Source organism: Streptomyces sp. NPDC002825, from assembly GCF_040295385.1.
Lineage (GTDB): Bacteria > Actinomycetota > Actinomycetes > Streptomycetales > Streptomycetaceae > Streptomyces.
On the sequence record NZ_JBEOVH010000013.1, the window covers coordinates 1 to 57,348 of the forward strand.

At 71.9% G+C, this 57,348-nt stretch carries 49 protein-coding genes, 3 tRNA genes, 1 pseudogene and 1 riboswitch (1 of these 54 only partly in view); of the genes and pseudogenes, 23 read left to right on the forward strand and 30 right to left on the reverse strand.

The features are described from left to right. Positions 1-448: 448 nt before the first annotated feature. Positions 449-994 (reverse strand): MarR family winged helix-turn-helix transcriptional regulator, encoded by a 546-nt coding sequence (locus ABT041_RS18245; protein WP_030694509.1) that lies wholly within the window; start codon positions 992-994, stop codon positions 449-451. A gap of 154 nt (positions 995-1,148) precedes the next feature. On the opposite strand from ABT041_RS18245, the gene ABT041_RS18250 reads away from it, so the two are divergent. Next, positions 1,149-2,423 (forward strand): MFS transporter, encoded by a 1,275-nt coding sequence (locus tag ABT041_RS18250; protein WP_351185373.1) that lies wholly within the window; start codon positions 1,149-1,151, stop codon positions 2,421-2,423. On the opposite strand, the gene ABT041_RS18255 is transcribed toward ABT041_RS18250, so the two are convergent. Beyond that, positions 2,420-4,066 carry an ATP-binding SpoIIE family protein phosphatase gene (locus ABT041_RS18255; protein WP_351185376.1) on the reverse strand — a complete coding sequence of 549 codons (1,647 nt, stop codon included), beginning with the start codon at positions 4,064-4,066 and terminating at the stop codon, positions 2,420-2,422. The genes ABT041_RS18250 and ABT041_RS18255 overlap by 4 nt on opposite strands. Before the next feature lie 106 nt (positions 4,067-4,172). Further along, complete coding sequence (locus tag ABT041_RS18260; RefSeq protein WP_351185379.1) at positions 4,173-5,537, reverse strand: NAD(P)/FAD-dependent oxidoreductase; 1,365 nt, start codon at positions 5,535-5,537, stop codon at positions 4,173-4,175. Positions 5,538-5,893: 356 nt separating this feature from the next. Here ABT041_RS18260 and ABT041_RS18265 point away from each other — a divergent pair, with 356 nt between their 5' ends. Further along, the gene (locus tag ABT041_RS18265) at positions 5,894-6,676 is read left to right on the forward strand and encodes a TetR/AcrR family transcriptional regulator (RefSeq protein ID WP_351185382.1); all 783 of its coding nucleotides are present in this window, start codon (positions 5,894-5,896) and stop codon (positions 6,674-6,676) included. A 177-nt stretch (positions 6,677-6,853) separates the two neighbouring features. Further along, entirely contained in the window at positions 6,854-8,929 is a 2,076-nt protein-coding gene (locus tag ABT041_RS18270) for a sigma-70 family RNA polymerase sigma factor (protein WP_351185385.1), read from the forward strand. On the opposite strand, the gene ABT041_RS18275 is transcribed toward ABT041_RS18270, so the two are convergent. The 3 genes from ABT041_RS18275 to ABT041_RS18285 all read right to left on the reverse strand — a co-directional run bounded on the left by ABT041_RS18275 (position 8,916) and on the right by ABT041_RS18285 (position 15,299). After that, the gene (locus ABT041_RS18275) at positions 8,916-12,272 is read right to left on the reverse strand and encodes an AfsR/SARP family transcriptional regulator (RefSeq protein WP_351185388.1); all 3,357 of its coding nucleotides are present in this window, start codon (positions 12,270-12,272) and stop codon (positions 8,916-8,918) included. The genes ABT041_RS18270 and ABT041_RS18275 overlap by 14 nt on opposite strands. A gap of 72 nt (positions 12,273-12,344) precedes the next feature. Then, a complete protein-coding gene (locus ABT041_RS18280; RefSeq protein ID WP_502976527.1) occupies positions 12,345-12,941 on the reverse strand; it encodes a Uma2 family endonuclease in 597 nt (198 codons plus the stop codon). Between the two features lie 123 nt (positions 12,942-13,064). Beyond that, positions 13,065-15,299, reverse strand: coding sequence for an asparagine synthase-related protein (locus ABT041_RS18285; RefSeq protein WP_351185858.1), 2,235 nt, complete (start codon positions 15,297-15,299; stop codon positions 13,065-13,067). Positions 15,300-15,872: 573 nt separating this feature from the next. On the opposite strand from ABT041_RS18285, the gene ABT041_RS18290 reads away from it, so the two are divergent. From ABT041_RS18290 to ABT041_RS18305, 4 genes are all read left to right on the forward strand, one after another. After that, positions 15,873-17,315: an NsdA family TPR-like regulatory protein gene (locus ABT041_RS18290; protein ID WP_351185394.1), complete on the forward strand. Its 1,443-nt coding sequence runs from the start codon at positions 15,873-15,875 to the stop codon at positions 17,313-17,315. Positions 17,316-17,427: 112 nt separating this feature from the next. Continuing rightward, positions 17,428-18,612, forward strand: a complete 1,185-nt coding sequence (gene lhgD / locus ABT041_RS18295) for an L-2-hydroxyglutarate dehydrogenase (protein WP_351185397.1) — start codon at positions 17,428-17,430, stop codon at positions 18,610-18,612. Positions 18,613-19,186: 574 nt separating this feature from the next. Continuing rightward, positions 19,187-19,906 carry a tRNA (guanosine(46)-N7)-methyltransferase TrmB gene (gene trmB / locus ABT041_RS18300; RefSeq protein WP_351185861.1) on the forward strand — a complete coding sequence of 240 codons (720 nt, stop codon included), beginning with the start codon at positions 19,187-19,189 and terminating at the stop codon, positions 19,904-19,906. Between the two features lie 55 nt (positions 19,907-19,961). Next, a complete protein-coding gene (locus tag ABT041_RS18305) occupies positions 19,962-21,293 on the forward strand; it encodes a PrsW family intramembrane metalloprotease (protein WP_351185400.1) in 1,332 nt (443 codons plus the stop codon). Between the two features lie 6 nt (positions 21,294-21,299). Here the strand turns inward: ABT041_RS18305 and ABT041_RS18310 are convergent, their stop codons facing one another. The 6 genes from ABT041_RS18310 to ABT041_RS18335 all read right to left on the reverse strand — a co-directional run bounded on the left by ABT041_RS18310 (position 21,300) and on the right by ABT041_RS18335 (position 26,834). Continuing rightward, positions 21,300-22,247, reverse strand: a complete 948-nt coding sequence (locus ABT041_RS18310; protein ID WP_351185403.1) for an aldo/keto reductase — start codon at positions 22,245-22,247, stop codon at positions 21,300-21,302. Positions 22,248-22,411: 164 nt separating this feature from the next. Then, positions 22,412-23,512, reverse strand: coding sequence for a M23 family metallopeptidase (locus ABT041_RS18315; protein ID WP_351185406.1), 1,101 nt, complete (start codon positions 23,510-23,512; stop codon positions 22,412-22,414). An 11-nt stretch (positions 23,513-23,523) separates the two neighbouring features. Next, positions 23,524-23,671: riboswitch (cyclic di-AMP (ydaO/yuaA leader) on the reverse strand. Positions 23,672-23,872: 201 nt separating this feature from the next. Then, a complete protein-coding gene (locus ABT041_RS18320; RefSeq protein WP_351185409.1) occupies positions 23,873-25,084 on the reverse strand; it encodes a PP2C family protein-serine/threonine phosphatase in 1,212 nt (403 codons plus the stop codon). Between the two features lie 279 nt (positions 25,085-25,363). Beyond that, complete coding sequence (locus ABT041_RS18325) at positions 25,364-26,104, reverse strand: MerR family transcriptional regulator (RefSeq protein ID WP_351185412.1); 741 nt, start codon at positions 26,102-26,104, stop codon at positions 25,364-25,366. A gap of 108 nt (positions 26,105-26,212) precedes the next feature. Next, a tRNA-Met gene (locus tag ABT041_RS18330) sits at positions 26,213-26,286 on the reverse strand. A 53-nt stretch (positions 26,287-26,339) separates the two neighbouring features. Next, the gene (locus ABT041_RS18335; protein ID WP_351185415.1) at positions 26,340-26,834 is read right to left on the reverse strand and encodes a rhodanese-like domain-containing protein; all 495 of its coding nucleotides are present in this window, start codon (positions 26,832-26,834) and stop codon (positions 26,340-26,342) included. 174 nt (positions 26,835-27,008) lie between these two features. On the opposite strand from ABT041_RS18335, the gene sigJ reads away from it, so the two are divergent. Both sigJ and ABT041_RS18345 read left to right on the forward strand, forming a co-directional pair. Continuing rightward, positions 27,009-27,962 (forward strand): RNA polymerase sigma factor SigJ, encoded by a 954-nt coding sequence (gene sigJ / locus ABT041_RS18340; protein ID WP_351185418.1) that lies wholly within the window; start codon positions 27,009-27,011, stop codon positions 27,960-27,962. A gap of 79 nt (positions 27,963-28,041) precedes the next feature. After that, positions 28,042-29,352, forward strand: coding sequence for a DUF1254 domain-containing protein (locus tag ABT041_RS18345; protein WP_351185421.1), 1,311 nt, complete (start codon positions 28,042-28,044; stop codon positions 29,350-29,352). 75 nt (positions 29,353-29,427) lie between these two features. On the opposite strand, the gene ABT041_RS18350 is transcribed toward ABT041_RS18345, so the two are convergent. From ABT041_RS18350 to ABT041_RS18365, 4 genes are all read right to left on the reverse strand, one after another. Continuing rightward, positions 29,428-30,009, reverse strand: a complete 582-nt coding sequence (locus ABT041_RS18350; protein WP_351185424.1) for a phosphatase PAP2 family protein — start codon at positions 30,007-30,009, stop codon at positions 29,428-29,430. Positions 30,010-30,038: 29 nt separating this feature from the next. Continuing rightward, positions 30,039-31,418, reverse strand: a complete 1,380-nt coding sequence (locus ABT041_RS18355) for a diacylglycerol/lipid kinase family protein (RefSeq protein WP_502976519.1) — start codon at positions 31,416-31,418, stop codon at positions 30,039-30,041. Positions 31,419-31,535: 117 nt separating this feature from the next. Next, positions 31,536-31,937: a pyrophosphohydrolase domain-containing protein gene (locus tag ABT041_RS18360; protein WP_351185427.1), complete on the reverse strand. Its 402-nt coding sequence runs from the start codon at positions 31,935-31,937 to the stop codon at positions 31,536-31,538. Beyond that, the gene (locus ABT041_RS18365; protein ID WP_351185430.1) at positions 31,934-33,280 is read right to left on the reverse strand and encodes a beta-ketoacyl-[acyl-carrier-protein] synthase family protein; all 1,347 of its coding nucleotides are present in this window, start codon (positions 33,278-33,280) and stop codon (positions 31,934-31,936) included. The genes ABT041_RS18360 and ABT041_RS18365 overlap by 4 nt, the downstream gene beginning before the upstream one ends. 226 nt (positions 33,281-33,506) lie before the next feature. Here ABT041_RS18365 and ABT041_RS18370 point away from each other — a divergent pair, with 226 nt between their 5' ends. The 8 genes from ABT041_RS18370 to ABT041_RS18405 all read left to right on the forward strand — a co-directional run bounded on the left by ABT041_RS18370 (position 33,507) and on the right by ABT041_RS18405 (position 41,177). Further along, positions 33,507-34,295, forward strand: coding sequence for a helix-turn-helix domain-containing protein (locus tag ABT041_RS18370; RefSeq protein ID WP_351185432.1), 789 nt, complete (start codon positions 33,507-33,509; stop codon positions 34,293-34,295). Between the two features lie 265 nt (positions 34,296-34,560). After that, positions 34,561-35,562: a diiron oxygenase gene (locus ABT041_RS18375; protein ID WP_351185435.1), complete on the forward strand. Its 1,002-nt coding sequence runs from the start codon at positions 34,561-34,563 to the stop codon at positions 35,560-35,562. Beyond that, positions 35,559-36,506 carry a 2Fe-2S iron-sulfur cluster-binding protein gene (locus tag ABT041_RS18380; RefSeq protein ID WP_351185438.1) on the forward strand — a complete coding sequence of 316 codons (948 nt, stop codon included), beginning with the start codon at positions 35,559-35,561 and terminating at the stop codon, positions 36,504-36,506. The genes ABT041_RS18375 and ABT041_RS18380 overlap by 4 nt, the downstream gene beginning before the upstream one ends. A gap of 25 nt (positions 36,507-36,531) precedes the next feature. Next, positions 36,532-37,347 (forward strand): arylamine N-acetyltransferase family protein, encoded by an 816-nt coding sequence (locus ABT041_RS18385; protein ID WP_351185441.1) that lies wholly within the window; start codon positions 36,532-36,534, stop codon positions 37,345-37,347. A 4-nt stretch (positions 37,348-37,351) separates the two neighbouring features. Continuing rightward, entirely contained in the window at positions 37,352-37,918 is a 567-nt protein-coding gene (locus ABT041_RS18390; protein WP_351185444.1) for an RBBP9/YdeN family alpha/beta hydrolase, read from the forward strand. Beyond that, positions 37,911-39,140, forward strand: a complete 1,230-nt coding sequence (locus tag ABT041_RS18395; RefSeq protein ID WP_351185447.1) for an MFS transporter — start codon at positions 37,911-37,913, stop codon at positions 39,138-39,140. Before ABT041_RS18390 ends, ABT041_RS18395 begins: the two co-directional genes overlap by 8 nt. Then, positions 39,133-40,416, forward strand: coding sequence for an ATP-grasp domain-containing protein (locus ABT041_RS18400; RefSeq protein WP_351185450.1), 1,284 nt, complete (start codon positions 39,133-39,135; stop codon positions 40,414-40,416). The genes ABT041_RS18395 and ABT041_RS18400 overlap by 8 nt, the downstream gene beginning before the upstream one ends. Positions 40,417-40,583: 167 nt before the next feature. Next, entirely contained in the window at positions 40,584-41,177 is a 594-nt protein-coding gene (locus ABT041_RS18405; RefSeq protein ID WP_351185453.1) for a dihydrofolate reductase family protein, read from the forward strand. An 11-nt stretch (positions 41,178-41,188) separates the two neighbouring features. Here the strand turns inward: ABT041_RS18405 and ABT041_RS18410 are convergent, their stop codons facing one another. The 8 genes from ABT041_RS18410 to ABT041_RS18445 all read right to left on the reverse strand — a co-directional run bounded on the left by ABT041_RS18410 (position 41,189) and on the right by ABT041_RS18445 (position 47,864). Continuing rightward, positions 41,189-42,568: a Mucin-2 gene (locus tag ABT041_RS18410; protein ID WP_351185456.1), complete on the reverse strand. Its 1,380-nt coding sequence runs from the start codon at positions 42,566-42,568 to the stop codon at positions 41,189-41,191. A 147-nt stretch (positions 42,569-42,715) separates the two neighbouring features. Beyond that, positions 42,716-42,814 (reverse strand) — tRNA-Lys (locus tag ABT041_RS18415). A gap of 152 nt (positions 42,815-42,966) precedes the next feature. Then, on the reverse strand, positions 42,967-43,200 hold the full coding sequence (locus tag ABT041_RS18420; RefSeq protein ID WP_351185459.1) for a hypothetical protein: 234 nt from the start codon (positions 43,198-43,200) through the stop codon (positions 42,967-42,969). Then, positions 43,200-44,849, reverse strand: a complete 1,650-nt coding sequence (locus tag ABT041_RS18425; protein ID WP_351185462.1) for a WXG100 family type VII secretion target — start codon at positions 44,847-44,849, stop codon at positions 43,200-43,202. The genes ABT041_RS18420 and ABT041_RS18425 overlap by 1 nt, the downstream gene beginning before the upstream one ends. Beyond that, positions 44,849-45,481: a hypothetical protein gene (locus ABT041_RS18430; protein ID WP_351185465.1), complete on the reverse strand. Its 633-nt coding sequence runs from the start codon at positions 45,479-45,481 to the stop codon at positions 44,849-44,851. Before ABT041_RS18430 ends, ABT041_RS18425 begins: the two co-directional genes overlap by 1 nt. Further along, positions 45,478-45,834, reverse strand: a complete 357-nt coding sequence (locus tag ABT041_RS18435) for an SseB family protein (RefSeq protein ID WP_351185468.1) — start codon at positions 45,832-45,834, stop codon at positions 45,478-45,480. Before ABT041_RS18435 ends, ABT041_RS18430 begins: the two co-directional genes overlap by 4 nt. 666 nt (positions 45,835-46,500) lie before the next feature. Next, entirely contained in the window at positions 46,501-47,307 is an 807-nt protein-coding gene (locus ABT041_RS18440; protein WP_351185470.1) for a hypothetical protein, read from the reverse strand. A 134-nt stretch (positions 47,308-47,441) separates the two neighbouring features. Beyond that, complete coding sequence (locus tag ABT041_RS18445) at positions 47,442-47,864, reverse strand: hypothetical protein (RefSeq protein ID WP_351185473.1); 423 nt, start codon at positions 47,862-47,864, stop codon at positions 47,442-47,444. A 263-nt stretch (positions 47,865-48,127) separates the two neighbouring features. Between ABT041_RS18445 and ABT041_RS18450 the strand changes: the two genes are divergently transcribed. The 4 genes from ABT041_RS18450 to ABT041_RS18465 all read left to right on the forward strand — a co-directional run bounded on the left by ABT041_RS18450 (position 48,128) and on the right by ABT041_RS18465 (position 52,167). After that, on the forward strand, positions 48,128-48,634 hold the full coding sequence (locus ABT041_RS18450; RefSeq protein ID WP_351185476.1) for a hypothetical protein: 507 nt from the start codon (positions 48,128-48,130) through the stop codon (positions 48,632-48,634). A gap of 145 nt (positions 48,635-48,779) precedes the next feature. Continuing rightward, positions 48,780-50,210, forward strand: a complete 1,431-nt coding sequence (locus ABT041_RS18455) for an efflux RND transporter periplasmic adaptor subunit (protein ID WP_351185479.1) — start codon at positions 48,780-48,782, stop codon at positions 50,208-50,210. Further along, a complete protein-coding gene (locus ABT041_RS18460) occupies positions 50,210-50,929 on the forward strand; it encodes an ABC transporter ATP-binding protein (RefSeq protein WP_351185867.1) in 720 nt (239 codons plus the stop codon). The genes ABT041_RS18455 and ABT041_RS18460 overlap by 1 nt, the downstream gene beginning before the upstream one ends. Before the next feature lie 131 nt (positions 50,930-51,060). Continuing rightward, positions 51,061-52,167: an ABC transporter permease gene (locus ABT041_RS18465; RefSeq protein WP_502976520.1), complete on the forward strand. Its 1,107-nt coding sequence runs from the start codon at positions 51,061-51,063 to the stop codon at positions 52,165-52,167. 326 nt (positions 52,168-52,493) lie between these two features. Here ABT041_RS18465 and ABT041_RS18470 read toward each other — a convergent pair. From ABT041_RS18470 to ABT041_RS18480, 3 genes and pseudogenes are all read right to left on the reverse strand, one after another. Beyond that, positions 52,494-52,613, reverse strand: a pseudogene (locus ABT041_RS18470) (serine hydrolase domain-containing protein); the annotation flags it as partial. An 18-nt stretch (positions 52,614-52,631) separates the two neighbouring features. Continuing rightward, positions 52,632-52,940: an NsdA family TPR-like regulatory protein gene (locus ABT041_RS18475; protein WP_351185485.1), complete on the reverse strand. Its 309-nt coding sequence runs from the start codon at positions 52,938-52,940 to the stop codon at positions 52,632-52,634. Beyond that, complete coding sequence (locus tag ABT041_RS18480; RefSeq protein WP_351185488.1) at positions 52,937-53,302, reverse strand: hypothetical protein; 366 nt, start codon at positions 53,300-53,302, stop codon at positions 52,937-52,939. The genes ABT041_RS18475 and ABT041_RS18480 overlap by 4 nt, the downstream gene beginning before the upstream one ends. Here ABT041_RS18480 and ABT041_RS18485 point away from each other — a divergent pair. Both ABT041_RS18485 and ABT041_RS18490 read left to right on the forward strand, forming a co-directional pair. Then, on the forward strand, positions 53,282-53,824 hold the full coding sequence (locus tag ABT041_RS18485) for a hypothetical protein (RefSeq protein WP_351185491.1): 543 nt from the start codon (positions 53,282-53,284) through the stop codon (positions 53,822-53,824). The two genes, ABT041_RS18480 and ABT041_RS18485, sit on opposite strands and share 21 nt — an antisense overlap. A 113-nt stretch (positions 53,825-53,937) precedes the next feature. Further along, entirely contained in the window at positions 53,938-54,429 is a 492-nt protein-coding gene (locus ABT041_RS18490) for an SMI1/KNR4 family protein (protein ID WP_351185494.1), read from the forward strand. 160 nt (positions 54,430-54,589) lie between these two features. On the opposite strand, the gene ABT041_RS18495 is transcribed toward ABT041_RS18490, so the two are convergent. The 3 genes from ABT041_RS18495 to ABT041_RS18505 all read right to left on the reverse strand — a co-directional run. Further along, a tRNA-Lys gene (locus tag ABT041_RS18495) sits at positions 54,590-54,662 on the reverse strand. A 158-nt stretch (positions 54,663-54,820) separates the two neighbouring features. Further along, positions 54,821-57,085: a DEAD/DEAH box helicase gene (locus ABT041_RS18500; RefSeq protein ID WP_351185497.1), complete on the reverse strand. Its 2,265-nt coding sequence runs from the start codon at positions 57,083-57,085 to the stop codon at positions 54,821-54,823. 198 nt (positions 57,086-57,283) lie between these two features. After that, positions 57,284-57,348 carry the end of a hypothetical protein gene (locus ABT041_RS18505; protein WP_351185500.1) on the reverse strand. 604 nt of this gene lie beyond the right edge of the window, so the window shows 65 of its 669 coding nt (coding positions 605-669); its start codon lies beyond the right edge, outside the window; the stop codon is at positions 57,284-57,286.

A 57,348-nucleotide genomic window follows, 5' to 3' on the forward strand; every position in this document is an offset into this window, starting at 1 on the left:
TTCTCAAGGTGCGGACGCTTCCTTCGTTCCTGTTTCCAGGCCCTCCGGGCGCTTCCTTCGTTTCCGACTCTATCAGATCTTTCCGATCCGATTTCCTCGGTGCTTTCCGGTCCCATTCGCTTTCGCTCCGGGCCCTTCCGGCGTTTCCGACTCTATCAGATCCTTTCGGCGTCTGATTCCCAGTCAGCGGGGTTTGTCTTTCCGGCTGTTGGGCCGTTCCGACGTCTCAAACTCTAGCGGGTTTCCCCGGCAACTCATAATCGAGCCATTCGAAATGAATTTCGGCATGCCGAAATTCGTCCCGGTGGGGAGTCCGTGCTGAGTAGAGGTGCCGCATCAGCGGCGGGAGTGGTTGTCGAAGAACCGTTCCGGCTCCGTGACAACTCGGAGAACACTACGCATCCGGCAGGGGCGTGTCAACCCCCGCCCGGTGTGCCGTTCGGTGCCGTCAGTCCAGGTCCGTCAGGCGGCCGCCGGCGTCCGGCTGCGTGAGCTCCACGCGGCGGAGGAGGCGGATGAGGACGTCGCCGAGGACGCCCTTCTCCTCGGTCGTGAGGTCCTGGAGGAGGTCCTCCTCGAAGTCGGTGGCCATGCGCATGGCCTCCAGCCACTTCGAGCGGCCCTCGTCGGTGAGCTCGACGATCACGCGGACACGGTTGTTCTCGTCGCGGTCGCGGGTGACCAGGCCCTCGCCGGCCATGCGGTCGATGCGGTGCGTCATCGCGGCCGGGGTGAGGCCCAGCCGCTTGGCGAGCTCTCCGGGGCCCAGGCGGTAGGGCTCCCCGGAGAGGACCAGGGTCTTGAGGACCTCCCACTCGGCGTTGCTGATGCCGAGGTCGGCGAGCTGGCGACCGTACGCCACGTTCATGCGGCGGTTCAGCCGGCCGAGCGCGGAGACGACCTTCTCCACCTGCGGGTCGAGGTCGCGGTACTCGCGCTGATAAGCGGCGATCTGCTCGTCGAGGCTCGGCTCCTGGGGAGCGGTGTCTGACATGCGGCGAGTATCCCACGGGCCTCGTTGGCGTTGAAGTCCTTCGGTGTGTACTGTTAAGACGTTAACTTTAGTATTGAAGTCTTCAGGGTTCAGGCGTACAGCTCTGAACCCGCGACCGAAGTGGGTGAGTGTGACCAAGGCGAGGGGCGCAGCGATGCGCCGCATCCAGGCAGGCAGCGCGCTGAGCGCGTTCGGACTCGGCTTCACCGTGCCGTACCTCTATGTGTACGTGGCGCAGGTGCGGGATCTGGGCGCTGCGACGGCGGGCATCGTGCTGGCCGTCTTCGCCATGGCCGCGCTGGTGGTGCTGCCCTTCAGCGGGCGGGCCATCGACCGGCGCGGGCCCGTGCCCGTGCTTCTGGTGGCCTCGGTCGTCGCCGCCGTGGGCGCGGTGGGGATGGGCTTCGCCTCCAGCGTGCCGGCGGCCGTGGGGGCCGCGGCGCTGCTCGGCGCCGGTACGGCGGTGCTCCAGCCGGCCCTCGCCACGATGATCGTCTGGTGCTCGTCGCATTCCGGCCGTACACGGGCCTTCGCGATGCAGTTCTTCCTGCAGAACCTGGGCCTGGGCATCGGTGGTCTGATCGGCGGTCTGCTCGTCGACACGAGCCGGCCGGGCAGCTTCATCCTGCTGTTCTCGATCGAGGCGGCGATGTTCCTCGTGCTCGCCGCGATCGTCGGGACCGCCCGGATGCCGGGCTCGCCCGCGCTGCAGGGTGCCCGTCCGTCCGAGGGCGGGAAGGGCGGCGGTGTCCGCGCGCTGCTCGGGCACAAGGCGATGGTGCAGCTGTGCGTCCTCGGCTTCGTGCTGTTCTTCGCCTGCTACGGGCAGTTCGAGTCGGGTCTCGCGGCGTACGGCACGGAGGCCGCCGGCATCCAGCCGTCGACGCTCGGGATCGCGCTCGCCGCCAACACGGCGGTGATCGTGGTCGCCCAGTTCCTGGTGCTGCGGTTCGTCGAGCGCCGGAAGCGGACCCGGGTGATCGCGGCCGTAGGTCTGATCTGGACGGTGGCGTGGCTGATCGCCGGGTACGCGGGCCTCGGGCACGGCAGCCAGGCGATGGCGACGGCGGCCTTCGTCTCCACGTACGCCCTCTTCGGGCTCGGTGAGGCGATGCTGTCGCCGACCGTGGCACCGCTGGTGGCCGATCTGGCGCCGGAGTCGATGGTCGGGCAGTACAACTCGGCCTTCGCCCTGGTGAAGCAGCTGGCGCTGGCCGTCGGTCCGGCCGTGGGCGGGCCCATGGGGGCCGCGCTGCACGGTCCGTACATCGTGACCTTCGTGCTCTTCTCGCTCGGGATCACGTTCCTGGCGCTCCGGCTCGGCCGGCAGCTCACCCCCGAGCAGGACCAGCCTTCCCTGGCTCACAAGCCGTCGAAGGTGGTCGCCCGGCACGAGCCGGTGCGGGAGAGCGAGACCGCCGCCGCCTAGTCCGGCAGCGCGAACTCGCACCAGACCGCTTTGCCGCCGCCCGGCGTGCGGCGGCTTCCCCAGGACGAGGCGATCGTCGCGATGATCGAGATTCCGCGACCCGCCTCGTCCTCCGTCTCCGCCCTGCGCCGGCGCGGCAGGTGGTCGTCGCCGTCCGTGACCTCGATGATCAGGCGTCGGTCGGTGCGGCGCAGCCGCAGGCGCATGGGCGGGGTGCCGTGCTGGAGGGAGTTCGCCACGAGCTCGCTGGTGGCGAGGACGCCCAGGTCGCGCAGTTCGACCGGGAAGCGCCAGGACGACAGGACCCCGGAGGCGAAGGCACGCGCGCGCGGGGCGGCCTCCACTCCGCCGAGGAGTTCCAGGGCGGCGTTGTGGAAGAGCTCGGCGTCCGCGCCCTTGCGGGAGGGGTGCTGGACGACCAGGACGGCGACGTCGTCGTCGTGCTCGGCGGTGACCCCGAGGGAGCGCAGCAGCCGGTCGCAGACCACCTGCGGGGTGCCGCTGGCGCCGGCCAGGGCGCGGGCCAGGGCGGCGACGCCCTCGTCGATGTCCTCGCGGCGGCGCTCGACCAGGCCGTCCGTGTAGAGGACGGCGGTGGAGCCGGGCGGCAGGGCGATGGAGCCCGAGGCGTGCAGCCAGCCGCCGGTGCCGAGCGGCGGTCCCGTCGGGTCCTCGGCGCGCCGGACGGTGCCGTCCTCGTCCCGTACGAGGATCGGGAGGTGGCCGGCGGAGGCGTACACCAGCTTGCCCTCGTTGGGGTCGTGGATCGCGTACACACAGGTGGCGATCTGGCTGGCGTCGATCTCGGCGGCGAGGCCGTCGAGGAGCTGGAGGACCTCGTGCGGCGGCAGGTCGAGGCGCGCGTAGGCCCGGACGGCGGTGCGGAGCTGGCCCATGACGGCGGCGGCGCGCACGCCACGGCCCATCACGTCGCCGATGACGAGCGCGGTGCGGCCGGCCCCGAGGGTGATCACGTCGTACCAGTCGCCGCCGACGGCCGCGTCCGCGACGCCGGGCTGGTAGGTGGCGGCGATCCGCAGGTCGTCGGGCTGCTCCAGCTCCTGCGGGAGCAGCGAGCGCTGGAGGGTGACCGCGGTCTCGCGGTGCCGGCGCTCGCTGGCGCGGAGCCGCTCGGCGGCCTCGGCGTGGTCGGTGACGTCGGCGGCGTGGACGAGGACTCCGCCGCCGTCGAGGCGCGGGCTGTCGACGGGCAGGCAGGTGACCGTGTACGAGCCGCCGTCCTTGGTGCGGCGGGACTTCACCGTGCGGGGCTTTCCGCTGCGCAGCACCTGGTCCATGAGGGGCAGCAGGCCGAGCTCCTCGGCCTCCGGGCAGGTGTCGGCGACGGTGGCGCCGGCGGGGCGCGGGCCGAACGCGGCGGCGTACGCGTCGTTCACGTACGCGATGCGGTGCTCCGGGCCGTACACGAGCGCGACGAGGCCGGGGAGGCGGCCGAGCAGCTCCCGTACGGAGAAGTCCTCCAGGGCGGGGACGTCGGCGGTCTCGTCGGCGGTGTCAGCGGTGTCGGGGTGCTCCAGCTGCTGACCGTACTCACCGCGGGCGGCGGGCACGGAGCCTTCGGTCCCCCGCGCCGCGCGGCGCTGCGTGCCGGGGAGCCGGGCGCTCCAACGGGTGAAGTTCACGGATCTGTATGCCTCGCGGTGTCGGTGCCGTGCAGAGTCACGCTGTGCAGGTGTGAGCCCACCTATGGTCACACGTCCAGTGTGGACGAGTGCACTGACAGTGATGTCAGGACTGCGGCTTGTCGTCGTCGCCGCGGGGTGGAGAGGCGGCGAGTTCGAACTCGGCTCTGGGGTGTTCCAGGGAGCCGAGGGAGACGATCTCCCGTTTGAACAGGCCCGACAGGGTCCATTCGGCGAGAACGCGCGCCTTGCGGTTGAAGGTCGGGACGCGGCTGAGGTGGTAGGCCCGGTGCATGAACCAGGCCGGGTACCCCTTGAGCTTGCGTCCGTAGACGTGGGCGACTCCCTTGTGGAGGCCGAGGGAGGCGACGGAGCCCACGTACGCGTGCGCGTACTCCTTGAGCGGCTGCCCGCGCAGGGAGGCCGCGATGTTCTCGGCGAGGACCTTGGCCTGGCGCAGCGCGTGCTGGGCGTTGGGCGCGCACTCCTTGCCGGGTTCCTTCGCCGTCACGTCGGGGACGGCGGCGGCGTCGCCGGCCGCCCAGGCGTGCGCGACGCCCTCGACGGCGAGGTGGGCGGTGCAGCGGAGCCTGCCGCGTTCGTTCAGCGGCAGGTCGGTGGCGGCGAGGACGGGCGCCGGCTTCACGCCGGCGGTCCAGACGACGGTACGGGTGGGCAGTCGGGTGCCGTCGCTGAGGACGGCGACCCGGTTCTCGCAGGACTCCAGGCGGGTCTCCAGGCGCACGTCGATGTTCCGGCCGCGCAGCTCGCGGACGGTGTACCGGCCCATGTCCTCGCCGACCTCGGGGAGGATCCGGTCGGAGGCCTCGACGAGGACCCAGCGCAGGTCCTCGGGCTTGATGTTGTGGTAGTACCGCGCGGCGTAGCGGGCCATGTCCTCCAGCTCGGCGAGCGCCTCCACGCCCGCGTAGCCGCCGCCGACGAAGACGAAGGTGAGGGCCGCGTCGCGGATGGCGGGGTCGCGGGTGGAGGAGGCGATGTCCATCTGCTCGATGACGTGGTTACGCAGGCCGATGGCCTCCTCGACGGTCTTGAAGCCGATGCCGTGGTCGGCCAGGCCGGGGACCGGGAGGGTGCGGGAGACGGAGCCGGGCGCGACGACCAGCTCGTCGTACGTCATCTCGACGGCGCCGGTGCCCTCCTCCTCGGTGGCGAGGGTGGAGAGGGTCGCGGTGCGCTTGGCGTGGTCGACGGACCGGACCTCGCCGATGACGACGCGGCAGCGGTCGAGGACGCGGCGGAGCGGCACGACGACGTGGCGCGGGGAGATGTTGCCCGCCGCGGCCTCCGGGAGGAACGGCTGGTACGTCATGTACGGCTCGGGGGTGACCACCACGATCTCGGCGGTGCCGGCTCTGAGCTCGGCCCCGAGCTGCCGCTGGAGGCGCAGCGCGGTGTACATGCCGACGTAGCCACCGCCGACCACGAGAATGCGCGCAGGTTCGGTCACTGTCCCATGACGCACCCCCGTCCGTGGTTTGTCCACAGGCTCGGCAAATTGTGTGACCGGAGGGGTACGGAGGCGCGGGGTGGCGCGCACGTGTGATGCGGAGGGATCCGTGCAGGTCACGCCGGGTGGGGCCGGTTCGGAGAGGGGTCGGAATCGGGAGTCTTCCGGGCCTTGCTCCGATCGGGGGGCGCACCGTACGGAACTCCCCCTTCTGAATTGACCCCGACTCAACTATGTTCGTACTTCGTCGGGGTGTCGGATCGGGCGCGCGCGTGGACCGAAGCGCTTGTCCGTCGGAGGCCCCGTATCAGGGCGGGGAGTCTCCGGGGGGAGACATCATGAGCGGGGGAACGCTTATGCAGATTCAGGATTCAGGCTGGCAGTCGGGCGTCGGAACGGCGACCGTCGACGGGCACGTCCCGGGGACGGGAGAGCCGCGGGGCGTCGCGCCGGTGGCGGGCGGCAGGTCCGCGCCGCTGCGGGTGGACGCCCAGCGCAATCTGGAGCACGTGCTGCGTGCCGCGCGCGAGGTGTTCGGCGAGCTCGGCTACGGGGCTCCGATGGAGGACGTGGCGCGCCGCGCCCGCGTCGGGGTCGGCACCGTCTACCGCCGCTTCCCCAGCAAGGACGTGCTGGTGCGGCGGATAGCCGAGGAGGAGACCTCCCGGCTGACCGAGCAGGCGCGGGCCGCGCTGGGCCAGGAGGAGGAGCCGTGGTCGGCGCTCTCCCGGTTCCTGCGGACCTCGGTGGCCTCCGGTGCGGGCCGTCTTCTGCCGCCGCAGGTGCTGCGGGTGGGCGTGGACGAGTCCGGGGTGCCGCTCGGCGCGGACGAGACGGACGGGGCGGCGCGGGTGCCGTACCAGCGGGGTGTCGCCGAGCCGGGCGACGCACGCGTGGTCGGGCCGCGCGGGGTGCCGGCGGACGAGCGGGACGACGCGGGGGCCTCGGAGCTCCTGGAGGTCGTCGGCCGGCTGGTCGACCGGGCGCGTGAGGCGGGTGAGCTGCGGACGGACGTGACCGTGGCGGACGTCCTCCTCGTCATCGCCACCGCCGCCCCGGCCCTGCCGGACGCGGTGCAGCAGGCGGCGGCCTCGGCCCGGCTCCTCGACATCCTTCTCGAGGGGCTGCGCTCCCGCTAGGACCTTTCGTGGTCCGGGCGGACCAATGAGCATGACACGAACGTGTGAGCGGTTACGCCCGGATACACGAAGTCGCCCCGGACGAGTGGTAAGTGGACTCGGCGCTTCGGCATGCCCTCCCTCTGTGGCACGCTTGGCCAATATTTCGGTCTGGGCGTGCGTACGGGGGCTTCCGCGATGAGCGGTGACAGTCGGGACGATCCGCTGGGCAGCGGCGGCGCGGAGACCGGAGGCCTTTCCTCCGGGCACGTTCCGAGCCAGGGCGGGCCGGGGGGTCTCTCCGGCGCTCCGGCCCCCTCCCCCGGATCGCCGGCTGCGTCGCCCGTACGGAGCGAGCCGATCGACGCGAGTGTGCCGCCGCAGCGTGAGGGCAAGCCCGGCGGGCCGGGTGCCCGGGCCGGATCCGTCGCGGGGGCGGCCGTCGGACCGGGAGCCGCCGGCCCCGGCGCCGCCGAGGACCACGACACCTTCGCCGATCTCGAAGAGCCCGAGCCCGACACCGTACTCCCGCCGCCGCTCGAACTGCCGCCCGCCGACGCCGAGCTCGTCCAGCTCATGCGGGACGGCGACGACTCCGCGTACGAGGAGCTGTTCCGCCGCCACTCCGATGCCGTCCGCCGCTACGCCAGGACCTGCTGCCGGGACGCGCACACCGCCGACGACCTCACCGCCGAGGTCTTCGCCCGCACCCTCCAGGCGGTACGCGGCGGGGCCGGGCCCGAACAGGCAGTGCGCGCCTACCTCATGACCACCGTCCGGCGGGTCGCCGCGAACTGGGCCAGGACCCAGAAGCGGGAACACCTCGTCGAGGACTTCGCGGTCTTCGCCGCGGACGCCGCCCGCTCCTCCGAGGTCTCCGACCAAGACACGATGGACCTCGGCGCGGACGTCCGCGCCATGCACGAGGCCGAGCAGTCCCTCGCCATGCAGGCCTTCCGCTCGCTGCCCGAGCGCTGGCAGGCCGTGCTGTGGCACACCACCGTCGAGGAGGAGTCCCCGAGCGAGGTCGCCCCGCTCTTCGGACTGACCGCCAATGCCACGGCCGTGCTCGCCAGCCGCGCCCGCGAGGGCCTCAAGCAGGCCTACCTCCAGGCGCACGTCAGCCAGTCCCTCACCGCGGGCGGCGACTGCGCCCGCTACGCGGACCGGCTCGGCGCCTACGCGCGCGGCGGACTGCGGATGCGGGCCGAGCGCGGCCTGCGCAAGCACCTGGACGAATGCGCCAAGTGCCGGCTCGCCGCCGGTGAACTGGCCCATGTGAACGCCGGGATCCCCGCGCTCCTGCCCGTCGCCGTCATCGGCTGGTTCGCCGCCGGGTACTCGCTCAAGGCCGCCGGCGTCGTCGCCGGCGGCACCGCCGCCGCGGCCGGTGCGGGCGCCGCGGCCGCCGCGTCCGGCTCCTCCGGGGGTGCCGCCTCGGGCGGTGTCGCCGCCGAAGGGCTCGGCGCTCCCGCGAAGGCCGGGATCGCGGCGGCCATAGCGGTCGCCGCGGCCGCCGGGCTCGTCTGGGCGATGGCCGGGGACCCGCAGCCCGTGGCCGCGCCCAAGCCCACCCAGCCGGTCGTCACCCCGATCGCGCCCGAGCCCGCGCCCCCGGCGAAGCCGTCCCCGAAGCCCGCGCCGCCCGCCCCGGCCGTCACCTCCGAGCCGCCGCCCCCGCCGCCGTCCCCGAAGCCCAGCCCCAAGCCGACGCCGAAGCCCACCCCGAAGCCGACGCCGCCGCCCTCTCCGAAGCCCACGCCCAAGCCGACGCCGCCCCCGCCGAAGCCCTCCCCGAAGCCCTCCCCGAAGGCGACGCCGCCGCCCGCGCCGCCGTCCGTCTACCAGGTCAACGAGCTGCAGTACGGGATCTTCGGCGACGGCACCAAGCCCGAGGTCTCCCTCTCGGACAGCAGCTGGATGTGGCAGCGCAACGGCCTGTCCATCGGCGGCACCCGGTACGCGCACGGGGTCAGCGTCCACGCGCCGTCCTCACTGCTCATCGACCTCAACCGGCCGTGCACGAGTTACGACGCCGTCGTCGGCGTCGACGACCTGAGCGCCCAGCTCGGCGTCGGCGGCGTCCGCTTCTCCGTCTACGGGGACGGGGAGCGGCTCTGGCGCTCCGACGTCGTCCGCGCGGACGACCCGCCCGTCCCCGTGCACGTCGACCTCGCGGGCCTCTCCACGATCCGGCTCGTGGTGGAGGAACACACGCCGTTCGGCCGGGCCGCCGTCGCCGACTGGGCGGAGTCCCGGATCAGCTGCTCCTGACGGCCGCCCCGGAGGCCGACGGAGCGGGAGCGAGGGCTTCGGCGAGACCGAGGACCTCGTCGACGCCGAGTCCCGCGCCGGCCGCGCGGGCCGCGGCCAGGCCGGACTCGCCGAGCTCGGCGAGCGCCCGGGCCGTCACGGACTCGTAGTCCCGCAGCTCGGGGACCGAGCGGGGCGTGCCCGCGCGCCAGCCGTCCGCGGCGGCCATGACCCGCATGGCCGGCTCGGCCTCGCCCGCCTCGGCCAGGGCGATCGCGAGGATCTCCGCGAGGCCGGTGGTGATGGCGTCGGCGCACTGGGCGTCCCGCGCGGTGCGGAGCGCGCTGACGGCCGTGGCGACGGCGACCGCGCCCTTGCCCTCGTACGCCTCGACGCGGGCGGCGAGTCCGGTCACCGCCGCCTCGAAGTGCGGCGGCGGTGTGCCGAGCGCGACCGACCGGCCGGCCTCCTCCAGATCGGCGCGGGCCTGCCCGATCTCGCCGCGGGAGAGGGCGAGGGCGGCGCGGAGGAAGGCGACGTACGTCTGGGTGTCCCGTACGTGATAGCGCTCGGCCTCCCGTGACGCCTCGTCGAGGATCCGCTCGGCGGCCTCCATGTCGCCCGCCCGGTAGGACAGTTCGGCCAGGCGGGCCAGGAGGAAGGGTGCCTCGGCGTGGGCGCCGACCTCACGGGCGAGACCGAGGGCCTCCTCGTACGCCTCGCCCGCCTCCGCGTGCCGGCCCCGCATCGTGTGGGCCTCGCCGGCCGCGCTCTCGATCTGCGCCGCCATCCACCGGTCGCCGACGCGGCGGGCGATGTCGCGGAGCTCCGCCAGGGCCTCGTCGAGACCGGGCATGCCGCCGGGCATGTCGACGACCATGTGCGTACGGAACATGAGGCTGACGCCGAGCTCCCAGTCGCCGCCGTGGCGGCGGCAGTTGTCGACGGCGACGTCGAGGAGGCCGCGGATCGTGGCCGCGTCCTCGGTGAGGTACGCGGTGAAGGGCCAGAGCAGACCGGGGAAGCGGGCGGCCTCGGGGCCGGGCTCCTCGCCGAACGCGGTGCGCACGCGGCGGACCAGCGCGAGGGACGCCGGATCCTTGAAGTTCCCCAGCGTCTGGTTCTCGACGGCGAGGAAGAAGTGCAGCATGCGCAGGTGCATGCGGGGCCAGTAGCGGGGGTCGGCCGGGTCGTCCGGGTCCTCGCCCAGGGCGAGCGCGCGCTCCACCCAGGCCAGGCCCTCGGGACGGTAGTTGCGCAGCCACCAGAACCAGCCCATGGCGAAGACGAGCCGGAGCGCGCCGGCCTCGTCGGGGGAGGTGACGAGGGTGCGGTGGAGGGCGGCCCGGATGTTGTCGAGGTCGCGCTCCACACGGTCGATCCACGGCAGCTGCTCCCCCGAACGGAGCCGGGGCTCGGCGGTCTCGGCGAGGGCCGTGAAGTGGGCGGTGTGGGCGGCCTCGGTGGTGGCGAGCAGCTCCGGTTCCTCGGCGGCGCGCTCGGTCGCGTACTCGTGGATGGTCTCCAGGAGCCGGTAGCGCATCTCGCCGCCCTCGGTGGGGGTGGCGACCACGAGGGACTTGTCGACCAGGGCGCCCAGGACGTCGGCGGCGTACGGGGAGAGGGCCTCGGCGGCGGCCAGGTCCCAGCCCCCGGCGAAGACGGACACCTGGCGGAGCAGGGTGCGCTCGGCCGGGTCGAGCAGGTCCCAGGACCAGTCGACGACGGCGCGGAGCGTCTGCTGGCGGGGCAGGACGGTCCGTGAGCCGGAGGTGAGGAGAAGAAAGCGGTCGTCGAGGCGGTCGGCTATCTGGCGCGGGGTGAGGAGGCGCAGCCGGGCGGCGGCCAGTTCGATGGCGAGCGGCAGGCCGTCGAGGCGGCGGCAGATCTCGTCGACGGCCTCGCCGCCGTCCTTCGCGAGGTCGAAGGAGGGGCGCACGGTGCGGGCCCGCTCCGCGAAGAGGCGGTGGGCGGGGTCGGGCGGGAGGGGCTCGACGGGGCGGACCGACTCGCCCGGGACACCGAGGGGTTCACGGCTGGTGGCGAGGATGCGGAGCTGCGGGCAGTGGGTGAGGAGGGTCTCGGCGAGGGCGGCGGCCGCGTCGATCACGTGCTCGCAGTTGTCGAGGACCAGGAGGAGCGGGCGGCGTGCCAGGTGCTCGACGAGGTGGGCGGTGGGGTCGTCCTGGAGCGGGACCCCGTCGCGGGTGATCAGGTTGATCTCGCGGAGGCGGAGCGCGGAGAGGACGGCGCCGGGGAGGGCTTCGGGGTCGTCGAGCGGGGCGAGCTCGGCGATCCAGGCGGCGGGGCCGACGGCCCGGACCGCGGCCTCCTCGGCGAGCCGCGTCTTGCCGGAGCCGCCGGGGCCGGTGAGCGTGACGAGCCGGGAGCGGTTCAGGTCGGCGTGGAGGGCGTCGAGTTCGGGCTCGCGGCCGACGAAGGAGGTGAGGCGGGGGCGGATGTTGCCGGCCTCGGGGGCGGGGTGGTCGCGCGCGGGCTCTCGGGCGGCGGACGGTTGAGCGGGTCCGTCGTGCGCGGGCTCGTGGGCGGACGGCCGGGCGGGGCCGTCCGTACGGCTCGGGGCGGGGTCCGTCCCGGTCGGGGGCGTCGGCGCTGGCGGGCGGATCGGCGCGGGCGGGTTCGGGGGCGCGCCGGTGAGGAGTTCCCGGTGGAGGGCGGTGAGTTCCGGTCCCGGGTCGGCGCCGAGGGCGTCCGCGAGGGTGCGGCGGGCCGACTCGTACGCGGTGAGGGCGTCGGCGTGCCGGCCCTCGGCCCGCAGGGCGCGGATGAGCTGGGCGCGGAAGGCCTCGTCGTACGGGTACGTGGTGGTGAGCTCGGTCAGCTCCGGTACGAGTCCGTCGGTGGCACCCCGGCGCAGATCGGCCTCGACGCGCTGCCGGAGCGCCGCGAGCCGCTGGGCCTCGGGGCGGACGCCGGCCGGGTCGGGGAGGTCGGCGAGGGCGGGGCCGCGGAAGAGGCCGAGGGCCTCGCGGAGGAGGGCGGCGGCGGTGTCGGGGTCGCCGGCGTCGAGGCGGGCGGCGCCGTCCCTGACCCGGCGCTGGAAGACGTACAGGTCGATGTCGTCGGGGCCGGCGGCGAGCCGGTAGCCGGGGCCCGGGGTGGAGTCGACGGCCTCCCGGCCGAGGATGCGGCGGAGCCGGCCGACGAGGGCCTGGAGGGCGGCTGGGGCGTCCTGCGGCGGGTCGTCCCCGTACACGTCGTCGGCGAGCTCGCCGACGGAGACGGCACGTCCGCCGCGCAGCGCGAGGGCGGCGAGCAGGGCCCGCAGCCGGGCGCCGCCGAGGGGGAGCGGGGAGCCGTCGGGACGAAGGGCCTCGGTGGTGCCGAGGATGAGATACCGCACCGACCCATTGTGTCGGGTGGCCGGGGCGGGCGCCTCGGGGTTTACCCCGGTGGGTCCCCGGGGTTCGGGGCTTCAGAAGGCGCCGGTGTCCAGGTCGAGGCCGAGAGGCGCGGGGAGGGGGACGACCGTCCCCAGCTTGTGGATGGACTTGTGGCCGTAGTCGTCCCCGGCGGGCTCGGAGCAGACGACGGCCTCTCCCGCCTCGCGGTCGATCAGCAGGTAGAGCGGGATGCCGGCGCGGGCGTAGGCCCGGATCTTCTGGACGCGGTCGCGGCTCGCGGTGGAGGACGAGGTCACGTCGGCGACGAGGAGGACCGGGTCGGGCGCGTGCCACTCCTGCTGGTCGTCGAAGCTGCCTTTGGGGGCGATGACGAGGTCGGGGATGACCCTGACAGTTTCGTTGATCCCGGGCAGGCTGAGGCCGACGCCGGTGAAGTTGCGCAGCTCGCGGTCGGTGCGACGGGCGATGACCTGCTCCACCACCTCGGTCACGATCTCCTCGTGCTCGCCATTGGCCGGAGGCACCACGTAGATCTCCCCTTCGATCAGCTCCACGCGCCAGCCCTTGGGGGCCAGCGCATTGAACAGCTCGAAGGTCTCCTGGGTACTCGCGCCCTCACGGTCGGGCATGCCCTCGGAGAACGACTCCCCCGGGACCGGCAACGGCATGGCCACAGCGGACCTCCTTCGCTCGGGTGCGACGGTTTCAGCTTAGGTCGCACCCGGGATCGGAGTCCGGGAAGCTTTCATTCGAACGAGCGTGCTGTGACGTTTCGCCCGCATGGCGGAGCCTCACGCCGACAGCGACCGCCTGGACGCCGGGATCAGGGGCCCCTGGGCCGCGCGGGGAGCCCGGGGGGTCGAGGTGTCCGTCCAGCAGGAGCCCCGGCGGGCGATGAGGCGGCGGAGCCAGAGTTCGGTGGAGACGAGGTCGGCGAGGCCGTCGAGGGGGACGGGGGCGCCGTCGGCCGCCGCGCTGAGGGCCTTGCGGACCACACGGGCCTCGATCAGACCCGCGTCCGCGAGGAGCGGTGCGGAGAAGAGGGCGAGCAGCTCGGGGAGCGCGGCGCGCAGGCCCGCGCGCGCGGCGGCGGCCGGGACCGCCGGGTGGGGGGCGCCCCAGCCGGCGGGGAGGTCGTGGACGCCGGCGCCGGACAGGACCGTGCGCAGGACGCCGGCCCGGGCGTCCGGCTGGACCCGGAGCGATTCGGGGAGGTCCCGGCAGGCCCGTACGACCTGGTTGTCGAGGAACGGGGCGTGGAGGCGCTGGCCGCGGATCTCCGCCGCCTGCTCCAGGACCCGGTGGTCGGCCGCCGCGCGGGCGAGGGCCGCACGCGCGCGTGCCTCGCCGGGGCGCTGGACGGACGTCGGGAGCGTCGCCGCCCGGTTCAGGCGAACCGATACTTCAGCGAGGGCCTCCCCCGTCAGCCAGCGCGCCGCGGGCCCCGGCCGCGACCAGGTGAGGGCGGAGAGCGAGGCCTCGAGGGGGCCGAAGCCGTCCGGGGCCGTGCGGTTCGCCTCCAGGACCCGGCGGGCCGCCGCCTCCAGGCCCGTCCGGTACGGGGTACGGGCCAGCTTCCGCGCCGCCCGGTAGACGGTCAGCGGCACCAGCAGCGAGCCCGCCGACGGTCCCGAGGCCTTGGCGAGCGCGGTCACCGGCCGCACCAGGGAGCGGCGCCTGCGGTCCATCAACAGGTCGGCCAGCCGCGCCGGGTGCGCGTCCAGGACCTGCTTCGCGCCCATCCCGGTGAAGTGGTCGGCGCTGCCGCCCGCGAGCCGCCGGCGGTGCCGCTCGGCCGTGACCAGGGCGGGTCCTGGCTCGTCGGTGAGCGGGCCGTCCAGCGCCGCGTACGGCAGCGCCTCCTCGCCCCCGGCGACGACCACGTGGTGCAGCCGGGGGTCGGAGGCGATCGTGCGCGCCCGCTCCAGCTCAGCCGTGCGCCGCGCACCGGCCCGCGTCGCCAGGTCGTTGAAGGTGACCGCGAGCAGCCGCTCCCCCGCGCCCGTGCCGAGCCCGATGATCGTGCCCGGCACCCCCGGCAGGCCCGCCGCGAGCAGCGCGAGCGTGCCGGAGGCGCTGCCGCCCGACAGGTCGGCGCCGATGCCGGGCGCCGGGCCCGCGCCCCGGGCCGCGCGCCGGTCGGCCGGCCCCATGCCGGGGACCGGGCCCGGGTCGGGGAGCGGCACCTCGGGCGCGTGCCGGGGGGCGGTGAGCCGGGCGCGTACGGCCTCGACCAGGGCGTCCCGTACCCCTTCGACGGCCTGGCGGGGGTCGGCCTCCGGCGCCGCGACGGCGAGCGAGGCCACCTGCTCGTAGCCGGTGATCTCGCGCGAGCCCTCCCGCAGGATCAGCGCGTGGCCGGGCGGCACCCGCCGTACCCCTTCGTACGGGGTGGAGTCGCGCAGCGCCTCCGGGGTCTCGGGGCAGGCGAGCAGGGCGGCGAGATGGCCGATGTCGAGCTGGGCCTCGACGAGGTCGGCGAGCGGCAGGGCGGCGGTGGCGTACGCGGTGCCGCCCGCCCACGGGGTGTGGAACACCGGCCGGGCGCCCGCGAGGTCGCCGGTGACGGTGACGCGGCGGCCGGCCTTCACGACGGCGGTGTAGCTGCCGGGCCAGGCGGTCAGATGCCGCAACGCGCCCCCGCGCGCGGTGAGCAGGCCGATCCGCAGCTCCTCGTCGCTCGCGGCGCAGCAGCCGAGCACCGCCAGGCGGGTCTGGTCGTCGACGGCGACCACGCGCACCTCGTCGGGGCGCCAGTCGCCGACCGCCCAGAGCGGATCGGGGTCGCCCCACAGGAGTTGTGCGCCCACCGGCTGCACCGTGCGCCCCTCGGCGGCGCGGTCGGTGCCGGCGGCGTATCCGGAGTCGGCCGGGTGTCCGGAGGCGGAGGGGTGTCCGGAGCCGTACGGGAGTCCGGAGCCGTACGAAGAGGATGAGCCGTACGTGCCGTTCGCCGTCCCCGCCCGGCCCCCCGCGGTCGTTGCGAAGCTCGCGGCGACACTGCTCCAGCCCACCAGCCATCGCATCGGCGCCTCCACATCCGTTTCGGTGGAGGACATGCTGCCACGACAACGGCGCACGGGGCGGTGTCCGGGTGCACGCGCGCCAAAGCCGAATGCGCCCCTGGCATGGGCCAGTTGACGATCGGCCGCACACCGGCTTCACACCGGCGTCATTCGGCCAAATATCGCTCCCCGTCGGAGGTTTCGGCGGGCCTCCGGGCGCAACTCCGTGCCTCGGCAGCCCGGGAGGCGCTCCCGCCTCCCGGCGCCGTCCGCCGCCCGCGGGGAATGGGGCGACGGTGTCCCCCAGCCCACCGGTCCGGGACTCCGCTCCCGGCCGAGCGGGCCGACCCACGCAGTACTCATGGAAGCGCTCCCCCACCGGACGGACGAGAGCGCACGGCCGGGCGCACGGCCACACGGCCGGAGCACGAGCCGATCCGCCGGCCCCGCCGGTCGCACGTTCACACAACAATCTCGCCATACGGAACACCGCCCCTTAACGGTAGGGATGCGGCGAACTACGCTGTGTTTACGAATGCCGCACGCCTATGCCCGGCGTCGTGGCGGCCGTCTGGGTTGTCGAGGGGTGGCGTCATGTCCAGGGAGCAACGCGGGCCGAACGAAAAGCTCGGCACGGTTCTCGCCCTCGCGGGAATCAGCAACGCCGGGCTCGCCCGGCGCGTCAACGACCTCGGCGCACAACGGGGTCTGACGCTTCGTTACGACAAGACCTCGGTCGCCCGCTGGGTGTCCAAGGGCATGGTGCCGCAGGGCGCCGCCCCGCACCTGATCGCCGCCGCGATCGGCCAGAAGCTGGGCCGGCCCGTGCCGCTGCACGAGATCGGGCTCGCGGACGCCGACCCGGCGCCCGAGGTCGGGCTCGCCTTCCCGCGCGACGTGGGCGAGGCGGTCCGCTCGGCCACCGACCTGTACCGCCTCGATCTCGCCGGGCGGCGGGCCGGCGGCGGCATCTGGCAGTCGCTCGCCGGATCCTTCGCCGTCAGCGCGTACGCGACGCCCGCGTCCCGCTGGCTGATAACCCCCGCCGACCCGTCGGTGGAGCGCGAGGTCCCGCGGCCCGTCGCGGGCACCGGCACCGCCGCGGCCGCCTCGGAGCACGTGCGCGTGGGCCACAGCGATGTCGCCAAGCTCCGCGAGGCCGCCGAGGACGCGCGCCGCTGGGACTCCAAGTACGGCGGCGGCGACTGGCGCTCGTCGATGGTGCCCGAGTGCTTACGGGTGGACGCGGCGCCGCTGCTGCTCGGCTCGTACTCGGACGAGGTCGGGCGGAACCTGTTCGGCGCGACGGCCGAGCTCACCCGGCTCGCCGGCTGGATGGCCTTCGACACCGGACAGCAGGAGGCCGCCCAGCGCTACTACATCCAGGCGCTGCGGCTCGCCCGCGCCGCCGCCGACGTGCCCCTCGGCGGGTACGTCCTCGCCTCCATGTCCCTCCAGGCCACCTACCGGGGCTTCGCCGACGAGGGCGTCGACCTCGCCCAGGCCGCCCTCGAACGGAACCGGGGGCTCGCCACCGCCCGCACCATGTCGTTCTTCCGGCTCGTCGAGGCCCGCGCGCACGCCAAGGCCGGCGACGGGGTGGCCGCGGCGGCCGCGCTCAAGTCCGCCGAGGGCTGGCTGGAGCGGTCCCGGGAGGGCGACGCCGACCCGACGTGGCTCGGCTTCTACTCGTACGACCGGTTCTGCGCCGACGCCGCCGAGTGCTACCGGGACCTGCGCATGCCGCGCGAGGTGCGGCGCTTCACCGAGCAGGCGCTGTCCCGGCCGACGGAGGAGTTCGTCCGCTCGCACGGGCTGCGGCTCGTGGTGTCGGCGGTGGCCGAGCTGGAGTCGGGCAACCTGGACGCGGCCTGCGCGGCGGGCACGCGCGCGGTGGAGGTGGCGGGGCGGATCTCCTCGGCGCGGACCACCGAGTACGTACGGGATCTGCTGCACCGGCTCGAACCGTACGGGGACGAACCGCGCGTCGTGGAACTGCGCGAACGGGCCCGGCCGCTGCTCGTCGCTCCGGCGTGAGACCCGGCCCCGGCGCGCGGCGGCGCCCCGACGTGACACGCGTCCCACGGTGTGGGCGTTTAGCGGCATTGTCAGTGGGCCAGTGCACTATCGGGGGTGGGAGGTGGCGCTGGTGTTTGACTGTGACGTGCTGGTGATCGGCGGCGGGATCGTCGGTCTCTCGACGGCGTACGCGCTGACGCGTGCCGCCCCCGGCACGCGGGTCACGGTCCTGGAGAAGGAGCACGCCCTCGCGCGCCACCAGACCGGGCGCAACAGCGGGGTGATCCACAGCGGGATCTACTACCGTCCCGGGTCGCTCAAGGCGCGGTTCGCGGTCGAGGGCGCGGCCGAAATGGTCAAGTTCTGCGCGGAGTGGGGCATTCCGCACGAGGTGACGGGGAAGCTGATCGTCGCCACCACGCGCGAGGAGCTGCCCCGGCTGCACGCGCTCGTGCAGCGCGGCCGGGAGAACGGCATCCCCGTGCGCGAGCTCGGCCCCGCGCAGATCAGCGAGTACGAGCCGCGGGTCCGGGGACTCGCCGCGATCCACGTCGGCACGACCGGGATCTGCGACTACGGGGCGGTGTCGGAGCGCCTCGCCTCGGCCTCCGGGGCCCGGATCCTGTACGGCGCGGAGGTCACCGTCATCGACCGGCGGTCCTGGGGCGTCGCCGTGCGCACGGCGGACGGCCGGGTCGTCCGCGCGAAGGTCCTCGTCAACTGCGCGGGGCTGCACTGCGACCGGATCGCGCGGCTCGCCGGCGACGACCCCGGCATGCGGATCGTCCCCTTCCGAGGGGAGTACTACGAGCTCGCGGACCCCTCGCTGGTCCGGGGCCTGGTCTACCCGGTCCCCGACCCCGCCTTCCCGTTCCTCGGGGTGCACCTGACGCGGGGGATCGACGGCGGCGTCCACATCGGGCCGAACGCGGTCCCGGCGCTCGCGAAGGAGGGGTACGGCTGGTCCGTCGTCCGCCCGCGCGAACTGGGCGCGACCCTGGCGTGGCCCGGCTCGTGGGCGATCGCCCGCGCGCACTGGCGGTACGGCGCGGGCGAGCTGCACCGGTCGGTCTCGAAGCGGGCCTTCACCGAGGCGGTGCGGCGGCTGCTGCCGATCGTCTCGGAGTCCGACCTGCGGCGGGCGGCGCCGGGGGTGCGGGCGCAGGCGGTGCTGCGGGACGGGACGCTGGTCGACGACTTCCTGATCCGCGAGGCTCCGCGGACGGTGCACGTCCTGAACGCGCCTTCGCCTGCGGCGACGGCGTCGCTGCCGATCGGCCGCGAGGTCGCAGGCCGCGCCCTGACCTGCCTGTAGCCGTTCTGGGCCTGCGCCCCACCGTTGCGGGCCGCGCTTCGGCCCCCCGTTGTGGGCATGCGTTCCACCGGGGCGGTGCCCACCCGCAACGGACGGCGCCCACGCCCGTTGTGGGCAATCGTTCCGCCGGGGCGGAACGGGTGGGCACAACGGACGGCGCCCTTGCCAGCGCCAGAGGCTCCCGCGCCCTGACCCGCACCACCCGCTGGGCACATGGGGTGCGGGTCCAGGCGCGGAACGCGGAGGCGCCGCTGAAGGGCGCCGTCCCGTGTGCCCACCCGTCCCTCCCCCTAGGACTTCGTCCTGGGGGGACCCCCATGCGGGACGATTGCCCACACGGGGCGGACCAGGGGCACCGCCCGGGCGGGCGCGGGCACACGGGGGCGGACCAGGGGCACCGCCCGGGCGGGCGCGGGCACACGGGGGCAGACCGGGGCACCGCCCGGCCGGGCGCTCGCCCCCGATTCACCTCGGCGCTCGCCGTAGAATTGGGCGCATTGTGTCTGAGCAGATTGAGAACGGGCCGCAGCCCGTCGCCGAGCCCGCACCCTCCGTCGCACGCCGCGGCAGTCGGATGTTCGCCCCCGGCGAGGGGCCCATGCCCGATCCCGCCGGCGCCCACCACGAGCGGCGGATCCGCAGTTTCCAGCCGCGCCGCAGCCGTGTCACGTACGGCCAGGCCGAGGCCATGCTGAAGCGCTGGCCCGACTGGGGCCTCGACATCGACGGCAAGCGGGTCCTCGATCTGAACGAGATGTTCGACGGCCTGCCCGTCGTCCTCGAGATCGGCTTCGGCATGGGCGAGGCCACCGCCCAGATGGCCGCCGCCGACCCCGGCACCGGCATCCTCGCCGTGGACGTCCACACCCCCGGCCAGGGCAATCTCCTCGGCCTCGCAGACCGGAACGGCCTCACCAACGTCCGCGTCGCCAACGGCGACGCGATCATCCTCCTCCGCGAGATGCTCGGCGACGCCGCCCTCGACGGCTGCCGGGTCTACTTCCCTGACCCCTGGCCCAAGGCCCGCCACCACAAGCGCCGGCTCATCCAGCCCGAGTTCCTCAGCCTCCTCGCGCCGCGGATGAAGCCCGGAGCGGTGCTCCACTGCGCCACGGACTGGGAGGAGTACGCCGTACAGATGCTGGAGGTGCTCTCCGCGCATCCGGACTACGAGAACACCCAGGCCGACGGCGGCTACGCGCCCCGCCCCGACTTCCGCCCCCTCACCCGCTTCGAGGGCCAGGGCCTCGACAAGGGGCATGTCGTGCACGACCTTCTCTTCCGGAGGAAGTGACGGGGAGCGGCTAACTCCGTCGCCGCTGTCGGCGCCGGTCGTTAGGGTCGATCACGTGTCGAACCCCGCCGCCGGCGCCCCGCCGTACGCCGCTCCCGTCCCGCACCGGGACACCGAGGAGCCGGCCTTCCCCGCCGCCGCCGACCGATCGCAGTGGCGCTACCGGCCGCGCCGGGCCTTCTGGCGCAGCCGGCTGGTCCGCGCGATCGCCGTCGTGACGCTGCTCGCGCTCTGCGCCCTGGTCATCCTGGCGCTGGTCCGCGAGCAGACCGGCACGCAGGGCTTCCTCGTCGGCCTCGGCCTCGCCGTCCTCCCCGTACCGCTGCTGATGTCGGCGTTCCGCTGGCTCGACCGGGTCGAGCCGGGCCCCTGGAAGAACATGCTGTTCGCGTTCGCCTGGGGCGCCTTCGCCGCCGCGCTCGTCGCGATCCTGGCGAACTCCTTCGCGGTCCGCTGGATCGCCACCGCCACGGCCGATCCGGACTCCGCCGACACGCTCGGCGCCACCGTCATCGCGCCGGTGGTGGAGGAGAGCGCGAAGGCCGCCGCGGTCCTGCTGCTCTTCCTCTTCCGCCGGAAGGACTTCGGCGGTCTCGTCGACGGCGTCGTCGTCGCCGGTTTCACCGCGACCGGCTTCGCCTTCACCGAGAACATCCTCTATCTCGGCAACGCCTTCGGCGAGGACCAGGAGTTCGGCTCCTCCGGTCTGGGTTCGGTGACCGCCGCGACCTTCTTCGTACGGGTCGTGATGTCGCCGTTCGCGCACCCGCTCTTCACCGTGCTCACCGGCATCGGCTTCGGCTTCGCCGCCCTCGCGCCGCGCGGCAAGCGGCTGCGCCGGGTGCTGCTGCCGCTCGCCGGGCTGCTGCTCGCCATGGGCCTGCACGCCGCCTGGAACGGCTCGGCCACCTTCGGCGGCCCGCTGGCCTTCTACGCGGTGTACGGGGCGCTCATGGTCCCCGCCTTCGGCCTGCTGACCTGGCTGGCGGTGTGGAGCCGGCAGCGGGAGCTGCGCACGATATCCGGGGAGCTCCCGGCGTACGCGGCGGCCGGCTGGCTCGCCCCGACCGAGCCGCTCGCGCTGTCCTCGATGCGCGCCCGGCAGATGGCCCGCTCGTTCGCCGCCCGGACGTACGGCCGGCCGGCCGCGCAGGCGGTCGGCGAGTACGAGTCGTTCGCGACGACCCTGGCGTTCCTGCGGGACCGGGCCAGGCGCGGCACGGCGGGACCCGATTTCCCGGCCCGGGAGCAGGAGCTGCTGCACCACCTGTGGCAGCGCCGCGCGGTCGCCTCCCCGGCCCTCACGTACGCGGCGCGGGCGACGGGCCGGGCCTGGGCGCCGCCGCAGTACCTGGACTACGACGGCTACAACCCGTACAGGAGTTAGCTCGGGCTAGACCGCCGAGGCCTTGGTGAGGAGCTCGACTTCGGCCTCCGTCAGCTTCAGGTCGGCGGCGGCCACGAGGGCCGGGAGCTGTTCGACCGTGCGGGCCGAGGCGATCGGCGCGGCGACGGTCGGCCGGGCGGCGAGCCAGGCGAGGGCGACGGTGGCGAGCTCCGCCTCGTGCGCCTCGGCGACCGTGTCGAGGGCGGAGAGCACGGCCCGGCCCCGCTCGGTGTCCAGGTGCCCGGCGGCACCGGAGGCGCGGACGCTGTCGACGGTGGTGCCGGGGCGGTACTTGCCGGTGAGGAAGCCGGCCGCGAGCCCGTAGTACGGGACGGCCGAGAGCCCGGCCCGCTCGACGGTCTCCAGGAGCGGGCCCTCGTAGGTGTCGCGGGAGACCAGGTTGTAGTGCGGCTGGAGGGCGACGTACCGGGTGAGGCCCTCGGCCTCGGCGAAGTCGAGGGAGGCGCGCAGCCGCTCCGGGGAGATGTTGGAGGCGGCGACGGCCCGCACCTTGCCGTCCTTCACCAGCTGGTCGAGGGCGGTGACGATCTCCTCGACCGGGACGGACTCGTCGTCGAAGTGCGTGTAGTAGAGGTCGATGTGGTCGGTGCCGAGGCGGCGCAGGGACTCCTCCGCGCCCGCCTTGATGGTGGTGGCGGAGAGGCCCTTGAAGCGGGGGTGGGCGCCGACCTTGGTGGCGACGACGATGTCGGAGCGGTTGCCCCGGGAGGCGAGCCAGCGGCCGATGACGGTCTCGGACTCGCCGCCCTCGTTGCCCTCGGCCCAGGCGGAGTAGACGTCGGCGGAGTCGACGAAGTTGCCCCCTGCGGCGGCGTAGGCGTCGAGGACGGCGAAGGACTGTTCCTCGTCGGCGGTCCAGCCGAAGACGTTGCCGCCCAGGGCCACGGGGAAGACGTGCAGGTCGGAGCTGCCCAGCGTGCGGAGAGAAGTCATGCGGTGATCAACCGTCTCCGCCGCCGGGCCTATTCCGTACGAGCGCCGGGATCAGCGTCCCGGGGATGGGTGCCGCAGGATCAGAACACCGGGATCCAGCACACCGGGATCCAGCGCTCCGGATCAGAGCGCCGGATCAGAGCGCCGGGATCAGCGCTCCGGGATCAGAGCGACAGGCCCTTCGAGCGGAGCCAGGCCGCCGGGTCGATGCCGTCGCCGCCGGCGGTGTGGACCTCCATGTGGAGGTGGGCGCCGGTGACGTTGCCGGTGGCGCCGACGCGGCCGATGGTCTCGCCGGTGCTGACGGTCTGGCCGGCGCTGACCAGCATGGACGAGAGGTGGCAGTACCAGACCTCGGTGCCGTCCTCCAGCTCCAGGACGATCCGGTAGCCGTAGGAGCCGGACCAGCCCGCCGACTTGACCGTCGCTCCGTGGACCGCCTTGAGCGGGGTGCCCGTGGGGGCCGCGAAGTCGAGGCCGGTGTGGTAGCCGGAGGACCACATCGAGCCGGCCTGCATGTAGGTGGCGGTGAGGGTGTACGAAGAGACCGGCAGCGAGTAGCTGGCGGCGAGCTGGGCGAGACGCTCGGCCTCGGCCTTCGCGGCGGCCTCCGCCTCCGCCTTGGCCTTGGCTTCCGCCTCCGCCTTCGCCTTGGCTTCCGCCTCCGCCTCGGCGGCGGCCTTCTCCGCGGCCGCTTCCTTGGCCGCGGCCTCCGCGGCGGCCTTCTCGGCCGCCGCCTTCTCGGCCGCGGCGAGCTCGGCGGCGTCGGCGGAGGCCTGCTGCTGCTCGGCCTGCTGGAGGATGCGGGCGCGCAGGGCCTCGCCCGCGGCGGGGGCGGCGGCCTGCTGGGTGCTCTCGTCGGCCGTGGTGGTGTAGGTGGCGGCGGTGAGCGGGTTCGGGTTGGCGCGGGCCTCGGAGACGGGCTCGCTGTGCTCCTCGGGGAGGAGGTCGCCGACGCCGGGGAGGTCGTGGGCGTCCGGGAGGTTCAGGTCGGGGAGGTCCGGCAGCGATATGGCCACCGGGGGCTTGTCCTGCGCGGTGGCGAGGCCGCCCGCGCCGACGGCCGCGATCACGCCGACGCCGAGGACGGTGGAGGAGCGGGCGAAGTTGGAGCGCTGCTTGACGACCCGGTGCCGGCCGCCGGAGCGGCTCTCGGCGCGGAGGGAGCCCTCGGTGGGGTTCCACTCGGTGTCCGGAGCGGCGGGACCCGCACCGCCACCGAAGGCATCGAAGGGGGCTTCGGGTGCGGGGGTGTTGGACGCCACGGGGGCGCGCTCCTTTCCTTCCGTCTCGCCTACCGGGTTAGCTGACGGGTTCGGAGCAGGAAGGTCTCCTACGGGCTCGCTCGCACGAGTGCGAAGGGGCCCGATTCACCCCAAGTGGTGGTTCCCCGGTTCCTTTTCAGGATTCGGCGCGTGCGCACGGTGCCGCCTCTTGCGACGGCTGGGACGACCGCGCTGCGTTATCGAACGTTAATAGACAGGGGGTCCCGATTCCAAGCCGTTGCTCTTGATCATTCATTGAATTGAGAGGTAATCGCCCGACTTGACCCCCGTTCAGACAGAGACCGCCAAACACTCGCGATCTGACGTTAAGTCAATTGTTATCGCAGTGACACCCCTCGACTACACCGGGTGACCGGAGCCGTCCGGCGGCACCACCGGCATCGTCCGGCGCCGCTCGGGCTGCCCCGTCGCCGGGCGGCTCACCGCGAGCAGCGCCATGTCGTCGGTCGCCCCGCCGCCCGTGTGGAGCCGTACGTCGTCCACGAGCGCGTCGAGCAGTTCCTCGGGCCCCGGGAAGATCCGCCCGGCGAGCCGCGCCGCCGGATCGTAGAAGACGCCCCGCGCGTCCCGCGCCTCCGAGAGGCCGTCCGTGTAGAAGAGCAGCGTCGCGCCCGGCGGGAAGGGCCGGGCCTCGGCCCGGTCCGGCCACGCCGCCAGTTCCCCCATGCCGAGCGGCAGCGCCGCCTCGCCCGGCTCCAGCGTGTCCACCCGCCCGTCCGCGTACAGCATCAGCGGCGGCGGGTGCCCGCGGTTGACGACCCGCACGAAACCGTCGAAGGCCCCGCTCCCGTCACCGCGCGGGATCTCGGCCAGGACGGCCGTGGTGAACCCCTCGAAGGCGTCGAGCCCGTCCCGCCGGGTGCCCTCCCGGGCCAGCGCCCGTTCGAGGCGCTGCGCCACGCCCTCCAGGCTCCGCTCCTGCTCGGCCGCCTCCCGGAAGGCCCCGATGACCACGGCGACGGCCTCGACCGCGTCCATCCCCTTGCCCCGGACGTCCCCGACCACCAGCCGCACCCCGTGCGGGGTGTCCTGGACGGCGAAGAGGTCGCCGCCGATGAACGCGTCCGCCTGCGCCGCCTCGTACCGCGCCGCGCACTGCAGCCCGCCGATCCGCTCGGCGGGCATCGGCAGCACCGCCTTCTGCGCGGTCTCCGCGATGACCCGCGCCGAGGCGAGCCGCTCGCCGCTGCGGCGCACGACCCGGTTGATGAGGAGGGCGAGCGCCGAGACGGTGGCGACGGTCAGGGTCTCGGTGAGGGCCGGGATCTCGTCGGTGGTGCCGTTGTAGACGTGCAGTCCGACGGAGGCGAGGACGGCCGCGATCCCGGTGAGCAGGGTGGTCAGCGTGGAGAAGAAGGGCGCGGCGATCAACGGGGCTGCGGAGAAGAGCGGCGCCGCCGTGTACTCGGGCGGGGTCAACACGTCGAAGACGACACCGCCCACGATGACCAGCGGGGGCAGCGCGCGGATGAACCGCCGGGCGCCGCCGTACGCGGGACGGCCCCCGCCGCCCCGCCGTCCTCCGCCCGCCGCTCCTAGGGGGTGCCCCACCTGTGCTCTCCTGCCCGGTCCGACCGGCCGCGGTCCGCACCGCGCCCTCCCAGGGTGGCCGCCGCGGGACGGTGAGGCGACTCCCACGGGGCCGAGTGGCGTACGAGGCCGGCCCGGCACCCGGGGCCGAACCCTTCGCAGCCGCGCTCCCGACGCCCGACCCCCGTCAGAAGTTCCGCCCGGCGCACACGCTCCCGACCCCCGTCAGAAGTTCCGCCCGGCGCACGCCTCCCAACCCCCGTCAGAAGTTCCGCCCGGCGCACGCGCTCCCGACGCCCGTCAGAAGTTCCGCTCGGCGTACACCTTCATCGCGTCCCGGACGAGGATCGCGGTGCCCTCGCCGTGCCGGTCGAAGTTCGCGGTGAAGCGGGGGTCGTCGACGTACATCTGCCCGAGCCCGATCAGGTACTCCCTGCTCGGCGTCGTGGTCGTCGACAGCCACGCGACCTGGCGCCGGGCGATCGCCTGCACCTCCTCGCTGTCTGCGGCCAGGCCCTCCCGGGCCGCCCGCGCGAACTCACGGGCGACGCCGGCCTGCTCGGCCATGAACGCCTTCTTCTCCTCGTCACTGAGCGAGCGCCACCAGCGGTCGCCCTTCTCGTACGCCTCGCGACCCCAGCGCTCGCTGACCTCCTCCTCGTACCGCGTGTGGTCGAAACCGTCGAACACTTCCTCGGCCATGAGTTCCTCTCCCTCCTCGGTCTTCCGCAGAGTGGTCCGCACCGACGCGATCTGGCGTCCGATGCGCTCTCGCTCCTGCTCCAGGAGGGCGAGATGGGTGCGCAGGGCGGCGGACGTGTCCCGCTGACCTGCCAGGACCTCGGCGATGGCGGGCAGCGAGAGCCCCAGCTCGCGCAGCAGCAGGATCCGCTGCAGCCGCACGAGCGCCGCCTGGTCGTAGTACCGGTAACCGTTCGCGCCGATCCGGCTCGGTTCCAGCAGTCCGCGCTCCCCGTAGTGGCGGAGGGTGCGGCTGGTGGTGCCGGCCTTCTTGGCGATCTCCTGGATCGACCACTCCATGCCGGGAACGCTAAATCTTGACGTTGCGTAAAGGTCAAGCGCAGAAAGAGGCGCACACGACGAAGGCCCGGATCCAGTGACTGGATCCGGGCCTTCGTTGCTACTGAGTAGCGGGGACAGGATTTGAACCTGCGACCTCTGGGTTATGAGCCCAGCGAGCTACCGAGCTGCTCCACCCCGCGTCGGTGAACATGACTCTACGGCATGACCGGGGCGATCACGAAATCGGTTTGCGTCAGCACCCGCAGTCGTCGGAGTCGACCGGCGCCGTCAGCGGGTCCGCCGCCTTCTCCGCGGGCCCCTCCCACGTCTCGTACGCGAAGCCCTCGCGCACCCAGTACTCGAAGCCGCCGAGCATCTCCTTCACCTGGAAGCCGAGCTCGGCGAGGGCCAGCGCGGCGCGCGTGGCGCCGTTGCAGCCGGGGCCCCAGCAGTACGTGACGACGGGGACGGACCGGTCGAGCAGCTGCTCGGCCTGCTCGGGGATGAGCGCGGTCGGCAGGTGGATCGCGCCGGGGACGTGGCCCTGGTCCCAGGAGGCGGTGGAGCGGGAGTCGATCACGACGAAGCCCGGGTCGGTGCCCTCGGCGGCGGCGGTGGCGAGCGCGGAGGCCACGTCGGAGACGTCGGCGTGGAAGGCGAGGCTGGCCGAGAAATAGGCGGCCGCGGCGGCGGGGGAGGCCGGCGGGGTGCGGAGCACGGGGTTGACCTGCGTCGTTGTCGTCGTCATGGTGATCAATCTACGGACGAAGATCACCGCGTTGAAGTGGGGATTCACGGTGGTCGGGGGCTTCGGCCGGGGAATCCCGGGCGTTCGCCGCGAGACGGCGGGGATCTCACGTACCGGGACCCGTGCGGCTCGTCTCCGCTGTCACATCCACGGAATTTGATCCGTCATGACGGCATGACGGGACGCGAACGGGGAGATCGACGAGTGGACCACGAGACTCAGGACCAGGGGCTCGACAAGGAATTCCTGGCCCGGCGCTTCGATGCCGACCGCGGCCATCTGCGGGCGGTCGCCTACCGGATGCTGGGCTCGCTCAGCGAGGCCGAGGACGCCGTCCAGGAGGCCTGGTTCAAGCTCAGCCGCAGCGACGTCAGCGGCGTGGAGAACCTCAGCGGCTGGCTGACCACGGTCGTCGGCCGCGTCTGCCTCGACATGCTGCGCTCGCGCTCCTCGCGCCGCGAGGACCCGCTGGAGTACTACGTCCCGGATCCGGTGGTCCGGGTCGCCGACCCCACCGACCCGGAGCACGCGGCCGAGCTCACCGAGTCCGTCGGGCTCGCGCTCCTCGTCGTCCTGGACACCCTGGGCCCCGCGGAGCGGCTCGCGTTCGTGCTGCACGACATGTTCGCCGTCTCCTTCGACGACATCGCGAAGATCGTGGACCGCACCCCGGCCGCCACCCGTCAGCTCGCCAGCCGCGCCCGCCGCCGCGTGCAGGACGCCACCCCGGCCCCCGGACCGGACGCGCGCCGTCAGCGGGAGATCGCCGACGCCTTCCTCGCCGCGGCGAACGGCGGCGACTTCGAGGGGCTGCTCGCCGTCCTCGACCCCGACGTGGTGCTGCGCGCGGACGGCGGCCGGACCCTCGCGGCCGTCTCCAAGGTCGTGCGGGGCGCCGAGGCGGTCATCGCGCAGGCGCTCACGTACGCGAAGTTCCGTACGGGCGCGCTGCGGGTCGTGGCCAACGGCCAGCCCGCGGTGGTGTCGGTCGTCAAGGGACGCCCGGGCTCGATCATGACGTTCACGATCGTCGAGGACCGGATCGTCGAGCTGCACATCCTGGCCGACCCGGAGCGGGTCGCCACGCTCGGCCTCACGGAGGAGGACCTGGCCCGGGCGGAGTACTGACCCCGGCCCACGTGCGAGAGGGAACCGTCCGTGCGAGTTTGTACGGGTTGGTTCCCTCTTGCCCGTAAAGGTGGCCACCGTGCAGCTGACCCCCGAGGAGGCCCGCCGTACGGCGGCCGACGCCTGGATCTGGGGCTATCCGCTCCTGGACAACTACCGCACGATGTACCGGCAGGCGATCGACCCCGAGGCCGCCGGGTACGTGGGCGGCTTCGGCCGCTTCCGGCACTACGCGAAGCTGCTGACCCCGGCGGACACGGACGTCGTGACCCCGAACAACGACACCCCGTACTCCGTGGCCTGGCTCGACCTGCGGGCCGAGCCGTTCGTGCTCTCCGTCCCGGCCGTGGACCGCTACTACGTGCTGCCGTTCCACGACCTCGACACCGCGTACGCGGGGTTCGTCGGCGCCCGCACGACCGGCCCGGCGGCGGGCGACCACCTGATCGCAGGCCCCGGCTGGAACGGCCCCGTCCCCGAGGGCGTCGCGAGCGTCCTGCGCGCCGACACCTTCCTCGTCGGCGTCATGGGCCGGACCTACCTGTCGGGCCCCGAGGACGTGCCCGCCCTGCGCGCGATCCAGGAGCGGTACGAGCTCCGCCCCCTCTCCACGTACACGGACACGGCCGCCCCGCACCCCGCCGACGAGCCCGTCTGGCCGGTCTGGCGGGAGGAGTACCTCGGGACGATCGAGTTCTTCACGCTCCTCGACTTCCTGCTGCGGTTCTTCCCCGTCCTGGAGGAGGAGCGCGGGGTGCGCGACCGTCTCGCGGCGCTCGGGGTGTCCGGCACGGGCGAGTTCGAACCGGCGTCGCTCTCCCCGGACGTCCGGGCGGCCGTCGAGCAGGGCATCGCCGACGCCCGGGCCCGCCTGGAGAAGGCCGTGGCGGCCACCACCCTCTCCACGGACCTCTTCGGCACCCGCGCGGAGCTCGGCGACGACTACATCGGGCGCGCGGTCGCCGCCGAGGTCGGCCTGTACGGCCTGCCCGCGGCCGAGGCCTGGTACGGCGGCTGGTCGGCGGACGAGCAGGGCGACCACCCCCCGAACGGCGCCGCCCACGACCACGTCGTCCGCTTCCCGCCCGGACAGCTGCCCCCGGCCCGCTTCTTCTGGTCGGTGACCCTCTACGGCCTGCCGGACCGGCTGCTCGTCGCGAACGAGATCGACCGGTACTCGATCGGCGACCGCACCCCGGGGCTCGTGTACGACGACGACGGCGGCCTCACCCTGTACGTACGGAAGGACCGCCCGACCGACCCGAAGCAGGCGGCGAACTGGCTGCCCGCCCCCGAAGGACCGTTCAACCTCGTCGTCCGGCTGTACGGCCCCGACCCCTCGGTCCTCGACGGCGCCTGGCGACTCCCGCCCCTCGGCGTCGCCGACTGATCCCGGGTCACTTCCCCCTGGCGTCGGCGACCGCTCCCAGGGCACATCCCCCTGCCGTCGCCGCCTGAGCCCAGGTCACCTCCCCCTGGCGGCCCACCAGCTCCCCGCCGCCAGGGAGACGCCCGCGCTCGCGACGCCGAGGAGACCGCCCGCGGCGACGTCGCCCGGGTAGTGGACCCCGGTGTGGACGCGGGAGTAGCCCACGGTCCAGGCCAGCACCGCGAGGGGCACCGAAGCGGGCGGCAGCACCGAGCCGACCGCGGTGGCGAAGGCGACCGCCGACGCGGTGTGCCCGGAGGGGAACGACGCCGAGGCCGGCATGGGCACATGACGGTCCACCACCACCCGGGCCGCCTCCCGGTCCGGCCTCGGCCGGTGGACCAGCCGCTTGCCGAGCAGGTTCGCCGAGGCCGAGGCCACCGCGATCGCCCCGACCCCGGCGAGCGCGGCCCGCCGCGGCCGGCCCGGCACGAGCGCGAGCGCCGCCGCGATCGCGAACGAGATCTTGGAGTGGTCGGCCGCGGCGGAGAGCCGGCGGAACGCGGTGTCGAGCGTCGGCGTCGGCGTCGCGGCCACCGCCGCGTACACGGCGCCGTCGACGGCCCGGATGTCGCGCAGGACCGCACGGACGGTCCCGGTCTTCGTGTCGTCGGTCATGCGCCGCTCCTAGTCAGGGGTCCTGGAGTTCAAGAGGTACGGGTGTCCCACGGGCCGCCGCCGGGCGCGGGCTGCTCGGGGAAGGCCAGCCGGGTGAGCCGCCGCCAGTCCAGCGGCGGCGGGGGCACCGGCGATCCCGGCCGGTCGCGGGGCACGACGACCCGCAGGGCGCGCGGGCGCAGGGTGCAGACGACGGGCGTCGGCAGGGTCAGGGCCTCGCCGTCGACGGCGACGGGGATGAGGGCGCCCGGGAGGCCCTGGACCTCCACCCTACGGGCCGTCAGAACGTTCAGGCCGGTGGCCTGGGTGCCGAGGACGGCAAGCTCGGCGGCCTGCGCGGCGCCGTCCACGCGGATGCCGATCACGCCGAGCGCGCCGCCGTCGAGACGCGTCCTGCGGGCGGCGACCGCGCCGAACGGATCGGGGGTCGCGTAGGGGTTGTTGCTGACGAGCAGCGCCTGCTGCCCGGTGAGCGGGGTGGAGTCGACCGTCGCGTCGAGACGGTCGCCCTCACCGCCCTGGAGCAGATCGGGCAGGACGTCGAGCGCCGTGCCGGCCTTGTCGTCGCGGTACTCGGGGTGCTGGACCACGTCCGCGTACACCCCGAAGGAGACGGTGTTGACGAAGGGCCGGCCGGCGACGTCGCCGAGGTCGATCCGCAGCTCCTCGCCGTCGCGGAGCGCGTCCAGGCAGCGCGACGGGTCGGTGCGGTCGAGACCCAGGTCCATGGCGAAGTGGTTGCGGGTGCCGGCCGAGACGACCAGGAAGGGCAGGTCGTGCTCGGCGGCGACCTCGGCCACGAGGGCCTGTGTGCCGTCGCCGCCGGCCACCCCGAGGAGGTCGGCGCCCTCGGCGACGGCCTGCCGGGCGAGCCCGGCGACATCGGCCGGCGCGGACGGGTCGAGCAGGATCACCCGGGCGCCGAGCGCCTCCGCCCGGGCGACGAGCCCGAACCGCTCGACCTTCCCGCCACCGGACTTCGGGTTCATGATCAGCACGGGCCGGCGGGGCGGGGGAACGGACTCGCCCCGCATCAGCGCGGCCCGCTCGTCCTCCGGGCGGCGCAGGGCGGCCCGCGCGCAGGACAGCGCCGCCGCCCACAGGCCCAGGGCCACGAGGGCGTTCACCCAGACGCCCCCGGCGACGTACAGGCCGAGCGTGACGAGGGGCGCGGCCACCGCGAGGAGCCCGCCGAACACCCGGACCGGCCCCCGGTGCGCGAGGAACCACCAGACGCCCGCGGCCGTCGCGGCGAACCCCACGATCCCGCTCAGCAGGATCAGCATCCCGCTGCCGAGCGCGGTGAGCAGGGCCACCGCGGCGCCGCCCGTCGCGAACAGCGCCCAGCGCGCCAGCTCCTGTGCCTCCCCCGCCGGGTCACCGGAACCCCTGACCGCCACCGACCCCACCTCCACACTCCGCGTCCACGTTTCCCCACCTTCCCCCCGGTCGCCCCCTGGAGGGACCCGTTCGGAGGAGAAGCTCCCGAGAGACAGGACAGCAGGAATCGTGGGACGGTTCTCCGCTCAGGACTGGCGGCGCAGGACGTCGGCCACCTGCGGCGGGCGGTACGACGGGCCCTTGAGCACCTTGCCGTCCTCCCGGTATGAGGGGCGGCCGTCCGGGCCGAGCTTGGACATGTTGGCGCGGTGGACCTCGGCCAGGACGGCGTCGAGGTCGATGCCGTGCACGGCGGCGGTCCCGTACGCGACGTAGACGACGTCGGCCAGTTCGTGCGCGATGTCCGCCAGGCGGCCGGCCTGCGTCGCCTCGGCGAGCTCGGCCACCTCCTCCTCCAGGAGGACCTGGCGGTGCCGGGCCAGTTCGGGCGTGACGTTCGCCGGGGCGGCGCCGACGTCCAGGCCGAAGGCCCGGTGGAACGCCCGGACCAGGTCCTGGGTGGTGGGGGCAGGGGTGTCGTCGGTCACGCGACCTGTCCTTCCTCTGCGCGGTCCGAGCGGTCGCGGCGCAGGGCGAGGACCGCGTTGTGGCCGCCGAAGCCGAAGGAGTTGCACAGGACGACGTCGCCGGCCGCCGGCAGGGGGCGCGGCACGTGCCTGACCACGTCCAGCCGGCAGGCGTCGTCGGGATCGTCGCATCCGATGGTGGGCGGGATGTGCCCGCGGTCGAGGGTGAGGGCGGCGACCACGGCCGCGACCGCGCCCGCGGCCCCCTGGAGATGTCCCAGGTTGCCCTTCACGGCCGTCACCGGGACCTCCGGTGCCTGCGCGTCGCGCTCGTCCAGGATCCGGCGCACCGCCGTGGCCTCGGCGAGGTCCCCGTCGACGGTGGCGGTGGCGTGCGCGCTGACGTGGACGACGTCGCCCGGAACGGATCCGGAGTCGGCGAGCGCGCGGCGCAGCGCGAGGACGATCCCGTCGCCCGAGGGGTCGGGGGCCACGAGGTGGTGGGCGTCCACCGACAGGCCCCAGCCCGCCGCCTCGCAGTAGATGTGCGCGCCCCGCGCCAGGGCGTGCTCCTCCGCCTCCAGGACGACCAGCCCGGCGCCCTCCCCGTGGACGAAGCCGTCGCGGTCCTTGGCGAAGGGGCGGGAGGCCCGCTCGGGTTCGTCGTTGCGGGTGGACAGGGCGCGCATGGCGGCGAAGGAGGCCATCACCGACGGGGTGATGGCGGCTTCCGACCCGCCGGCGACGACGATGTCGAGGTGCCCGTCGCGGATGCGGTCGATGGCCTGCCCGATGGCTTCGGTGCCCGAGGCGCAGGCGCTGACGACGGTGCGCGCCTCGCCGGTGATCCGGAGGTCGATGGCTATCTGGGCGGCCGGCTGGGACGGCACGGTCATGGCGGCGGTGAGCGGGGAGACACCGCGCGGGCCCTTGTCGCGGAGCCGTCGGTCGCCGTCGACCAGGACGGGGGCGCCGCCGATGATGGTGCCGACGGACACGCCGACCCTGGTCGGGTCGATGCCGCTCTCGGCGGTCCCGGAGGCGGCGAAGCCGGCGTCGCGCCATGCCTCGCGGGAGGCGATCACAGCGAACTGCGAGGCGCGGCTCATCCGTCGCGCCTGAGGCCTGGGGAGAAGTTCAGCGGGATCTTCCCGCACGGTCCCGGCGATGCGTACGGGCTGGCCGTCGAACTCCGCATCCTCCAGGGGCCGGACGCCGCTTCGTCCGTCGACGAGTCCGTTCCACAGTTCCGGAACGCCGGCGCCGAGGGGTGTGATCGCACCCAATCCGGTAATCACGACCCGCCGTTTTGTGGCTCGGGTCACTTCTGCTGGCCGGCCATGGGGTGGGGTCGGCTGGTGCATGCTGGTCTGCTTTCCTGTTCCAACTCTCAACCACCCGTGGTCGAGGGGTAGTTGACTGCATGAAAGCCGCCCCGTCGCTGTTCGCGCAAGGCCTTGAGACGCTCGTCACGCTATACAATCCGGCTGCAGACCATGCGTCGATTTCGCAACACACCGGGGAGATTTAACGATGGGGACAAGTGGCGTTAACAATCGCCCTTCCACACCCGGCCCACCCCCTCAGGCCATGGAGCTGCGGCAGCTCCTCCGCGCCTGGCGAGTCGAAGCAGGCGTAAAGCTGAAACGAGAAAAGGCGATTTCACAGAAGGAAGTCGCCGAACTCATGGGTGTGAGCGAGCGCTGGTACCGAAGTCTGGAGTCAGGGGATTCCGTTTCGCTTTCCAGCGACATTCTCGGTCGACTTTCCGAGGCATTGGTCCTCGGACCCGACGAGCGAATGGTCCTGTACAGCCGTGTGCTCGACGGCACCGGCGTCGCTCTCGCGGACGACGAGTACGCGACCGAGGATCAGTTCGCACTGCTGCGCATCGTCACGAGCCAGACCGGTTTCCCCGCCTATCTCACGGACGGCGGCTGGAACATCCTCGGCTACAACCCCCTGATGGCCACCTGGTTCCCCTGGGTGTGCGAACCGGGTGCGAATCTCATGCACTGGGCACTGATCGACCAGGAAGCGCGCGAACAGATCCTCGACTGGCGACAGCACGCGGAGATCTATCTGTCGATGCTCCGGTTCGCCCTGGCCGCAGGCCCGGACAACGCCTCGCTCGCCCATCTTCTCGAGCAGATCCTGCAGGATCCCGAATGCCGCCGGCTCTGGGAGCAGGGGCCGAAGGTCATCGCCTTCCGCCAGGGTCACCGCTACCGGCTGAGCCTGCCCCACATCTCACCCGAACAGATCATCGTCACCTCTCAGGTGCTCCTCCCCGCCTACCAGCACGGCACGCGCTGCGTCATGCTGCTGCCGAACGCCGCCGCCTCTCCACAACCGTGCAACCCCGCCCCGGTGGAATAGCGATCACTTTACACACCCCCGTACGACCGCGACCGGCAAATTTCTGCCGCTTGCCCGCCCCGCTCGACAGGCGACCGGTAAACATTTGCCGGTCGCCTCTCATTTGTCCGATTCGACGTTTTCCGATGCCGACGAATCGGACAACTCCGTACAGCGGCAAACTTCTGCCGCTTGACGGACTCCGGTGCCGATGGACATCCTCCAGCCATCGACCACCACATACAGGTCATACGACGGCCTGAGCAGTCACATGAAGGTTTAAAGCATGGCACTGCAATTCGCGAGAACGGCGAACCGGACCGTTCTCGCCCGCCGGCACCAAGATCGCCTCGACCAGGCTTTTGTAGAAGCCGACTACCGCAGCCGCTTCCGTACCTGGGAACGGGTCGCCACCGTCCGAAACAGCCCGATGAGGGTCCTGGAAGGTGACGGCGAACTCTTCTTCAGCCCGGAGCTCGTCCCCGCGCTCTCCCACCCGATCCTCCAGCAGGCCGAGCCTCGAATCCGTGAGGCAGTCCTGGTCCACCGCCTTTACGAATACCTCAAGTTCACCATCGACCTGGAGCAGAGCGCGGTCATTCCGGTCACCGGGCACATCAGTCGCGGCATGTCCGGGCTCGACCTGCCCGAGCACATGCTGCTCGACGCCTTCAAGATCGTGACCGACGAGGCCTGGCACGCGCAGTTCACCTACGAGATCCTGCGGGACGTCCGCACCCGCACGCGGATCGCACCGGCCCTCCCGGACACGCCGACCTTCACCGACGAGCTCGCGCGGATCCACGAAGAGCTGCCGAGCCAGATCCGCGGCCTCGACGAACTGCTCTTCGCCATCGTCAGCGAGACGCTCATCTCCTCGATCCTCGACGAACTGCCCCAGGACAAGCGGCTTCCCGAGGGCGTCCGCGAGATGGTGGCCGACCACGCGGTCGACGAGGCCAAGCACCACTCCTACTTCTCGACGCTGCTCCGGTTCCTCTGGCCCGCCATGACGAAGAAGGAACGGGAACTGGCCGGCCCGTACATCCCGCGTCTCATCTTCGCGTTCCTGGAGCCGGACTACGCGAGCGCCGCCCTCGGACTGCGGGCCTCCGGCCTGGCCGGCGACCAGGTGGAACAGATCATGAGCGACTGCTACACGCGCACCAAGGTGGTGGACGACGTGCGCCGCGGCGCCGGACCCACCCTCCAGTACTTCATCGAGGCCGGGGCTCTTGAGCACCCCGCCACGCTCGAGGCGTTCCAGGAATCGGGGCTGATCGCATGAGGACCGAGACCGTGCGGCCCGCGACCGTCCGGGCCGCGCGTGCCCTGACCCCGACCGTCACCCAGTACTGGCTCACCGGTGCCCCCGGCGGCGCGCCGCTGCCCGCCGCCGTGCCCGGCCAGCACGTCACCCTGCGGGTGGGCCCGCGCTACAAGACGTACACGGTCCTGACGGCCGGCGACGAGGGCTACGAGCTGGCCGTCCGCAACCGCGAAAGGGGCGGCCGGCGCGATCACCTCTCGCCCCGCCTGCACGTCGGAGCGCCCGTCAGCCTCGGTGCCCCGAGCGGGAAGTTCACCGCCGAGGACGCCGCCCCCTTCACCCACTTCGTGGCCGGCGGCGTGGGCATCAACCCGATCCTCGCGGTTCTCTCCGGTGGCCGGCTGCGCGACTGGCACCTCTTCTACGTCGACCGGGGCACGGAGGAGTTCCCGTTCCTCGACCGCGTCCAGGAGCTCGCACGGGAGCAGAACGGCACCGTCGTCACCTTCGACACCGCCGACGGCAGCCGCCCGGACTGGGACGCGACGGTCGCTGACATCCCCGCCGGCAGCACCATCGGCGCCTGCGGACCGACCGGAATGGTCACGGCGGTCCGGGACGCCGTGGAGCGCGCTCCGGGCTCACGGCGGCTGATCACCGACGGCTCGTCGGCGGGCACCGCCGGCGACATGCCGCCCTCCGTCGAAGTCGAATGCCTCAAGACCGGCATCACTTTCGAGGCCGCCCAGCACCAGCCGCTGCTCGACGCGCTCAACCGGAACGGCGTCGGCGTCCCGTCGTCCTGCCGGCAGGGCATCTGCGGGACCTGCGAGGTCGAGGTCCGCACCGGCCGGATCGACCACCGCGACGAGGTGCTCACCGACGACGAGAAGGCCGCGTCCAGCTACATGCTCCCCTGCGTGAGCAAGTCCCTCGGCACGCGGCTCGTGCTCAACGTCTGACGTCGGCGACCCTCCCCTGACGACCATGACCGGAAAGACCCCTGTGAACCAGTTCATCGCCGACTACGCCGACCGGATCGGACTCCGCACACCCCCGGAGCCGACCCTCGACTGCCTTCGGCAGCTTCATGAAGCGCACCTGTACAACGTGCCGTTCGAGAACTTCAGCATGCACCGCAACGCGGAGCGCGGCCTGACCCGGGAGCTGCTCCACGAGACGATCGTGGACCGCCGCCGCGGCGGCATCTGCTTCGAGACGGGGCGGATGATGCAGTGGCTGTTCGACGAGTGCGGATTCGACTACGAGCTCCGCCTCGGCGCCGCCGTCAGCCCCAAGGGCCCGGCCACCCACCAGATCTTCGTCGTGACCCTCGACGGGGAGCGCTGGCTCTTCGACATCGGCTACGGCGCCCGGGGCCCCCGAGGACCGGTCCGGCTGGCGGACGGGGAACAGCTCACCCACCCCGCCCTCTCGACCCGGGTCAGCCTCGCCCACGGCGCGGCCGCCCCGGTCTGGACGGTGTCGATCCACGAACACGCCGTCAACGCCGCCGACTGGCAGGACATCTACCGGTTCGTCGACTCCCCCGTCGAGGCGGCCGACCTGGGCATGGCGCACTTCTACACGACGGCGTCGCCCGACAGCCTGCTGAACCAGCACAAGGTGGCGAGCATCCCCACCCCCGACGGCCGGGTGAGCGTCCGGGACGGCAACCTCATCGTCGTGGCGGACGGCAGCAGCACCACCACCCCCGTCGACGACGACGCACGGCTCCAAGAACTGCTCGGGCTCCATTTCGGCCTCAGCGTTCCCCTCCAGGACCTCCGGCTCGAAAGGTAAATCCATGCACTTTGTGACCGTACCGGGGTACACCGGTTCAGGCTCCGACCACTGGCAGACGCACCTGGAGAACACCTACGCCGGATTCTCGCGGGTCGTCCAGGACGACTGGGCGACCGTCGACCGCGACCGCTGGGTCGCCAGGCTCGACGAGACGGTGCGCGCCCTCGACGGCGAGGTCTTCCTCATCGGCCACAGCTGTGGATCGGTGACCATCACGCAGTGGGCGGCCACCCACTATGACAGCAGGGTCGTCGGGGCACTCCTCGTCGCCCCGGCCGACGTCGAGGCGGCCGACACGCTGCCGGCCATCAGCCCGCAGGCACCGCTGCCCACCGTCGCGCTGCCGCTGAAGACGCACCTCGTGGTCTCCGACAACGACCCGTTCCTGTCCCTGGAACGCGCCCTGGCACTGGCGGAGACCTGGGGGAGCACCGTCGAGACCGTCCCCGGCGGCGGCCACCTGGCCACCCGGGACGGCTACGGCCCCTGGAGCCACGCGGCGGCGCTGATCGAGCGCCACACCGGGCACGCACTTGTACCGACCCAAGGACGCACTTCTCTTGTCTAGCAAACTGGCCTCGGTCCCCAGGCCCATCTACTTCTACCTGGCCGCGTCCTTCTTCATGGGGCTCGCCAACACCATCTTCGACGTGGTGTTCAACTTCTACCTCGCCGAGCGCGGCATCAGCGAGGGCGACGCGGGCGTGATCTACGCCATCGCCACCGGCGCCATGGCGGTCGCCGTCATCCCGCTCCTCTTCCTCGGCCGGTACATGTCGCAGCGGACGCTGCTCATCGGGGCGTCGGTGCTGTACACCGTCCCGTTCGCCGGTCTGCCGTTCGTCGCCTCGGTCGCCTCGGCCTCCGTCGTCCTGAGCCTGATCCTGGCCGGCATGCTCGGCCTCCTCTCCGTGGGCAACGCCATCGCCGGCGCGCAGGTCCCGCAGACCTCCCGCACCCGCCTGTTCAGCGCCTTCTTCATCTCCTACCTGGGCGCCGGAGTCATCGGCTCCGCCCTGGTGTCCACGGTCAGCGGCTGGCTGCACACCAGCGACCTGGAGAAGTACCGCTTCTTCCTGCTGCTGTCCTTCCTGGCGGCCTGCCTGATGCTCGTCCTGCGCCTCCCGTCGGCGCGGACGGTGGCGAAGACGGCCACGGCGGCCGCGCGGGAGGAGAGCCGGGAACCGGTCGAGAAGCGCAACTTCGTGGCCCTCTTCCTGGCGGCCGGGTTCCTCGGCGCGTCGATCGCGTTGTTCTTCCGGTTCGCCAACGTCCTGTTCCAGCAGGTCTACGACATCCCGGTCAGCGACATCTCGCTCATCCTGGGCACTGACAAGATCGTCAGCATCTTCGGCGCCATCTTCGCGCCCGTCCTGGTCAAGCGGTTCTCGCTGCGCCCGAGCGCCGCCTTCTTCGGGGTCCTGGCCGTTCTCGGCCTGCTGCTCCAGTCGCTGACCGTGCCGCTGGCCGTCTTCATCGTCCTCTACCTGCTGCGGCTGCTGTTCAACTACTGCCTGATGCCGCTCCTCGACACCGTCGCCATGTCCGGCTTCGCGCCGGCGCGCCAGATGGTCTCCATCGGCATGCGGCAGTCCTCGTTCTACCTGGGCGGAGCGGTCGCCGCGGCGGTCTACGGAGACCTGCTCGACGGCGGGCAGTGGCAGACGGCCCTGTGGGTCTCGGCCGGCTGCGCCCTCGTCGGGTCCCTCGCGATGACCATGGTCCGGAGCAACGAGCCCGCGCCCCGCGACGAGGACGAGAGCGAAGAGAAGGTCCTGGAGAATGCCTGACCCCACGATCGCCACCGACACGGGCGCGGGCAAGCTCGTGATCGTGGACCCGTACTCCAGCGGTTCGGCCCTCGCCCGCCGCGCGAAGGAGCTGTACGGCCTGGACTCCATCGCCGTACTCACGTCGAAGACCCTGCCGCCCGCGCTCGTCGCGACCTACCCGGCCGAGGACTTCGTCGCGGAGCTGCGCTACGCGGACGTCCTCACCACGGCCCGCGCGATCGAGGCCCTGTGCGGCGGCCGGCCCGACCACCTCATCTGCGGGTCCGAGCCGGGGGTCGAGGCGTACGACCTGCTGGCGGCCCACTGGGGAATGCGACCGAACACCGGGTCGTCCGAGGCCCGGCGCGACAAGTTCCTGATGCAGGGCAGGCTGCGCGACGCGGGCGTCCGGTACATCCCGCACCACCTCGCCGAGGACACCGAGTCCGCCGTGGCGTGGAGTGCCGCGAGCGGACTGGCCGAGTTCGTCGTGAAGCCGGTGAAGTCCTTCGCCACCGACGGCGTGTTCTTCTGCTCGTCCCCCGACGAGGTGCGGGCCGCCTGCGAGAAGCTCTTCGGCCGCGACGACCTCGCCGGCGAGCTCATCACACAGGTCCTGGTCCAGGAGCGTCTCGTCGGACCGGAGTTCGTCGTCGATTCGGTCTCCCTGGACGGCTCGGCCTTCGTCGTCAACATGTTCCGCTACACGAAGGAGACGGTCGACGGAAACCCCGTCTACCGTGCGATGACCTCGGTGGACGTCGGCGACCACCCCGGCATCGTGGCGTACGTCGAGCAGGTGCTCGCGGCCCTCGGCATCGAGAACGGCCCCGCCCACAGCGAGCTCATCCTCACCGAGGACGGCCCGGTCCTCATCGAGACCGGCGCCCGCATGCACGGCGGCCTCGGCCCGAGGCTGGTCGAGGAGTCCTCCTCGCACTCGGTGATCGACCTGACCCTGGCCTCGCGCGTGGCGCCGGCCGAGTTCGAGCGCCTGACCCGGGTGCGGCCCTCCCTGCGGCGCGGCATCGTCGAGTGCTTCCTGTCCGCCCAGGTGGGGGGCGTGGTCACGGCGAACCGCGTCCAGGAGTCCTGCCGGGACCTCGACAGCTACCTCTTCGACACCTGCGGGCAGGCCGCCGGGGACCGCATCGAGAAGACGACCGACCTGATCACGTCCTACGGCCGCGTCGTCCTCGCCCACGAGGACCCCGACGTCCTGGACCGGGACCTGGAACACGTCCTCGACCTGGACCGCCGAGGCGCCCTCGTCGAGGTCTCCCCGACCCCGTAGCCACCCCGGCCCACACCACCGCGCCCCGACCGGCCGAGCCGATCGGGGCGCTGTGCGTGGAAAGTTCTCAGGAAAGTCCGCCGGGAAGCGATGACTTCCCGGCACCGGGTCCGTCTACATTTCCGTACGGCACGACGAAGAAGCCACGGACGAACAGGACCGACCTCATGCGCATCGTGATCAGCGAGTTCATCAGCCTCGACGGAGTCGTCCAGGCCCCGGGCGGTCCCGAGGAGGACACCGACGGCGGTTTCGCCCACGGCGGCTGGACGCACCCCTTCTTCGACCCGGAGGTCGTGGGCGGCGCGTTCGCCGAGGCGACCGAGCGGGCCGAGGCCCTGCTCTTCGGCCGCCGCACCTGGCAGACCATGGCCGCCGCCTGGCCGGAGCGGGCCGGTGACCCCTTCGCCGACCGGATGAACGCGCTCCCGAAGTACGTCGTCTCCGGCACCCTCGACGAGGCCGGCCTCGGCTGGAACAGCACGCTCATCCCCGCCGACAAGGCCGTGGCCCGCCTCCGCGAACTCCACCAGGCCCCCGGCGGCGACCTCCTCGTCATGGGCAGCCCCAGCCTCGCCCGCACCCTCCTGGCCGAGGACCTCGCCGACGAACTCCGCCTGATGGTCATGCCGGTGCTCCTCGGCGGCGGAAAGTCGATCTTCCCGGCGGACGGCACCCTGCGCACCCTCGAACTGGTCTCGACGGTCACCAGCCCCCAGGGCGTCAACGTCTGCACGTACCGCCGCCCGGCAGCTTCCTGACCCTTCGTCGGTCAGACGCCGGCCCGGTCCAGAACGGCGGCCATCTCGTCCTCGGGGAGTGCCGGGTTGGCGCCCGCGCTGGACGCCAGTTCGGCGACGTGGAGGGCCTCGCGGAGCCGGTGGAGCGGGAGCCGCGGGTCGCCGGCCGCCGCCTGACGCGTCCAGACCGCGGGGTCGTGGCTGAGCCGTTCGATCAGCTCCGGCGTGGCCGCCGGGTCCCGGACGGCCAGCCGGCGGTAGTTCCCGTCGGGGTGGTCCGCGAAGCGCGCGGCGAGACCCACGCGGGGGAAGCGGGGATGCGTCTCGGCCATCCAGGCGGAGAACGTCCCGCCGAGCCGCGCGAACACACGCATCAGGACCTCCTCCGGGGTGTCGGGGTGGTAAATGCCCAGGAGGCTCTCCAACACCGGGTCCTCGACGCGTGCGAGCAGGCACAGCAGGTCGGGCTCCAGGTGCGGGCTCCGGGCGGCGGCGCGCCGGAGCAGCGGGTGGGCGGAGGTCGCGGCCCTGCGCAGCACCTCGGGGTCGGCAAGCCCGTCCCGTACCCACCGCACGCCGTCCCCCCTGTCGAACTCCCCGGCCGTGAAGTCGATCGCCATGCGCCGCGTCTCGTCCAGCTCGGGTCTGAGGGAGACCGCGAGCCGTACGTCCTCGTCGGGGTCGACGGCGAGCCGCTCCACGAGGTCGGCGGGCAGCGACGGGTTCTCGGCGAGGGCGGCCAGGTGCGTCCGCTCGGCGACGCACCGCTCGGCGTCGCCGCGGCCGAGGAGGCCGTGACGCAGCGCCTCCGCGGCGGACTTCGGATCGCGCAGGAGCTCAGCGGTGACGTGTGCGTCCCGTCGGCACTCCCCCAGCGCGGCGGCCCGCCGCACCTCGGCGTCGGGGTCGGCAAGCAGCGCCGACCGCTCGCCCGGCGGCAGGCTCTCCCACGCACGCACCGCGCGCCGGCGCGCCGCCGGGTCGCGGTGGGTGGCCATCGAGACCACGAACGACGGCGCCAGATGGGGCGACCCCAGCAGGGCCGTACGTACGGAGGGATCCGGGTCGTCAAGCAGCCGGGCGCACACGGCGTCCGGCAGCGGCGCGACCTTTGTGCGCGGGTCGTACACCTCGGGTCCGTACGCGAGAGCCGCCCGCACCTTGGGAGAGGAATCGCCCACGAGCCGCGCCCGCTGCCCGGGCTCCGCCCCGGCACTCTCGGCGAAGTCGATCCGGACGCCCGGGTTCGGGTGGCCCAGGACCAACCCGACGGCCGGCTCGGGAAGTCCACCCCGCTGAACGGCGCCACGGGGCGGCCGCTCACCGCCCCCGAGCATCCGCAGCAGCAGCGCCTCCGGCAGCACCGGATTGCGGGCGACTCCGTCCAGCGCGGATGAGTGGAACGCGACCATGATTCCCAGCCCCTGTGTCTTCGCGCTTGTTCAGCGGTACGGAGTTCTACCCACACACGATCCCCCGAACGACGGAGCGCCCCACCCGGTCACAACCAGGTGGGGCGCTCCCCAGCAGGTCAGAGGGTTTCCCTCGCCCGCTTCGCGTAGGCCGTGTGGGACTCGAACCCACAACCAATGGATTAAAAGTCCTGGCCGGGGCAGCGTGGGTGGTGCCGGACGATGCCGCGCCGTCCGGGACGGCCTGGCCAGACAGGCCGAACGGTGCCGCGCGATCCAAACGGAACCGGGCCGTGCCGGAACGTCCGCTCACGCATCGCTCACGCATGGACGGCGCTGCAATCACCGCAGCAGACCACTGCTGCGGGCCGCGCCGCGCCGCCGGCTCGATGGGCCGGTCAACTCACGCTCATGCCCCGGTCCGGCCACTGGCCGCGTTCCTCGCGCATCGCGTTGATCTTCCGGGACGCCTTGACGAACGAGTAGTCCGTCCGGCCGTCGTCGGCCGACGACGTGCGGGCTTCCTTGTCCATGGTCAGGTGCCGCGTGAAGTTGTCCGGATCATCCCCGAACTCGTAGCGGACCAACTCCCCGTCCTCGGAGATCTTCCGGAAGTAGACGAGCGCGGCCACTACCACTCACCCTCAAAGTCTTCCCGCTTGTTCAGCGGTACGGAGTTCTGCCAATTGTACGTTTCGTTGGCGACCCGATGCGCTTCCTGGTAGGTCGCTCCGGGGTGCTCTCGAAGGTAGGTGAGCTCGGCCAGCTCGTGCTCCAGGAGGAGCCTGTCCTCGGGCAGGGAGTTGCCGGACCTCAAGCGAATCCACGCATCGGCGATCTCCGCATCGGCGTCGAACTTGCGCACGACGACCTTCCCGGTTTCGTAGTCCTCGATGGGGTGTTCCGTGTCGAAGACGTGCTTCTTGATGGCCGCGATCTCCTCCGAGGAGAATCCTGTCGCTCCGTTGTCGCGGGCCAGTCCTTGAGTGTGACCGCTGATGGCGTCGATGTCCCGGGAGTCCCGCATGAAGTCCGCGTACGCGTCCTCGGCCCACCGTGTCTGCGCCGGGTCGTCCAGAATGTCCCGGGGGCGCCTGCGGGCGCCGGTCAGCCACTCGTCAGAGTGTCGGACCCCTGATTCGACTGCTCCTTCGAGCCCTTCCCTCACAGCGATACGGACTCCTGCCCTGGCTCCGCCGAGCCCCTTCGTGCCGATCAGGTCCGGGAGCAGTCGGCCGAGCCCTTCGCTGGGGTCCTTGCTGAAGCTGTCGATGATCGCTCCGGGGACGCGCTCGGGGTGGGCTGCCGTGGAAACGAGACCGGCCAGCGTCAGGCTGACGTTCTGCTGGTACTGAGCCGGGTGCGTGAGGTTGTAGGGGTCGGTCGGGTTGAGGCCCCGGGCGAACGTGAGGAGCCCCGCCGTTCCTTTGACCACCCCGCCCACGAAGTGGTTCAGCTCCACGGCCGTGGCTCCCTGTGAGTCGGCCCACGAGGACAAGGCCCGGTCAAGCGGAGGCGGCTCGGCAGGGGCGTGCTCTGTCGCTGCCGCGATGGCCCGCTCAGCAGTGGCGGCAGCCTCGTTGCGCTGGCGGCGTGCGTCCTTCAGCATCTCGAAAGCCAGCTTGACGTCCGCAGTACCAGGGTCGCTGAACGGGGGAGGTTCCGGCCCCGGGTCACGGCCGGCCTGTGCGGCCGCCTTGTACTCGTCAACCTTGGATTCGTGGGCGCTTGCGGCGTCCTCCGAGGCCTTCTTGCCCTTCTTGTACAAGTCGATCGCCTGTTGCGCCTGGCCTTGCGCCCAGTCCACCGTGTCCGCGTAGCGGAGAAGCGCGTTACCAGTGGCTTCGCAGGCGTCGGCAGCCCGAAGCCAGTCCCCCGGGTGCATGGCGAATTTCTCCCGGAAGGCGTCGGCCGCCTGTCCCTTCCAGTGGCCCGAGTCCAGCGCGCGCATGCCCTGGCCGACACGGTCGAAGGCTGCCTGGAAGTCCTTGAAGTGTTTCGCCGACTCCCGAAGGGCTGCGGAAGACCCGTGGATCAGCTCATTGGCCTGTTCCGTCTCGCCGAGCTGCTGCTCACCTATCGAGGCCCCTAGATCGGATGCGACATCATCGCCCCAGTCCTCGACCTTGTCCGCCCAGTCGTGAGCGCCTACGTAGTCGAGCTTGTCCCCAGCCCAGTCGGTGCCCTGGTCGATGCCCTCGCCCAGGGCCTTCTTGCCGGCCTCCCAACCCTGCTCCAGCTTTCCCAGGCCCGTGTTGGCCAGTCCTCGCCAGTCAACCATCAGCCCTCGCCACCCTGCTGAGACTTCGGCGGCGGCCCGACCATGTCCTCCACCGCTGCATCCATCTCTTCGCGCATCCCCGCCGCGTCGATCAGCTGGTTGGGCAGGAGGATCTTGGAACTGTTGAGGTCCCGGACTGTCCCCTTCCACGCCTCCGTGCTGTTCTCGGTGGCCCGGTCGAAGGATTCCTTGCTGTAGTCGGCATCCCGGATCTGAGTAAAGGTGTTGTCCGAGAACACCTCGCCCCAGTCCTTGGCGATGACTTCGTCCTCGGTGGCATACGGATTGCCCATACCGGAGTTGACGAGCACCTTGAAGGAGCCCTGGAGGTACTGATCCTGCTCGTGGAGTATCCCCGCCGACAGCCCGACATTCGCCGCGAACGCGTTGCCCTGCTGCACCAGCGCCCTGACACCCCATTCCCAACGCTCGCAGAAGGTGCCCAACGTGGTCGCCAGCCTCTCGTTGCCTGTCTCCATTCCGGACAGAGCGGTGTCGGCGAACCCCCTCCCCATGCTCGCCATGCCCACCATGCCGAGCTCCTTCAGCTCGGCCAGCGTCTGGGTGATGCCCAAAGCGATCTGCCCCAGCGCTTCCTTGGAGGAGCTGAGATCGGGCTGGTCGCCGCTCACGCCGCCTCCCCGTCCAGTGCCGCCCTCTCCGGAACGATCCCGCGCACCGGCGGGAACACAGCTCCGTCCGGCCCCGCGGCGTTCAATGCCACGCCACACGGGAAGTCCAGCACCGGCACCACCTCGTCCAGGAGCCGCGCTCCGACCACTCGCCGGTACGGCCACTCCCGGTCCTCGTCGCCACGTGCGGTGGCGAAACGGGCCAGCGCTTCCTCGTCGGAGAACGCGCAGATCCAGTCCAGGCCCCCGAACTCGGCGGTCCACAGCCCGTCTCGCTCATCCAACGGCACCAGCACCACGCGGCTGCGGAAGTCCGCCAACCGCTCCAGTACGGCTTCGCGAGCCTGTTCCACGGGATCGACCTCTGCTGCTGGAAGCCCACGTGCAACGGACGGCACCTTCGGCGTTGAAGCCGTCCGCGCTGCAGCCTCGGCTTTCAGCTGAGCCCACTCCTCGCCAAACCCCATCCTCAACCCCTCCGCCGGCTCACCGGTCAGCTCCAGGCTGAGCCAGTTCGTCGCCCCCCGTCTCGTCCAACCGAACGTACCGCAGGCTCATCAGGGCCCGACCACACCGAAAGCCCATGACGAGATGCCGGCTATCGATGTGGCTGGATCCCGATTCCTCAATGGCGCCGTGGGCGGATGCCGCTTCACGCCTGTAGCCGGAGAGACCATCTCCGGCCCAACGCCTCCGCTCACTCACCCGCCCGAGAACGACGGAGCGTCCCGACCGATCAAAACCGGTAGGGGCGCTCCCCAGCAGGTCAGAGGGTCTCCCCTCGCCCGCCTCGCGTAGACCGTGCCAGCGAGCCCTTAGCCGGGAACTGCAGCCAGAACCGCGACCACGGAATGACGAAGGTCCCGGCCGCTGAGCGGTCGGGACCTTCGTTTCAGCTGGTCAGCCGTGGCGGAGCATACGAGATTCGAACTCGTGGGGCCCATTCGGACGGGGCCGGGCGGGTCCGACTGTAACCAGAACGGCAACCACAAGCCTGGATGACCAGGCCTATGCTCTGCTCAGCGCGTCAGAGAGGCGGCCAGGGCCAGTCGGGATTCCAGCTGTTCCTTGGCCAGGGACAGGGTCTCGGCGTGCTTCTCGATCAGCTGCTTCTGGTAGGCGGTCGTCACTGCGTAGCGCACCCCGACCAGGTTGACCTGCTGCTTGCACCGTACGTCAGCTTTGGCCGCGGTGATCGCCCGGCCGCTGGAGAGTTCGCGCTCGGAGAATCCCATCTCCATGGCTGCCTTTACGGGGTCGTGGACCGTGTACCCGGCCTTCCCCATGCACTCCGACCAGCGCTTGGAGGTCGCGCGGACCCGGGAGTCCTCGCGTGCCCTCGAGTCGGCCTCGCTCTTGAGGTTGAACACGAAGAGGATGTCGACCTCGTTCGCCTTGCGCGCGTAGAGCTTGAGAAAGGACTCGCGGATACAACCACCGATAGGCAGTCGCTGCCCGTTGAACGTCACGTCGCTTCCTCCGCCCTTCTCTGCCTCCTCCAGGTTCGAGGGCAGGTCAGCGGGGTTCAGGTCTTTCTCGCCGCCGAGAGCCAGTTGCTCCGCCTCGGTCAGAGGTCGTTCCGAGTGCCTCTGCTTGGGAGCGGTCGCCATGCTTGGGTTCAGGTACCCGTAACGGGCGGCCGTGTCCGGGTCAGCCAGACCGAAGACACGCGCATTCGACTCGCCCCCGGAGACCGGAGGCTGTTCAGGGGCGTGGAAGGTGAAGCCGAACCTGGTCATGCACCGGCCGGTGAGTGTGTTCTGCGCCTGCGTGAGCGTGTCCTGCTGCTCGGGAGTGGCCTCGTAGGCGTCCAGCGGAAAACTCACGCCCGCAGTCCTGAGCATCGCGGGCGTGGAGCCGACACGCGGTTCAGCATCGCTCTGGGCGGAGCCGTCTCCGCCGATGGCGGAACAGCCCGTCAGGGCGAGGACCGCCCCGACGACCGCGGCATGACGCCAGCTCATACGGTGTCTGCGGTAGACGAAATCTGGTTCTTGAACGTGGCGGAGGCGTTGCCGGTGTAGCCACCGGGCAGCGAACCTCGGATCCCCCCGCGGTAGCTGTCGGTCCACACGTAGCAGTAGCCGGTCCAGCGGTTCCAGTACGACGCAGTGTTGTCGTTCGTGGACTGCCCCTCGCCGGCGCAGTTGATGCTGGACGGGTCCTTGAAGGAGTTGTCGGCGAAGTTGTTGTCGTAGACGTAGACGTCGAAGACACAGCCCTTTTCGTCGGAGTTGTAGTAGAACCCGAACTCCCCCGATTCGATCCTGCCGTCATTGTCGTACGCCGCCGCCGGCCCCGCCGTGCCCAGAACGAGCCCACCCATCGCCACGGTTGCCGCCGCGAGCGCCGCTGCCTTGTGTATCACTCGATCAGTACTCATCCATCTACCCTTCGTTGGGGCCGAACGCATAGACCACGCCGAACGTAAAGATCAGGCCATGAAGCGCTTGATTTGATCATGCCAGCGATGAGGGTGTCCACGGGTTTCAGAGGCGGTGGACAAGACCTTCTCGGCGGCCCTATCCTCGCCGCCTCTGCCCGAAATGATCAGGCAGGATCACAACCAGCCTATTTCTGGCTCGGATCCGTCAAATGGGTTCATAGCACCCGCACCCATTTCATCGCGCGCCCATCGGAGTCCCCATGCTCGTTCGTCCCGCCGCGTCCGGACTCGCAGCGTTGGCGCTGTGCGCCGCCGCGCTCATCACCGGCTGCTCAGGTGGCGGTTCCACCGAGGCGAACGCGGGGCAGCCGTCTTCCGCCAGCACGGCGGAACAGGGCTACTACCGGTGCCTCGAAGAGAACGGCCTTGTCCTGGAGAAGCGTGACGATGGCCAGCTCCGCGTGGACAAGGACAAGAACGAACCCGCCACCATGAAGGACGCCCAGGCGAAGTGCGCGGACAAGCTCCCCGCTCCCACTCCCACGTCGACCTCGACGGTTCCGGCCGACTTCCTGGCCAAGGAGAAGGAACTCAGCGCCTGCATACGCAAGAACGGCTTCTCCGAGTACCCGGACCCCGATCCGTCCACGGGTGAAGTGAAGCTGACGGACGACGAGAAGGCGAAGTACCACACGCCCGAGTTTCGGGCTGCCAGGGCGAAGTGCGCTCCGGCCGCGGGTGCCACAGGCGACATCGTCGGCGGCTGAACCGCCCACTCTGGCGTTACGACGAAGGGGAGCGATGTCGCGGGTCACGGGCGCCACGGCAGACATGGAGCAGCAGCGAGACGGCAGTCCGGAGGCGACGGACCCCGCGCCGGGTACGAACGGAACGACCGGTCGACGCCGGTGGGTGGCCGCCATCGCGCTGGGCGCCGTATGCGCCACGCTTGGAGGACTTGGGGCGACGCTGCTGGTCAAGTCCCCCGCGCAGGCCGCTGCGGAGGCCGCGGCACCCCCGCCCACCGTGCTGACGGCACCTGTGGAACACCGGGTGCTCAAGTCGTCTGTCATCACCCGTGGTGAAGTGGTGGCGGAACAGATGGTCGAGGTGACTCCCCGGGGTGCCGCAGGCGAAGGCGGGGCCGGACCGGTCATCACCAAGATTCCGGTACGCCCTGGGGACACCGTACGAGCGGGACAGGTCCTGATGGAGGTGTCCGGGCGCCCCGTCTTCACCCTGGAGGGCACCCTGCCCGTCTACCGTGACCTGCGTCCTGGCGCCACGGGCGACGACGTACAGCAGTTGCAGCGAGCACTGCGGAAGCTCGGCCACGAGACGGCGCCCGACGCGGCGGGCAGCTTCGGTGCCGGCACGAAGAGCGCTCTCAACTCCCTCTACGCGTCGTTGGGGTACGACCCGATCCCGGCACACGGCGAGGAGGGCGATCCGGTCGCGGAGGCCCGGCTTCGGGTCACTTCGTCCGAACGCGCCCTGGAGGACGCCGAGGACGCCGTGAACACACACGACGCTGCGGATACCAAGGGTGCGTCCGCAGCGGCATCCGATGCGGACCCTGCGGGTACAGCATCTGCTGCATCGTCCGACGGCGACAGCGGCCGACTGCAGAAGTCTGTTCTCAGGGCGCGGGAGGACCTGTCCGCCGCGCGGAAGGCCCTTGCTGCCGCTGAGGCCGCCTCGGGGCCGACGCTGCCCGCTGCCGAGGTCGTCTTCTTGAAGAGCTTCCCTGCCCGAGTGAATGCGGTGCTCGCGAGGGCGGGCGGTGAGGCGACCGGAACCGCGATGACGCTCTCCTCCGGCAGGCTCGTCGTGCAGGCATACGTTCCCGAATACCAGAAGGACCTCATACGCCCCGGACACATGGCCGAGATCTACTCCGAGGTGACGGGAACATCCGCGAAGGGCAAGGTCACCTCTGTTACCGACAAGCGCCTGACAGCCAGTCAGGGGCAGGGTGAAGGCAGCGGGAGCAAGGGGGATGGAAGCGAGGCGCCCCCGCAGGGCGGAACCGGCTGGCTCGTGGAGATCACCCCCGGTACACCGTTGAAGGCGGATCTGACCGGTCAAGACGTGCGGGTCACCGTCATTGCGGCGTCGACGGACGGGAAGGCTCTCGTCGTCCCGATCACAGCCATCAGCTCGGGCGCCGACGGGCGGACGACCGTGACCGTGGTCGAGACGGACGGCGACCGGCGCCAGGTGGAGATACGGACCGGCACGGAGGGAGACGGCTTCGTTGCCGTCACCCCGACGGCCGCCGGATCGCTTGCCAAGGACGACCGGGTGATCACGGGAGCGTCCCGCGAGGGGAACTCCCCGTGATGGAAGCCGGAACAGACACAGAGACGCCGGTCATCGAGTTCCGGGGGATCGGGCTGACGTATCCCGGGCCGCCTCCTGTGGCTGCCCTCAGGCCCTGTGACCTGACTGTCAAGCGTGGCGACTTCGTCGCCGTCGTAGGCCCGTCCGGGTCGGGAAAGTCCACCTTCCTCAACATCGCCGGCCTACTGGACGCGCCTACCAGCGGGACATACCTCCTTGACGGCATCGACACCGGCAAGCTTCGGGATGCCGACCGCACCGCACTGCGTGGGCTGCGTATCGGGTTCGTTTTCCAGTCCTTCCATCTTCTGCCCCAGCGCACCGCGTTGGAGAACGTCATCCTCGCCCTCGTCTACGACGGCACTCCCCGCCGGGAGCGTGCGGACCGGGCGCGTCGGGCACTGGAGCAAGTGGGCCTAGGGCATCGCGTCGACTCCCTGCCCACGAGACTGTCCGGTGGGGAGCGACAGCGCGTGGCCATCGCCCGAGCGCTGGTGACTCGCCCCTCTCTGCTGCTGTGCGACGAACCGACCGGAAATCTCGACACGGTCAACGCGGACTCGGTGCTGGCTCTTCTGACGCAACTGCACAAGGACGGCATGACGGTTCTGGTGATCACCCACGATCCTCTGGTCGCCGCCCGCGCCGAGAACATGGTGACGATCCGGGACGGCGTACTGAGCCTGTCGGAGTCCGCGCCCCACGAGGTCCTCGGGTGAGGCGGGTCCGACGGACGAGCAGCATCCGGCCCTCCGTGTTCGGCTGGCATGACGTCCTCACCGAGTCCCTTGCGGGAATGCTCCAGCGCCCTGGACGCTCCGCGCTGACCGCCCTCGGCACGGTCCTCGGAGTGGGCACGTTCGTGGCGATCCTGGGACTGACGGCCACCACCTCGTCGCAGATCGACACGCGCTTCAACGCCCTGAGCGCGACCGAGGTGACCGTCGAGGACGTCGCCCACGAGCAAAACGAGTTCGCCGGCCTCGCCTTCCCAGGAGATGCCGACGCCCGCATCGAGCGCCTGAACGGAGTCGAGCACGCCGGGGTGTACTGGCCGGTGCGGTTGGCGCCGGGCCAGGCCGTACGGTCCTCAGCCATCGTCGGAGACGCCGGTACTGAAAACACCATCGGCGTCGTGGCCGCCTCGCCCGGCGTGTTCGCCGCGGCGGGCACCCGATTGGCCGAGGGAAGGGTCTACGACGGCTACGCGTCGGGCCATGCGGCGCCGGTGGCCGTCATCGGTGCGGGAGTCGCCGAACGACTCGGCATCACCACTCTGGAAACCCGCCCAGCCGTCTTCGTCGGCAGCCAGCCGTTCACCGTCATCGGCATCGTCTCCGACACGGACCGGAAGGCCGACCTGCTGCTCTCCGTCGTCGTACCACGCACCACGGCGGAGCGGATGTGGGGCAGCCCCGAAGACGGCGGCGCGAAGATGCTGATCTCGACCGAGCTCGGCGCCGCTCCGCAGGCCGCCCAGGAAGCCGCGATAGCACTGCGTCCCGACCACCCCGAGTACTTCAAGGTTGTGCCACCGCCGGACCCCAAGGCGCTGCGGGGCAAGGTCGGCGACGACCTGAGCCAGCTGTTCCTCCTCCTGGCGACCATCTGTCTCGTCATCGGTGCCGTGGGCATCGCCAACACCACCCTGGTCGCCGTTCTGGAACGTACCGGAGAGATCGGTCTGCGCCGGGCCTTGGGCGCACGCGGACGCCACATCACGGTGCAGTTCCTTGCGGAGTCCGGCGCGCTCGGCACCCTGGGCGGTCTCGTCGGTACATCCCTGGGCGTCCTGACGGTGGTGACGGTTGCCGCGATCCGTGACTGGACGCCGGTGATCCACCCGTCGACGGCGGCCGCTGCCCCGGCCATCGGGCTGGTGACAGGTGTCGTCGCCGGCCTCTACCCAGCGTGGCGCGCGGCACGGATCCAGCCTGCCGAAGCCTTGCGCCGCTGAGCTGAGGGTCCGAGGGAGAGTGCCTCATCGAGGGGGGAACTGCGTGCGCGGTATGACGGAGAGTCCTGGTCGGTCTAACTGATCCATGCCGGAGGGTGTTGCCCCCTCCGGGGTGCCCTGGTCGGGCAAAGCGAACGGTGCCGCGCGATCCGGGCCGGACCGGTCCGTGCCGGAACGTCCGCTCACGATCGCTCATGCACGTCCAGCGCTGTGGTTCCCGATCGATGTCGATCGGGCAAGGCAACGCGTGGGATGAATCCAGCGTGTGGAAACCTAGTCGTTCGGCCGGTGATCACCCATGAGGCGGGCGGTGTCGGTCCTGGCCGGACGTCGCGGAACGTGTTCCGAAGGGACGTTGGCGGCTGGCGCTCGCAGGTGTAGTAGAGCTCGTTGGTAAGCAGTACCGCTCATCGGTCCCGGGTGGGGGAGATCCACATGCCGGTGCCGAAGCCGACCGGGGCGGGTCAGCCTGCGATGCGAGCTGCCTGCTCGCGAAGTTCTTGGGCTTCCGGCACTCCGCTGTACCGGCGCAGGCGGACGCGCATGTCCTGGAGCGCGGCCTGAACCTTGACCGAGCGGATGCCGTCGGCGCAGTCGAGGAAGTCGCGCCAGGTGGCCAGGGCTCCGTCGACGTCGCCTTGGCGGAGGCGGACGCCGCCGAGGTCGGCGAGGACGATGGCGCGGGTGCGGCGGCGATCGAGCCCGTGGATGTCGAGGGCGAGGTGGAGGTGTTCCTCGGCGGCGTCGAGGTCGCCGAGGCGGGAGAGGATCACGCCGGATTCGTGGGCCCACGACCGGGGGAGTAGTGGGCGGCCCAGGAGTCAGCACCTGCGGCGGCCGGCTTGCCGATGGCGGTCTCGGACATGGCGAGGTGCTTGGTGGCCATGCGGCGGTCGTCGTCCTGGGCGGCGGCGTTGGCGAGGGTGGCCTCGTAGTAGGCGACGGCGCGCGGGGTGTCGAGGTGACGGCCGTACTCCACGCAGGCTTCGCCGAGCTGGACGGCTTCGGCCCGGTAGCCGAGGTCGACGCACTGCACGGCGAGGCCGCGGAGGGCCGTCGCCGACAGCTCCGGATCGCCGGCCTCGGCGGCCAGGCGGAAGGAGTGGGCGTAGTAGTGCTGAGTGAGTCCGCGCAATTCGGGGGTGTCGCCTTCGTCGCGATCGCTCGCCTCGCCGGCAGGGCCGGTGCGAAGACCGGCACTCCGCTGCTCGACCACGCCGTCGCCGAACTCTCCGCCGCTGCCGTGGCGCCGGCACCTGTGCCCGCCACGGACTTCGGCCAGGGCGACTTCCACGGCCACACCGCCGAGACCCTGCTCGCCCTGCCCGCTCCCGTCCCGAGCGCCGCTGTGGTCGCCTGTCTTCCGCACATCGCGCCCCACAGCCGGAGGTATGTCGCGCGGAGGGTCCTGCCCGGTCTGTTCCCCACTCCGCTGCCCGACCCCCTGCCTCCCTACGCCGATCTCAGTCGCCCGCAGCAGCAGCTCCTTCATGCCATCGCCGACCTGGAGGAAGGCCACTGGAACGTCGCCGACTTCGGTCAGCGGCTCACTCCCCACGGGCTCCCCGACACCCAGCAGGCCCTGCGCGCCTATCTCGGTCTCCCCCCGCTCCCAGCACGTTGCGGCTGCGATCACGCACAGACCTGCCCCCCCTGAGGCCAGCGGGCAGTCGAAGGTGTCGTCGGAGGCGCAGCGGGTGAACCGTCCGTGAGCTGTCGGCCACGCGCCGACCGGCTGACAGTGCGGCGCACCGGCCCTGGCTGTCAGACGTGTCCGCGAAGATGCCCGGCATCAACGAGTACGACGATCTGCTCGAACGCGTCTCGGCCAGGGCCACGGCGAGCGGACGGCACCGTCCCCCTGTCACGGGGGACGGGGGCTTCGGCCCTGACTACACGCTCTTCCCTCTCGCCCGGACAACGGCTACCGAAGAAGACACCGTGGTCGACGGCTACCTCGACCGCGTACCGCCGGCCGACGCGGACACCGAGTGGTCCTGGCCCAAGGGAGTCGTACCGATCCTCGACTGGGGCTGCGCCATGAGCGCCGCCGTCGACTGCCTGAGCGAGGACGGGACGGTCCTACTCTTCGAGCCGAACGCGATCACCGACCAGAACCTCACCCGCGCCTGGTTCGTCGACGCGGGCAGCCTCGCTGAGTGGCTGGAGACGTGGCTGGCCGGCTCCGGCTGGTACGAGGAGGACATGGTCGACGAGGAGTTCGACATGCCGCTGTGGGCCGATGCCACCTCTCGCCTGTAGCCGGAGAGGCCGCCGTCTGCCCCTCAGTCCGCCGTGATCCGCCTCCTGCCCGGACCGTCCGCTCACGCACGAGCCCCCGAACGACGGAGCGCCCCACCCGGTCGCAACCAAGTGGGGCGCTCCACAGCAGGTCAGGGGGCTTTCCCTCGCCCGCTTCGCGTAGGCCGTGTGGGACTCGAACCCACAACCAATGGATTAAAAGTCCACTGCTCTGCCAATTGAGCTAACGGCCCGTGGACAAACACACCTGTGCAGCATAGCCCGAGAGGGCGCCGGAACCGATCGGGTATCCGACACCGGCCGCGCCGTGCCTCGAGCGGTGTCGGTACGGGACAGGGCCCGTACCTGCACCGGGGTGCGGGTACGGGCCCTGTTCGGGTCCTACGCGAGGTCAGCCGTTGCGCTTCCAGCGCGGCTTGTCGTCGCGGCGGCCGAAGGAGCCGCCGGTCGAGCCGGTGCTGCCGCGGTGGTCGTCACGACGGCCGTACGGGCGGTCGCCGCCCGAGCGGAAGCCGCCGGCGGGGCGGTCGTCGCGACGGTCGCGGTTGAACGGACGGTCGCTGCCACGGTGGCCGCCGGAGGGGCGGTCGTCACGGCGCTCGAAGGAACGGCCGCCGCGGTCGTCGCGGTTGAAGCCACCCGACGGACGGTCGTCGCGACGGAAGCCGCCGGACGGACGGTCGTTGTCACGACGCTCGAAGGAACGGCCACCACGGTCGTCACGGTTGAAGCCACCCGAGGGGCGGTCGTCGCGACGGAAGCCGCCGGACGGACGGTCGTCACGGCGGAAGCCGCCACGGTCGCCGCCGCGGTCGTCACGGTTGAAGCCGCCGGAGGGGCGGTCGTCGCGACGGAAGGACGGACGGTCGTTGTCACGACGCTCGAAGGAACGGCCACCACGGTCGTCGCGGTTGAAGCCACCCGACGGACGGTCATCGCGACGGAAGCCGCCCGACGGACGGTCGTTGTCGCGTCGGAAGCCGCCACGGTCGTTGTCACGGCGGAAGCCACCGCGGTCCTCGCGGTTGAAGCCGCCGCGGTCACGGCGCTCGAAGTTGCCCCGCTCGTCGCGGAACGTCGAACGCTCCTCGCGGCGCTCCTCCGCCTTCGCGGCGCGCTCGGCCTCGACGGCCGCGGCCGCGACCTCGGCCTCGGCGGCCTCGGTCACCTCGGCGACGGCCGCCTCCGGGTCCTCGCCGCGCTCGCGGGCGGCGCGGGCCACCAGGCGGTCGGCCTCCTCGCGGAGCTCGACGGCACGGCGCTGGAGGCGCTCGAGCTGCTTGGTCAGGTCGACGACCTCGCGCTCGGCCTGCTTGGCCGAGTTGTTCGCGGAGTCGGCCTGGACCTCGGTGAGCGAACGGGCGCCGGTGATCTCGGCGACCTCCGGGTCGAAGGCGCCGGCACCGCCGACGATGTGGCGCGAGGCGTCGACGCCCGCGTCCTCCATCAGGCGGAAGATCTGGCGGCGCTGGTGCGGCAGGGCCAGGGAGACCACGACACCGGAGCGGCCGGCGCGGGCGGTGCGGCCCGAGCGGTGCAGGTAGTCCTTGTGGTCGCCGGCCGGGTCCACGTTCAGGACCAGGTCGATGCCGTCGACGTGGATGCCTCGGGCGGCGACGTCGGTCGCGACGAGCGCGTTGACGTAGCCGTCCTTGAAGTCGGCCAGGGTGCGCGTACGGGCGCCCTGGGTCATGCCGCCGTGCAGGGCGTCGGCCTTCACACCGGCCTCGCGCAGCTGCTCGGCGATGCGGTCGGCGCCCAGCTGGGTGCGGACGAAGATGATCGTGCGGCCCTTGCGCGCGGCGATGGCGGCGGTGACCGGGGCCTTGTCCTTCGGCTTCACGACGAGGACGTGGTGGGTCATCGTCGTGACGGCACCGGCGGACGGGTCGACCTCGTGCGTGACCGGGTTCACCAGGTAGCGCTTGACGAGGGTGTCGATCTCGTTCTCCAGGGTGGCGGAGAAGAGGAGGCGCTGACCGCCCTCGGGGACCTGGTCGAGCAGCTCGGTGACCTCGGGCAGGAAGCCCAGGTCGGCCATCTGGTCGGCCTCGTCGAGGACGGCGACCTGGACGTTCTCGAGGGAGCAGGCGCCGCGGTTGATGATGTCGCGGAGACGGCCCGGGGTGGCGACGAGGATGTCGACGCCGCGCTCCAGGGCGTAGATCTGGTTGCCCATGGACGTACCGCCGCAGACGACCTTCATCTTGAGGCCGAGCACGTCGCCGTAGGGCTGGAGGGCGTCCGCGACCTGCATCGCGAGCTCACGGGTCGGGGTGAGGATGACGCCGCGGGGCTTCTTCTTGTCGGTGTGGCCGTCCGCCAGGGTGGCGAGCAGCGGCAGACCGAAGGAGAGGGTCTTGCCGGAGCCGGTGCGGCCGCGGCCGAGGATGTCCTTGCCGGCCAGGGCGTCCGGGATGGTCGCCGCCTGGATCGGGAAGGGGGTGGTGACGCCGTTCTGCGCGAGCTTGCGCACGACGCCCTCGGGCAGACCGAGGTCGCCGAAGGTGATGGTGGGCTCGTCGGAGACGGTCTCCTCGACGACCGTCTCGGCGGTGTCGTCGGCCTCGACGGCGACGGTCTCGGTGGCCTCTACGGCCTCGACGATCTCGTCGTTCTCGGGCATGACGGCGTGGTCAGAACTGAAAATGGACATGCGAAATGCGAAACCTTCCGGAGTCTCGGCACGCGCCCGTCAACTCCGTGATTTCGCAAATCGACCGCCTCAATGCGGTCAGCCACGGCTAGGGAGAGTACGCGCCACGCGGCGCTCTTCTGTGTCGGCGCCGGGCAATGGGATCAAACGATCTACCACCATACGCACCCTCCCCCACCTATGGCAAATCGGACTGCGTCACACCGGCTCGGCCTGCGGGGACGCCGCCGGCTCCGCGGGCGCTCCCGGCCCGTCCGCCGCCC

Coding starts and splice junctions, on each gene's coding strand:
- ABT041_RS18245 (WP_030694509.1), bottom strand. CDS start 994: ATGTCAGACACCGCTCCCCAGGAGCCGAGCCTCGACGAGCAGATCGCC.
- ABT041_RS18250 (WP_351185373.1), top strand. CDS start 1,149: ATGCGCCGCATCCAGGCAGGCAGCGCGCTGAGCGCGTTCGGACTCGGC.
- ABT041_RS18265 (WP_351185382.1), top strand. CDS start 5,894: ATGCAGATTCAGGATTCAGGCTGGCAGTCGGGCGTCGGAACGGCGACC.
- ABT041_RS18270 (WP_351185385.1), top strand. CDS start 6,854: ATGAGCGGTGACAGTCGGGACGATCCGCTGGGCAGCGGCGGCGCGGAG.
- ABT041_RS18280 (WP_502976527.1), bottom strand. CDS start 12,941: ATGCCGTTGCCGGTCCCGGGGGAGTCGTTCTCCGAGGGCATGCCCGAC.
- ABT041_RS18285 (WP_351185858.1), bottom strand. CDS start 15,299: ATGCGATGGCTGGTGGGCTGGAGCAGTGTCGCCGCGAGCTTCGCAACG.
- ABT041_RS18290 (WP_351185394.1), top strand. CDS start 15,873: ATGTCCAGGGAGCAACGCGGGCCGAACGAAAAGCTCGGCACGGTTCTC.
- trmB (WP_351185861.1), top strand. CDS start 19,187: ATGTTCGCCCCCGGCGAGGGGCCCATGCCCGATCCCGCCGGCGCCCAC.
- ABT041_RS18310 (WP_351185403.1), bottom strand. CDS start 22,247: ATGACTTCTCTCCGCACGCTGGGCAGCTCCGACCTGCACGTCTTCCCC.
- ABT041_RS18325 (WP_351185412.1), bottom strand. CDS start 26,104: ATGGAGTGGTCGATCCAGGAGATCGCCAAGAAGGCCGGCACCACCAGC.
- ABT041_RS18335 (WP_351185415.1), bottom strand. CDS start 26,834: ATGACGACGACAACGACGCAGGTCAACCCCGTGCTCCGCACCCCGCCG.
- sigJ (WP_351185418.1), top strand. CDS start 27,009: ATGACGGGACGCGAACGGGGAGATCGACGAGTGGACCACGAGACTCAG.
- ABT041_RS18350 (WP_351185424.1), bottom strand. CDS start 30,009: ATGACCGACGACACGAAGACCGGGACCGTCCGTGCGGTCCTGCGCGAC.
- ABT041_RS18365 (WP_351185430.1), bottom strand. CDS start 33,280: ATGCACCAGCCGACCCCACCCCATGGCCGGCCAGCAGAAGTGACCCGA.
- ABT041_RS18370 (WP_351185432.1), top strand. CDS start 33,507: ATGGAGCTGCGGCAGCTCCTCCGCGCCTGGCGAGTCGAAGCAGGCGTA.
- ABT041_RS18375 (WP_351185435.1), top strand. CDS start 34,561: ATGGCACTGCAATTCGCGAGAACGGCGAACCGGACCGTTCTCGCCCGC.
- ABT041_RS18380 (WP_351185438.1), top strand. CDS start 35,559: ATGAGGACCGAGACCGTGCGGCCCGCGACCGTCCGGGCCGCGCGTGCC.
- ABT041_RS18385 (WP_351185441.1), top strand. CDS start 36,532: ATGACCGGAAAGACCCCTGTGAACCAGTTCATCGCCGACTACGCCGAC.
- ABT041_RS18390 (WP_351185444.1), top strand. CDS start 37,352: ATGCACTTTGTGACCGTACCGGGGTACACCGGTTCAGGCTCCGACCAC.
- ABT041_RS18400 (WP_351185450.1), top strand. CDS start 39,133: ATGCCTGACCCCACGATCGCCACCGACACGGGCGCGGGCAAGCTCGTG.
- ABT041_RS18405 (WP_351185453.1), top strand. CDS start 40,584: ATGCGCATCGTGATCAGCGAGTTCATCAGCCTCGACGGAGTCGTCCAG.
- ABT041_RS18410 (WP_351185456.1), bottom strand. CDS start 42,568: ATGGTCGCGTTCCACTCATCCGCGCTGGACGGAGTCGCCCGCAATCCG.
- ABT041_RS18425 (WP_351185462.1), bottom strand. CDS start 44,849: ATGGTTGACTGGCGAGGACTGGCCAACACGGGCCTGGGAAAGCTGGAG.
- ABT041_RS18445 (WP_351185473.1), bottom strand. CDS start 47,864: ATGAGTACTGATCGAGTGATACACAAGGCAGCGGCGCTCGCGGCGGCA.
- ABT041_RS18450 (WP_351185476.1), top strand. CDS start 48,128: ATGCTCGTTCGTCCCGCCGCGTCCGGACTCGCAGCGTTGGCGCTGTGC.
- ABT041_RS18460 (WP_351185867.1), top strand. CDS start 50,210: ATGGAAGCCGGAACAGACACAGAGACGCCGGTCATCGAGTTCCGGGGG.
- ABT041_RS18500 (WP_351185497.1), bottom strand. CDS start 57,085: ATGTCCATTTTCAGTTCTGACCACGCCGTCATGCCCGAGAACGACGAG.